The following is a 57,671-nucleotide window of genomic DNA, read 5'->3' on the forward strand; positions in this document are numbered from 1 at the left end:
CGGGAAACGGATTCGCGCTGCGGCGCAGCGCGTCCTCGTCGCTCTCCTTCTGCGCGAACAGCGCGACGCCGATCACGCCGACGTTCGCGGCATCGCCGTACTTCGAATTCGCGACATAGCTGTCGGGCACGGCCGCGAAGCGGAACGCGGCAACTTCGTCGCGGCTCTTGCGGAAGCCCTCGATCGTCAGCGTGCGGCCCGGATACAGCACGTAGCCGCCGTTCGTATAGCTGCCCGGCCGCCCCGACCGCACGTCGAGCCCGTCGACCGTCGACACGACTTCGAACGCGCGCCGCCCCTGGTTGCGCAACACGATCATGTAGCGCGAGCCCTCGACGCCCGCCATGTGCCAGCGGCCGTCGCGGCGCGCGAGTCGCAGCGGCGCGCCCTTCTCGTCGGTAAACGACAGCGCGATGTCGCCGTTCGCGAGCGCGACGCGGGTCGGCAGCCGACGCACCTGCGACGCGGGAAGATGGCCGGGCAGCACGTCGTTGTAGTAAACCGACGCGAGATCCGTCGGATTCGCCGGATCCGCGCGTTCGAATTCGACCTGCCGGGTTTCGGATCGCACCGACTCGCCCCACGCGGTGCCGAGCCCGCGGCGCTCGCTGGCATCCGGTGCGGGAGCGGACGCGGTGGTACTGGAAGGCGGCGGGGGCGGCGCCGCACAGGCGGCCAGCCACAGCGCGCAGGCGAGCGCGAGAAGACGGAACAGAATGGTCATGACGTGATGCCTCGGAATGTTATCGGACCGCGCCGGGCGCGCCGGAACGGTGTTTTTGTATCGTCTGTCGTCACGGTGTCGATCGGACATGCTGGCCCGTGCCGACCGGCGCTGCCATCGCGGCGACCGGCGGTCGGGAGCCCTGCTATTTAAGCATGGCGCGCGTGCATTGGGCAGGGGTCGGCCGTCGATCCGGGATTGATCGAGCGCGGCACTTCGGTGATGTTCGTTGGAGGTATTTTCTCACCGATGGGCGCGTTGCTGCCGGGCGACCCTGCGCGGGAGCATCGTCAAAGCTCGGCACTTCAACCGCTCGCGATCCGCCAATACAGTCGGCAGATAACGTTTCGATGCCGGCGCGACTTGCAACAAGGCAACGTATCGCTCTCGGGCAATGCGGTAACCGGGACGACGGTGAGCCCGCCTTCCCGGCATCGACTATTCGACGACGTCGGTCGTCGCGGTCCGACGGCGCCGACCTCGGATCATCGTCTCGCGCGCGGTCTCACCGGCGAACCGCCCCTCATGCGGTGACCAGCTTTTCATCCGGCTGCTGGAGAAAACCGTCTTCGTAGAAGTAATCGAAGAACGTGCGCAACCAGTCGTTGGCCGGACGCAGACTCGATGCGAGCACGTCGCCCGCGAGCCGCTTCAGTTGGGTGACGTCGATCGGAAGAATGCGCCCGACCGTCGGATCCGCAACGGGATTCAATTTCTTGAGCACCGGAATCAGCATCGAAAGCGGATGCGCCGGGTCCTGCCGCACATGCTCGGCCAATGCCGCGAGCCACGCGTCGTAGCTCACCCGCTCGATCGCGAAGCCTTCGTCTTCGATGAAATCGACCAGCGCGTCCAGCGAGTTCCAGCGCGGGTTGATCACATGTACGCCCTGCCCCGCGGCGGTCGGGTCGAGCGACGCGCGTACGATGATCCGGCTGACGACGTCGACCGGCAGGATGTTGTCGAACCCCACGTCGCGCGGCGCCTTTCCAAACAGGATGATGCCCTTGATCAATCGACAGAACAGATCGTCCAGGTTCATCCGCCCGCTCACCGCATGCCCGACGATCCGCGCCGGACGATAGACCGTGACGGGAACGCCGCGCGCGTGCGCCTGCGCGAGCAACTGCTCGGCGACCCATTTGCTCTGTTCATAGCCGCTCGTCAGGTGTTCGTGGAACGGCACCGCGAGCGTTTCCGGCAACGCATCCGAATAACGGTTCAGCGTGCCGACCGTGGACACGTAGTGAATCGGCGTCACGCGATGCAGGCTCGCCAGTCTGACGATGTCCTGAGTCGCCAGCACGTTGACCTGCTTCAGCGTTGCGTACGGATAAACGAAGTTGACCAGCGCGCCGTTGTGGTAGATCGCATCGATTTCACGTGCGAGCGCGTCGAATGCAGCCGCCGACAAGCCCAGGTTCGGTTCGCCGAGATCGCCCGGCACGGCGACGATCCGATCGCGGTGCTGCGCGTCCCACAAGCCGTGCGACTGCATCGCGGCCTCGATACGTCGCACGCCGGCGGCCGGATCGTCGGCGCGCACCACGCACATCACGCGTGCGTCGGTCGTCGCGAGCAGCGTATGAAGCAGGTGCACGCCGAGGAATCCGGTCGCGCCCGTGAGCAACACCGTCCGATACGGGCGCCATGCATACGGTTGCCGTGTCCCGATCGCCGGGTCGAGCCGCGCTTCGCCCGGCAAATCGACGGCCGGCGTATCGCGACGCACATCGCCATTCGCGATACTGGCGGCCAGGCCGGCGATCGTCGGCGCGGCCAGCAGCGTTTCCATGTCGATCGGGTGCTGAAGCCGCTCGCCGATCTGATACAGCATCACGGTGGCTTGCAGCGAATCCCCGCCGAGATCGAAGTAATTGTCGTGAATGCCGATACGCGGCTGCTTGAGCAACACGCACCAGATGTCGTGGATCGCCGTTTCCACCAGGTCGCGAGGCGCCGCATGGCGACCATGCCGGCGAACCTCGACGTCACCGGAAAGCAGCCGGACGCGGTCGATCCTGCCTTTCGCGGAACGCGGCAGGGCGGCGAGCGCGACGACTGCGCCGGCGGACAGTGCCGGCACGCCGCGCAGCCCGGCCAGTCGGCGCACGATGTCCGCGGCGTCGGCCGTCGCGTCCTGATGGAACAGCGCATGGTCCCATTGTCCGCTTTCGGCGATCCGCTCGACGAGCGCCACCTCATCGACGCCCGCCTGCCGTGCGACGTCGGCCTCGAAATCGAGCCAATCCGCCGTCGTCTCGTCGGAACACGCGCTTCGGTCGGGCAGCCACGTATGACAGCCATGCTCGGTGTGCCACGCGTCCAGCGTCGTGCGCAACCACGTACCGTTGCGCGTGACGGTCAGGCTGTCGCGGTCCGGCTTGCCGTTGCGCAACATCAGATCGGGCACCGAATGCCCCGACACGACGAGCGTACCGAGCGCGTCCCCACCCGCCGGGTTCAGATGGGTGTCGGCGACGAACACGGATTCATTGGCCGATACCACGCCCGATTCGACGCGATCGAATCCATCGGCCGACGACACCGCATGCGGGAGCGACCACGCAGGCCAGCACAATTGCCGGAAACGTTTCACGCCGGGTGCGAGCTCGGCGAGTCTCGCGGCGTCCGCACGCGTCAATGAGCGTGCATCGGCCATGACCCAGTCGGTGCGAAGCGCGCCGGCCGACAGCATCGACGCGGCGCGGACGATATGACGCGTCGCTTCCGGACTCAGGACGATACCGTGCCAGTGCGCATCCGGAGACGCCGCTCGCCGCAGAAACGCGGGATCGCCGGCGCTCGCGATCTGGTGCAGCGACAGCCCGGCACTCAGTGCGCCCAGTACCGTCCACAACGCCGTATGCGACAGCGGCCCGTCGCCGAGCGCAACATCCCGCGATGCACCGGCCGGTAACGTCGCGCCGAACGCGCGCGCGGCTTCGACAAGCTGGGCGTGCGTATAGCGCACGACATGCCAATCGCCATCGACATCGCGCCGCAGCAACGAACATGCGCCCTGTACCGGATCTGAACGATCGTCGAGCGCACCGTCGATTTGCCCGTACATCGGGTCCTGCTCGTCGAATACGTAACACATGACGCCGGTCAACGGCGTATGCTGCGCGGTCGTCACGCAGCTTCGCAGCGGTTCCGGCGACCAACTGCCGTCGACGAGCGCATCGAACGCGGCCGATGGCAGATTCGGATCGGTCATCGCGCAATCGACGCCATACGTCAGCCCGGACAGCAGCAAGACCAGCCCGGAGACGGGGTCGTCGCATGCAATCAGCACGCGCTCGCCCGGCCGATAGCCGAAACGCCGCCATTGATGAACGGCACGCTGCACGCGATCGGCCATCGTTCCATAGGTGACGCCGTGCGCGCCGCCCGGCGACTCGCGCCCGTCCAACCGGGCAAAGGCGATTCGATCCGGCGTGCGTGCGGCATGCGCGGCGATATGCGCCGACAACGTCGCGTCGCCCATCGATGCGTGTGCGGATGCGTCGGGCGCGCCGCCGGTACCCGTCGACGGTCGCGCATCGAGCATGAGATCGCGCACTTTTCGCGGGGTCGCGTCGGCCAGGATTTCGAGGAGCCCGCGGTACTGCGACGCCATGCGTTCAATGAACGCCGCGTCGAAGCGGGCCGTGTCGTAGGTCAACTGAAACGTCAGCGTATCCGTCGGCAATACGATCAGCGCCAGCGCATAGCTCGTTTCCTCGACGGCGCGCGGGTCGTCGATCCGCCACCCGCAACTCGCCGCGAGCCGGTCGAACGCATCCCGGCCCGGATAGTTCTCGAATACGTAAAGCGTGTCGAACAGCGATTGCTGGCGCGGCACTTCGCTGCATTTCAATACGTCCGCGAGTGCGCTGTGCGCATGCTGTTCCAGGCGCTGCGTATCGGCTTGCAAGCGTCGCAACCAGTCGGCCGTATCGAGCTCGCCGTCGAGCGTCGCACGCCACGGCAGCGTGTTGATGAACAGGCCGGCCATGCGTTCGATGCCGTCCACTTCTGCCGCACGTCCCGATACGACGATGCCGCCGACGACGTCGTCGCAACCGCCGTAGCGCGCAAGCAGCATCGCCCACGCACCCTGGCACAGCGTATTGAGTGTCACCCGGGCGACGCGGCACGCGCGGCCGGCCGCCTCCATCCATCCGGCCGGCATCGTGTCGGCCCGAACCGACAGCGTGCGGCGCGTGTCGGCGCCGCTTGTGGCACCGTTCGCCGGCGAAGGGCATACCGACGGCGCGAATCCTGCCGGCCTGCGATAGCCGCGCAACAGATCGCGCCAATAGTCGAGCGAACTGTCGCCATTGCGTGTGCGCAGCCACGCAACGTAGTCGCGATAGTCCCGCGCGATGGCAGGAAGCGGCGCGTCCGGGCGGGAATAACGCTGAAACACCTCGCCGAGCAGCAATGGCATCGACCAGCCGTCGAGGATCGCATGGTGATAGGTCCACAGGAACCGATGCCGCTCGTGACCGAGGTCGATCAGCGTGACGCGCATCAGCGGCGCGACGCTGAAATCGAAGCCGCGCGCGCGGTCGCTCGCGAGCAATCGATCGAATCGATCGGCTTGCTCGTCGGCCGCGTGATCGCGCCAGTCGATCACCTCGAACGGCAACCCGACCGTATGCCGGACGACCTGCAACGGATTCTCTTCGTGCAGGCGAATGAACAGCGTCTTGAGTGTGTCGTGGCGATGCACGACCGCTTCCCACGCGCCGCGGAATCGCTCGAGGTCCAGCGGGCCATGCAACACGCAGGAAAATTGCTCGACGTAGATGCCGGAGGCCGGATCGAGTCGCGAATGGTGAAGCATGCCTCGCTGCAGAGGCGTGAGCGGGTAAATGGTGTCGACGTTTCGGGTCATCCTGGATTCCTGGTGCGGTCATGCTCGACGAACGCGCGGTATCGCGTGCCGCCGCGTTCAGCGCTCGAGTGCGTCGATTTCTTCCAGCAGCGCGTCGAGCGCGTCCTGGTCGACATCGAGTTGAGGAACGTCGTCGGGTGTCAGACCGCCCACCCCGTCGGCGCTGCAATGGCGAATCAGCATCGTCAGCGCCTCTTCGACGCGGCACATCAGGCAGCCGATGCTCTCGTCGACGCCCGGCACCCCGAAGAAGCTGGACTCCACGGTCAGCCTGCCGCGCGACACGTACGCGACGACGTCCAGCAGGTGCGTGCGCCGCTGGCGCGGGCTGCGGATGCCCGGCGCCGGTTCGGGCGGCCCGCCGTACAGCGGCGACGACGGTCCCGACAATTGCTCCAGTTGACCGAGGTAGGTAAACAGGATCGGTGCGCGCGGAAACGACGTCAGCGCATCGGCGCCGGCCTGCGGTTTCGTGTCGAGATAGCGCAGCACGCCATAGCTCGCGCCCTTGCGCGGCACCTCGCGCAGTCGGGCCTTGACCGACTTGATGAGCGCCGACGGATCCGCGGCGGTGGCCGGCGTGTCGATCAGCACCGGATAGATCGACGTGAACCAGCCGACCGTGCGGCTCAGGTCGATCGCGTCGCCGAGGCCATCCCGGCCATGCCCCTCGACGTCCACCAGCAACGCATCGCTGCCGCTCCAGGCATGGAAACCCGCGTGCAGCGCGGCGATGAGCAGATCGTTCGCGTCGGTGCCGTAAGCACGCGGCGCCGTGGTTCGAAACGCGTGCGTCAGATCCGCATCGAGCGTGATCGCACAACTGAGCGACGATTCCTGATAAGCATGCTGAACGATCGAGGTCAGCCCGTGACGCATCAGCGCCACCCGCTTCGGCCCATCCAGCACGTCGCGCACCTGTGCGTTCACGTTGCGCCAGTAGAGACGGTCGTCGTCGAGCGCGTCGCCCTGCGCCAGCGCAAGCCACTGGTCCACCCAAGCCTTTACGGAGCTCGTCTTCGGCGGCAACGCCGCCGCCGTGCGGTCACGCAAGCGCAGATAGCAATCGGCCAGGTCCTGCAGCAGGATGCTCCAGGACACACCGTCGATCGCCATGTGATGAACGACGATCAGCAGCCGGCTGCTCGACACGCTGGTGCTCTCGAGCCACCTGACCGCGATGAGCCGGCCGCCCTCGAGGTCGAGGCTGCGCTGTGCGGCGTCGATCGCATCGCGCCACATGCGTTCGCAATGCCGGCCAGCCGAGTCGATACACGGGACGATCGCAAAATCGACGGCGTCGGCGCCGCCGTCGCCGGCAAACATGTGTCGCATTCCATCGCCGTGCGCGACGAACCGGGAACGCAGCACGTCGTGATGCCGCATGACGACGCGAATCGCCTCGGCCATGATGTTCGCGTCGGGCGTCTCGCCGAGCGGAACGAGCAGCGCCTGGTTGAAGTGCGAACGATCGACGTCGACGCGCTCGACGAACCATTGCGCCGCCGGACCCAGCACCGTCTCGCCCTGCACCGGCCCCTGATCGACATCGAGACCCGGCGTCTCGCGCACCACCGTCGACAGGTCCGCCACGGTCGTATGCAGGAAAATGTCCTGCGGCTTCAAATACATGCCGTCGAGCGCGGCCCGCGATACGATGACCGCGGCGAGAATCGAATCGCCGCCCAATTCGAAGAAATCCTGATCGACGCCGACCGACGGCTGGCCGAGGACGTCGGCCCAGATCGCCGCGAGTTTGCGCTCGATGTCGGTCGACGCGCGACGGTCGGCCCGCTCGCTTGCGCGAGGCAGCGGGAGCCCGCCTGCGTCGAGTGCGCCGCCCGCGTCGAGCGGCAGCCGGTCGAGCACCACGATCGCGTCGGGGTGCATCGCGTCCGGCAACGCATGCTTCAATGCCGAACGCACCGCGTTTTCGAGCGCATGCGCATCCACGTGGCCGTCATCCGCGACGAGATAGGCGACCAGCATTTCCTGCGTGTCGCGGACGACGCATGCACAGGCGACGGCGGCCACACCGGGGATCGCGGAGATCGCCTGTTCGACCGTGCCGATTTCGATCGGCACGGGCCGGTGACGCGCGACCCGTGACGAAGGATCGGCGCACAGCAGGTCGCCGCCACGGCGCACGACCGACACGCCAGTGGGTATCAGCGCCCTGTCCGGGGGCGCGGTTTCGAGTGCAGCTCCTGCAGCCGACGCGCGGATCGACGCGCCGTCGAAGAAATGCAGTTTTCCGGCCTGGCGATCATCGGCGAAACTTCCGGATGATCCGAGCGCGAATGCAACACGTCCGGGATACGACGGCGCCAGCAATTGCCAGCCGTCCGGACAGGCCGCGAACGCACACAGCGCCGAACCGATGTCCGCGCGCTGCACCGGGACGAAGTACGCCGCCGTGGGTATCCGGTTGGCCGCGGCGAGCGACTTCAACGGTTGCGGATGCTCGCCGTACGCGACAAGCGCGCGTGCCCGCTCCACGCCGGCGACGTCCGCACGTTGCAACAGAAGCGACGGCAGCAGGAGCGACGGGCCGTCCGCGAGCAACCGGTCGAGTGCCGCGTACGCGATGGTCGCGATTGCCGGGTCGCCGGAAGCGAGCGCGCCAATGGCGGCCTGCTCGGACAGTCGAGCCGTGCCGCCGACAAGCACGGCCTGCGCAAGCGCCGCTGCCGACAGCCAGTCATGCGCGCCGTGCGGAACGAGCACCGTTGCGTGGGCGTCGAGATGGAGCAATTGACCGACATAGTCGAGCAGCGGCTCGACCGCAGAAGCGCTGCCTGCGGCAACGCCGTCGCCGCGCGCGGCGTCATCGCGCGCCTGCACCACTTCTATCGCGTCGATCTCCCAGCCGGACCAACCGTCGCCACGACCGCTGCACACTGCGTCGGCCGTGTCGCCCGACACCGTATAGCACGCGCCGACGGCGCGGATCGCGAGCAACGCGACCGCGCGCTCGGCGACACTTTGCAGTCGGAGTTCGACTCGATTTCCGGCACCGATCCCGAGGGCGTCCAGTTGTGCACGGACGGCGCGAACCGCATCGCGGACCTCGCCATCGCTGATCGCGCGATGGTCGAATTGCCAGACCACGCGCGATGCATCTAGCTGCACCTCGGGTTCGGCATGGGCCGCGCGGCGCACGAATGCGTCGGCCGCGGCAATGCGGCTTCGCGCATCGTCGGTCGGTGCGGTCGCGAGTGTGTACTGGTGCAGCGAACGGCGAGTGTCAGCCACCACCTGCTCGACGAGATGCGCATACTGGCTCGCGAATCGCGCGATCGTTTCGTCGTCGAACAGATCCGTATTGAACGTCCAGGCGGTCAGGTATTCGTCACCGAGATCCTGTACGTTGAGCGTCAGATCGTGTGTCGCGCCGCGCGTACCGGTGCTCGATGCGGCGAGACGCTCACGATAGAACGGCACGCCGCTCCCGCCTTCGGCGGCGAAATCGCCGCGCGCCTGGTTCCAGTTGTACATCACCTGGTAGATCGGCGACCGGCTCGGATCGCGCGCCGGACGCAATGCATCGACCAGCAACGGAAACGGATAATCCTGGTGATCGAGCACGCGCAGCATCATTTCGCGCGTGCGCTGCAGCAGCGCGTCGAACGAATCGTCCGGTCGGACTTCGCACGCGAGCACGACCGTGTTCACGAAATGACCGACCACGCTCTCGCTGCCCGGCGCATTGCGCCCGGAAGTCGGTGCGCCGATCATCACCCGCGCCTGCCCGGTGTGAAGGTGAAGATGCAATTGATAGACCGCGAGCAGCAGCATGTACGGGGTCACGCGCAGCAGCCGGGCCGTGTCGCGCACCTGCTGCGATAGCGTCGCGCCGAGCGACCGATCGTAGACGCGTCCATGCTCGGTTTTGCGCGGCGGGCGCAACCGGTCGGTCGCGAGGATCAACACCGGAAATCCGTGTGCCAGCTCGCGCCGCCAGAACGCCGCGAGATGCTCGCCGTCCGCGCCGTCGAGCCGTGCGCGCTCGTGTTCGACGCAATCCTTGTACTGCACCGGCAGCGGCGGCAACTTCAGCGGCTCGCCCGCGCGGGCGAGACGGTAGAGCGTGCGAAGCTCGTTGAGCAAGATCTCGAGCGACCAGAAATCGGCGGCGATATGGTGAACGTTCAACAGCAGCACCACGCGAATCGCGTCGGCGCCGACGTGCTCGTTCAGCAGCAGCTTGAGCCGGATCGGCGATTGCGTCAGATCGAACGGGCGATTCGACTCTTCGTCGATCCACCGGCGGATCGCGGCTTCGTCGGCCGCGAACACGCGATCGACCGAGAACTGCGCGCGCGCTTGCGACCCCACCTGCTGACGCGGCTCGCCATCGATCACGCGGTACGCGGTGCGAAGGATCGGATGGCGTGCGATCAGATAGTCGACGCAGCGGCGCAGCGTGGATAGGTCGACATCGTCGTCGATGCGCGTCGCATACGTCACGTTGTATGCCGCGCTGTCGGGATTGAGCTGATGCAGCGACCAGAGCGATTTCTGCGCGAACGAGAGCGGGTAGGTGCCCGCCGTTCCCGCAAATTGCTCGAGCAGCGCGATGAGCGTCGCCTTGTGGGTCTTCAGCTCGTCGACGAGCGAAGGTGTGACCGCGCCCTTCGGCGCCTTGTATTGCAGCTTGCCGTCCTGGGTCCAGAGCTCGATGCCGCGCCCCGCCAGTTCGTTGATGAATTCGATCGAGCTCACAGCTCTCCTCCTTCCATTTCGACGCCGAACGTCGCTTCTCCTGACACCACGTCGATCCGGTCCGCCGCGCGCGATGGGGGTGTTCCGTCGGGCGCCCGCGACTCGCTGCGGTCGAGCGTCGTCACGATCGTGCGCACGACGTCGTCGACGGACGCGCCTTCGAGCAATCGCCCGAACGGAACATCGACGCCCAGCTCGCTGCGCAATGCATTGCGGAATTCCGCGGCCATCAGCGAATCGAGGCCGAGCTCGATCAGCGGAATATCCGGCGCGATCCGCTCGCTCGACGTATGCAGGGTCGCGGCGATGGCGTCGGTCAGGTGTCCGCGCAGCAATCGCATGCGCTCGTCGTCCGGCACCCCCGCGATGCGCTCGCGCAAGCCAGGGCCGGTACCGGCCGGGCGATGCGCCGGCGGCGCTGGCGGCACGAGTTCCGACAACAGCGCGCCCATCGCCCGGCTCGGGCTGCGCTTGATCAGCGTATCGACTTCCACGTTCCAGATCTGCGTCTGCCCGTCGGGTTCGGCGACCAGCGCGTCGAACACGCGCAATGCGACGTCCGGCTCGATCGGCTTGAGACCGAACGATGCGATGCGGCGCAGTTGCCGCGCGTCGAGCTGATCGACCATCCCGTTGCCGCCCCACAGGCCCCAGTTCATCGTGTGCCCAGGCAGGCCGTCCTGGTTGCGCACGGCCGTCAGCGCGTCCACATAGGCGTTCGCGGCGGCGTATGCACATTGCCCCGGGGAGCCGATGCAGGCCACGATCGACGAAAACGACACGAAGTGCCGCAGCGGCAGATGCGCGGTCGCGCGATGCAGATTCAACGTTCCCGCGACCTTCGGCGCGAGCACCTTCAATACGTCGGTCATCGGCTGGGTCGCGAACAGGCCGTCGTCAAGCGTGCCCGCCGCATGCAGGACGCCGACGAGAGGGTGCGCGGAATCCGCTTCGAGCGCATGGACGAGCGCGTCGATGTCGGCGGACGAGGCGACGTCGGCCGCCACGAATTCGACGATCGCGCCGTGCGCATCGGCGATCGACGCAAGTCGCGCGCGTTCGCTGTCGGCCGGGACCTGGCGGCTGGCCGACACGATCTTCGGCACGCCATTCCGGATCAACTGCTCGATCACCCGCGTGCCGATTGCACCGCGTCCGCCCGTCACCAGATAGGCGCCGTGCGCAAGCGGTTGCGCCGCGCCGGCGTCGCGTGCGACGAGCCGCGGAACGTATACGGTGTCGCCATGCGACACGAACTGCGTCTCGCCAGTCGTCGCGGCGCCCGCCACTGCGGTCAGCGCGCGCGCGCAAGACGTCGCATCGGGCGCCGGCAGATCGATCACGCACACCGGAATGTCGCCGCTCTCGTGCATCAGGCTGCGGGCGACGCCCCAGGCCGCCGCCTGAAACGGCGCTACGCGCACGTCGATGCCGGGCACGTGCTGCGCCGCGTGGGTCACGATGCAGACGGCCGGCGTGCCCTGCGGCCAGCGAGCCGACTGCACTTCGCGCCAGAGGTTCGCGAAGCGCCGGTAAGCTGCGCCGACTGCGGCGAGTTCATCTTCTGATTCCGCGTCGTCTCTCGACGGCCACACATAGAGCAGCACGGTACGTCGTGCATCCAGGCCGGCTAGTGCATCGTCGAGCGCAGCACGAATGCGCCGGGTACCTGCATCGTCGTCGAACCGGTCGTCCGCCGGCAGCGCCGCGATTGCACACGCGTTGCCAGCGTCTTCACATGCCTGCGCCAGCATCGCGTCCAGCGCGGACCCGTTGCCGATCAGCACGAAGTTCGCGCGCGCGTCGGCCGCCTCATGTTTGGCCGCAAACAGCCGCCAGACGAGCGTGTTCAGCGCGACAGGCTCCGCGACCCGCTGAAACCGTCGCGGATCGACGGCCATCAGCCGCAATCCGGAGACGACGGCGACGCAGCTGCCCGCGTCGTCGTATATCCAGAGATCCGCGGTAGCAACGCTGCGCTTCACCCGAGCCCGCACTGCACACCACACCGCCTGCACGCCACGTATCGGCATGCAAGCGATCCGTTCGATGCCGATCGGCACGAAGGCGGTGTTCAGCTCCGCATCCCATAGCGCGCCCGCGACGGTCTGAAACGCATTGTCGAGCAGCGCCGGATGAACGATGCGGACGAGGTCGTCCGTGCCGTCCGGCTCCATTTCGATTCGGGCCAGCGCCACGTCGTCGCCCCGCGACAGCGCGCGAATCGAGCGAAATGCACCGCCGTATTCGAGCCCGGTCGCTTGCAAGCGCGCGTAGAAACCGTCGACAGGCAACGCGTCGCCGCATTGCGCGCGCCATTCATCGAGCGCCGGCACGTCGGACACGTCGGCAACGCCATGCGTCGTCCCGATCTGCGCGGCGCACTGCAACGTCCATTCGGGTTGGGACGCGGCCGTGTCGTGGCAGGCGTGAATGTCGATCCGCACGCCTGCTTCGCCCGGATGCGAGGGGTCACTTGCGTGCACGACCGTGCCGAACGTCACCGCGTTGCCGGGCTCCAGCGTGAGCGCGTTATCGAACGACACCTCACGCGCGACCAGCCAGCGGCCGGCCGCGGATTCCGTATCGTCGCCATCGCGCCGCGATGCCGCGTCGAGCAGCGCCTCGACGAAGCCTGCCGCCGGAAAAACGAGTTGCCCGTGCACGCGGTGTCCGCCCAGAAACGGCAGATGCCGATCGGACACCTCGCTCTCGTAGCGAAGATGATCCGATGCCGGAATCGCGAGATGCCGGCCCAGCACGCCGCGACCGGCGGTCCGACGCGCGCCGGTTGCGCTCGTCAGCACGTTCGCCCGCTGCGCCGGCTCCCGCGCATTCACCCAGTAACGCTGCGCTTCGAGCGGATACGGCGGCAGCACGCCGCGGCGCGCGGCTTGCCGCATCGGCGCACCGGTTCGGGAGCGCTCGTACGCATGCCAGTCGACACGACGACCGCACATATAGACATGTGCCAATGCACGCAGCAACTGCTCGGTTTCGCGCCCGTCATTGCCCATCGACGGCAGCGCAATCACGTTGCGATGATCCGCCCGCTCCGCCGTGCACGCGGAGACGAGGCTCGAAAGCGTCTTGCCAGGCCCGATCTCGATGACCGTCGTCACCTTGTCGTCGAGCAGGGTGTCGACACCCGCACGGAAGGCTACGGTGGCCCGGACATGCTCGACCCAATACGCGGGATCGCACAGGCGTTCGGCCTCGAATCGGCCCGTCACGTTGGACACGATCGGAATCGCAGGCACGCGATAGCGCACGGTCGCGGCGACGGCGCCGAAATCGGCGAGCATCGGCTCCATCAGCGGCGAATGGAATGCGCGCGATACCGCCAGCGCCTTCGTCGCGATGCCGCGCGACGCGAACAGTCGCTCGATCGACTCGATTGCGTCCGGGTCGCCCGACACCAGCACGCTCTCCGGTGCGTTGTCCGCGGCGATGGCGACGCGCCCGGGGTAGTCGCGCACCGCATCGGCCACGTGACGCACGCTTGCGAACACCGCGAGCGCACGGCCCGGCGCGGTGAGCGTATCCATCAAACGTCCGCGCGCCGTCACGAGACGGCAGCCGTCCTCGATCGAGAACACGCCGGCAATGCACGCAGCCGCGTACTCGCCGATGCTGTGGCCCATCACGACCTCCGGCACGACGCCCCAGTGCATCCACAAGCGCGCGAGCGCGACCTCGAGCGCGAACATCGCCGGTTGCGTGTAACGCGTTTCGTTGATCCGGTCCTGATGGTCGCCCCACAGCACGTCCACGAGCGACAGTTCTCCTTGCGCCTCGATATGGCTGTCGCATGCGTCGAATACGTCGCGAAACGGCGCGAAATCCCGATAGAGCTGTCGAGCCATCCCGGCGCGCTGCGCGCCCTGTCCGGTAAACAGGAACGCAAGCCGGTCGCGGGCGCCGCCCGGCTGCCCGCTCCGGACCGTCATGGCCCGCGCCGCGTCCGACAGCGCATCGAGCAGCGTGTCGCGAGCATCCGCGACAATCGCCACGCGATGCCGATGGCTGTCGCGCGCGAGACGCAGCGCGCTGGCGACCGCGTCGGGCGCCAGCGACGCGTCTGCCCGCACGTGCGCCGCGCAGTCTTCGATCGCCTGTTTCAACATCGGCGCCGTGTGGGCGGACAACGGCCAGATATCGTGACGCGCGTGCCCGGCCAGCGCGACGTCCGCGTCGGGTTCCGCTGCGCGCGTCTCCTGCCATGCCTCAATGATCAGGTGTGCGTTCGTGCCGCTCATGCCGAACGAGCTGATCGCCGCGATACGCCGGCCCGGTCGGGACGACGGCCACGCCGCATGCTCGGTCGGCACGCGAATGCCGTTCGCATCCCAGTCGACGTGCGTGGTCGGCGTATCGAAATGCAGGTGCCGCGGCAATTCACCTTTCTGCAGCGCGCACACGACCTTCATCAGCCCGGCGACCGCGGCGGCCGATTCGAGATGCCCGATATTCGTCTTGATGCTGCCGACGTACAGGTCGCCGGTGCGATTCGTGTCGCGGCAATACACGTCCTCGAGCGCACGCAGCTCGATCGGATCGCCGAGCGGCGTACCGGTGCCGTGCGCCTCGACGTAGTCGACGTCGGCCGGCGACACGCCGGCATGCTCGAGCGCGTCGCGGATCACGTCGCGTTGCGCACGGCCATTCGGCGCCGTCATTCCGTTGCTGCGCCCGTCGTGATTGACGGCTGAGCCGCGGATCACCGCCCGGATCGGCCTGCCCTGCGCCCGCGCATCGGACAGCCGCATCAGCGCGACGACGCCGCAGCCTTCGCCGCGCACGTAACCGTCGGCGGCCGCGTCGAACGTCCGGCAGCGGCCGCTCGGCGACAGCGCCTGAAGCTCGCTCAGCGCGATCGTCATCTCCGGCGACAGCATCAGGTTGACACCACCCGCGAATGCGACATCGGACTCGCGGGTACGCAGGCTATGGCAAGCCAAATGGACGGCGACGAGCGACGACGAGCACGCGGTGTCGAGATGCAACGCCGGGCCATGAAACCCGAACAGATAGGAAATGCGTCCGGCCGCGAAGGGCCGCGCGGTACCGAGCGATGTCTGCGCATAGCTGAGCGCGTCACCCGCTACGCTCTCGCTGACGCGCGCGTAGTCGTCGACCGACGAACCGACGAACACGCCGGTTCGGTACGACGCGATCGTTTCCCGCGAAAAGCCGGCATCTTCCAGTGCACGCCACGTGCATTCGAGCAACAACCGCTGCTGCGGATCGATGTGCGGCGCCTCGCGCTCCGACACGCCGAAGAATCCCGCATCGAAACGATCGACGTCGTCGATGAACCCGCCATGCCGGCTGTAGCTCGTGTCGCGCCGGCCCGGCCGCGGATCGTAGATCGCATCGGTCCATCGGTCGGCCGGCACCGGGCCGACGGCGTCGGTCCCGTCCGCGAGCATCGACCAGAGCGCGTCGGCGGAATCCACGCCGCCGGGCAGGCGGCAGCCCATGCCGACGATGGCGATCGGTTCGCTCATCGCGCTGCGCGCTTCTGCCAGTTCGCGTTGCAGCGCGTCGATCTTCAGCAACGCTTGCTTCACGGGTGTAAGGGGCGCGGCGGCCGCGCGATTGGACTCGATCATGTGTACCACTCCAGACGTTCGCGGAACGAGACTGCCGGGGATCGGCTCAGCCCTGCAGCGCTTTCAGCAGCAGCGCTTCGGCCTGCGCGTCGGAGAGCGCCGCAAGCTGCTCCCGGGTAGGCGGCGCGTCGGCGCCGTCGACGACCGACGCGGAACGCGCGTGCGCGGCGGCCGGTGCGGGCGCGTCGCTCGATCGCAACGCATCGGCCGCGCCCTGCATGCGCGCCAGATGCGCGGCAAGCTGCTCGACGTTCGAACAGTCCCACAGCACGGCGGCGTCGAACGTCAGCCCGATCGTGTGCTGCACCTTCAACGAAAACTGGAGCGCGCTCATCGAGTCGAAACCCATCTCGACCCACGCGGCCGTGCGCGACACTTGCGCCTCGGCGATCTTGAGCCGCTCGGCGACGATCCGTACGATCCGGTCCGCGATTTCGCGCTCGATCAGCGTCGATTCGGAATGGGGCGCAACCTCGGCGACAGCCGGCGCCACCGCACCGTCACGCGCCGCGCCCGCATCCATCGCATAGGCGCCATCGGTCCAGCTGGCGACGGCCCGCAGTTCGCCTTGCAGATACGCACGACGACACAGCGCACGCGCGATCTTGCCGCTGGAAGTCTTTTCGATGGTTGCCGGCTCGACCAGCACGATCGCGTGCGGCGTGACCCCGAAGTCCTCGCCGATCGCGACCACCATCGCGCGCAGCGTGGCGTCGAGGTCCAGCGTGCGGCGCGCGGTGCGCCCGACTTCCTGGATGAGCACGAGCTTCTCTTCGCCGTCCGCCTGCACCGATACGGCGGCGCCGCACCCGCGGCGCAACGCCGGCACCGCGTCCTGCACGCACGCCTCGATATCCTGCGGATACAGGTTGCGCCCGCGAACGATCAGCATGTCCTTCACGCGGCCGGTCACGTACAGGCGGCCGTCGACGATCGCGCCCAGATCGCCGGTGCGCAGGAACGGACGGGCGCCAGGCTCGTCATCGACATGCGCGCCGAACGTCGACCGTGTCGCTTCGGGGTTGCCGTAGTAGCCCACGCCGATCGCGCCGCCGCGCACCCAAATTTCGCCGACGCCGTTCGGGTCGGCCACCGGGCAACCATCGGGCCCTGCGATCCGGATCTCGGTGCCGGGCGCCGTGCCGCCGCACGACACGAGGCTCTTCGCGTTCGCGGCGCCGGGCTGAACCGGTTCGACGATGCCTGCGGCAAGCTTCACGTTGTCGACGTCCAGATAATGGGCGCCTTCACCGTAAGGGACACCCGATACGATCAGGGTCGCCTCGGCCATCCCGTAGCACGGATAGAACGACCCAGGAGCGAAGCCGTGCGGGCTTGCGGCGTCGATAAAGTCGGTGACGGTCTGACGATGAATCGGCTCCGCGCCGCAGAACGCCACCCGCCAGCTGGACAGATCGAGCCGGCCGCCGTCGTCGCTTCCGTCGAGGGCGGCCGCGGCAAGCGCATACGCGAAATTCGGCCCGCCGGACGTCGTCGCACGGTGTGCGGCAATCGCGCGCAACCATCGCCCCGGCTGCTGGACGAACGCAACGGGCGACATCAGCACCACTGAAAGCCCGATCGACGCCAGTTGCAACGGCATCGACAGTCCCATGTCGTGATACAGCGGCAGCCACGACAGCATGCGCGTGTCGCGATCGTGCTGCATCAGCAGCGCGATCGACCGTTGGTTGTCGATGATGTTGCCGTGCGTGATCATCACGCCCTTCGGCGTGCCCGTCGATCCGGACGTGTATTGAAGAAACGCAAGATCGTCCAGCGCCGGCATGCGCGGCAACGCCGACGTGTCCTTCGCACCCGCGTCGACGAGCGCTTCGTACGTGACGAGCTGGCAGCCGGTGAACAGCTGCTGCGTCGCGCGCAGGGTCTCGATGGTCTCGACCGAGGTCGCCGGCGCGACGATCAGCGTGGCGCCGCAATTGTCGGCAATCGCGTGCAGCTTCGCCCATTGCGCGACCTTGCGCACCTGCTGCGGATGATAGGCCGGCACGGCGACGCGCCCCGATGCCAGGCATCCATAGAACGTGCAGACGAACTCGGCGCTCGTCGGCAACAGCAGCAGCACGCGAGCGCCCGGCTCGGTCAGTTGCGCGAGTCCGCGCGCCACGCGCATCATGCCGGCATGCAGATCGCCGAACGTGCTTTCGCTTTCGATCGCCTCGCCGTCGCGCAGGATGGTCAGCGCGACGCGGTCGGGGTCTCGCTCGGTGTGATGGGCGAGCGTCTCGATGATGGAGGTCGGTTCGACTTCCATCTGAAACACGTTCGGATTCGGATGCGTCGTCATGGTGTATCCAGAATGAGGTCCGTGCGCGCCGCCGCGCAAAGGCGGCGGCTTGCGCACGGGGGGTGATCTCATGCGTGTCGCAGGAACGCGTCCGCGATCGCGCGGCGATTGAGCTTGAGGTTGCGCGTGCGCAATCCGCCTTCGACGTCGAACGCGCGGTCGGTGAAAATCACCTTCACCAGTTGCCGTTGTGCGGGCAGCGTGCCGTTGACCGCGCGGACGAGTTCGCGCAGCGCGTCGGTGACGTCGGGATCGTCCGGCCGGCGTGTCGCGATGACGACGCTGAGCCCCGCTTGCGGGCCCGCCATCACGACGGCCACGTCGACGCGCGGATCGCGATACAACAGCGCCTCGATCGGCTCGGGATGGAATTTCTCGCCGTTGCTCGTGATGATCGCGTCCTTCTTGCGCCCGACGACGCGCAGAAAGCCGTCGCGGTCGAATTCGGCAATGTCGCCCGTCGCGACCGCATTCGGTGCGATGAATGTCGCGCGACTGTCCTCTTCCGGCGCATCGAAGTAGCCGAGCGACAGCAGGGCGTTCCGTGTGACGACGACTTCGCCGTCCTCCAGCAACGAGACGCTGCCCGGCTCCGCCGGCTGGCCGACCGTACCGACGCGTACCTGCCCGGGCTTGTTCCACGCAACCATGCCGGCCTCGGTGATCCCGAACGCCTCGTACAGCGCGATCCCGCAATCCCAGAAGAAATCGAGCGCCGCGCGCTTGATCGGCGCCATCCCGGTGACCATGTAGCGGATGTTGCCGCCGGTCAGCGCGCTCAGTCGCTCGGCGAGCGTCGACGGATCGCTGCCGGGCCCGGCAGCCGCGCGCGCCAGCGTATGCAGCGTCTCGTACAGCACCGGCGGTGCGATCACGAACGTCGGCTGGTGCCGCTTGAGCCCCGGAAAGAGTCCGTGGAACGGCACCGACACGAGATCGACCCCGTGATACAGGCAGAAGTAGTACGTCATCCGTTGCTGATAGTTCGCGAACGGCAAGAACGTCAGGAACCGCTCGCCCGGTGCGACGCCGAATGCGTCGCCATACAGACCGAGCAAGTGCGCGGTGCCGCGGCGGCTCATCACGAGCCCTTTGGTCCTGCCCGTCGTGCCCGAACTGAACACCAACGAATGGGTATCGGGCATATGCTCGACCCGCACCGGCTCGATGCGCGCGTGCGAATCGCCGCGGCTGGCGGGATCGATATCCACGACGCGCCCGGCGATCGTCTCGCCGGCATCGATCCATCGTGCGTCTACTGCCAGCACACTCAGCTGGTAGCGCTCGATCAACGCGTCGCACGTGTCGAGCAGGCCATCGTTCGGAAACGCGACCGAAACGCAGCCGAGCTCGATGCACGCCAGATCCCACACCATCCACGGATAGCCGTTCGGGGCCGCGATGCCGACGCGCGCCCCGGGTACGAGGCCGATTGTCTTGCCGCGCTCGACCGTGGCGAGCACGTCTTCGAACAGTTCGTGGAAGGTCCGGACGGTTTCGGCGCCCTTGTCGTCGACAAAGGTCAGCGTATGACTGCTGTCGCGCAAGCGCGCGACGAGATCGTCGAAGGTCATCATCGGCGTTGTCCCGTCACGCGTGCGCGACGCCCTCGGCGGACGCGTAGTACTTTTGCGCGGCGCTTTCATACATGTTCCAGAACAGCTTGCACGTGTGGCGCACCGCGAACAGCGCTTCCTGTTGCATCTCCACGGTCGTGCACAGGTCGGTCACGAGCGAGATGCCCTCGGCGACGTGCGCGACGTCCTCTTTCTGGTGAACCGAGAAGAATCGCGTGTCTTCCTCGGTGAGCCCGTAGCACTTCGCCAGAATCGAGTGGCGCGCGTCGCCCGCACGGGTTTCCAGGCTCTGCCCTTCGCTCGCGATCATCACCGCGGCGGCGCCGATATGGTAGGTACCCTCGCCCTTGCAGTTCTCGAGGCGATAGTCGATCAACTCGCGCGTGGCCGCGGACGGCGTCCACGCATCGCGCTCCTCGTCGCTGATGTTTTGCGCGCGAATGAAGTCTTCCATGAGCTCGACATGGTTCTTCGTTTTCGAGAAGCGCCCGGTTTCCTCTTCGAACAGGTTGTACAGCAGCCGGCGCTTGTGGTCGGGGAACGGGCAGCGGAAGTACAGGTTCTCGATGTACTCGAGAAAGTACCGGGTGATCTGGTATCCCTCGAGCGAGATGATCTTCAGCAAGCGCCAGTTTTTCTGCGGCGTGAACAACTCCGCGAAGATCGGGTGATCGAGCGTGAGCTGCTCGTCCAGCGTTTCGCGCAGCGCGCGCGAAAACGTCGCTTTGTCCATCAGCACGGCTTCTTTGGTGAGGGTCATGATCGTTCCCTGTCGGTGAGGTAACCGGCAATGTAATGGCCGCTTTCAAGACTGAAACCTGTCCGTTCGGGCGAGTGTTTCCCTTGCTGCGCCAACCCTGTACGTCAGTGCAGGTAGGCAGTGCGGTGGCTTGACGCTATAAAGCGGAACCCCTACGGCACTTGGAGAATCCGATGGACGACCACGCGAACGTGTTCGCTACGCTTACCGAACTGATTCCGCAGATTGCTGCGCTCGATATTGCGCCGGACATGCTGACGCGGGAAACGTCGCTGACGTCGGATCTGATGCTCGATTCGATCTCGCTGCTGTCGCTGATGGCGCTGACCGAGGATCGGCTCGGCATCAGCTTCGCATCGCACACGGAACAGGTCGCGAACCTCGAAACCATCGGCGATGCGGTCGATCTGGTGGAAATGCTGTTGTCCGTGAAAGCGTAACGAGATGACGATGAACGATCATCCGCACGACGCATGCAGGATGCCGTCGGCCGGCGGCGACGACCGTATCTGCCTGCTGGATGCCGGCGACCTCGCCGCGCTGCGCGCAGCGGCCGATGCCGGCGATGCGACTACGGCACTCGGTGCGTACCCGCGCATCGCTCGGCTTCGCGACGCATTGAACGCGCCCGGTTCCGGGCAGCTCGCCGTCGTCGTCGACGATCCCGAGATTCGCCGCACGCGCGAATTCGCGTCCTTGCCCCGCCTCCTGTCGGCCGCGCTCGACGTTGCGTCCGCATCCGTTGCGAACGCATGCATCGTCGTGCTCGGCGACGCGCTCGCGGACGGCACGGCCGCCATCGGCGAAGCCGGTACGCTATCGCCGGCGTCACTCGACACGCTCGCCGACGCGGTCGCCGAAATCGTGTTCGAGGTACGCCGCCGCGTCGACACGTACTTCGAGCAAGAGCCGCTGGCGTTGCCTGCCGAAACAGCCGGCGCGGCTTGCCTGCTGACGGCTGAAGCGGTGCTGGCCTGGCTTGCGACGCAAGCGTCGCCCGGCCTTCACGTCGTGCATGGCGATCGGCGTATTGCTTGGCGCGAACTCGCCGAAAGCGTCGCGCAAAGGGCGCCCATTCCGACGCGAAGCGATGCCGACGAGGCCGGCTCCGACGCCGTTCTCGCGCTACTCGAAACGAATCTGAAGCACGCCGAGCACATGCTGGGATACGCGGATGACGCGCACGTTTCCCCGACCGACATCCGTTCTCACCGACTACGCTGCGACGGCTTCGACTGGCAAGCCCGGATCGCTTCACGCGTCGCCGCTCACGCGGCCCGGCACGAAAGGCGCGACGCGCCCCGGTTTGTCGACCTGCCGTCTGCGCGCCGGATCACGACCGGCAGCGGGCATCGGTATCTGAATGCGGGGCGCGGCTCGCGGGCCATGCTGCTCATCAACGCATTCGGCATCCCGCACGACGTGTGGCACGACTTCGCGGCCGGATTGGCGCCGGATTTTTCGCTCTATCTGGCGGACGACGCGAGCGATGCGTCAGCCGATGCAGGACTGACACGCGCGTACTATTCGAGCCCCGATGCGCCGGACCGCTACGCGCGCAGCGTGGCTGAATTGCTCGACGTCGAGGGGATCGACGCGATTCACGTCGCGAGCTGGTGCGGAGGCGCCCGATATGCGCTGGCGCTGGCGCGCGCACTGCCCGGCCGCATCGCGTCGATGAGCCTGATCGCGCCGTCGTTTGCCGGCGCGCAGGACTACGACGGCGCCGACAGCGCGTACGAAAACAATCTCAATACGATGTGCTCGCTCGTCGCGCGCATGCCGAAGGCCGCGGACAGCATGGCCAAATCGATGATCGGGCTCCTGGAGAAGCGGGCACGCAGCGACGCACGCGAAGGCGGCCACGCATCGATGTTCGCGCTACCCGATTCGGCGACCCGTCACTGGCTGCACGCGCCGTTCGTGTCGGCGGCGAACATGATCGAATACAGCCAGCAACTGCTGAATTTCCGCGCCCATCGGATCGAAGCCGAACGCGACGGATCGATCGCCGGCATCCCCGCGCTGCTCGTGACCGGCGAATACGACGAAATGACCTGCGCGATTCGTGCGCGAGCCATTACGTCGGCCCAGCTTCGCCCGATCCAGATCGAGCTCCAGGCCGGCAGTCATCACATGGTTCAGCAGAATGCGGCGCTGCTCGCGCAACTCGTCGGCGCGTTCGTCGGCGATCGGGCGCTGACACCCGACGCACTGCCGCATCCGAGACTGCGCGTCCTCCCTGCGGCCGACCGCGGCGAGAGGGAGAGGGAGACAGAGATGGAATCGGGCGAACTGTGACGCACGCGCCTTCCGATGCCCGTTCGGACAGTTACAGGCCCCGGGCATCGATCACTAAAGTCGCACTGTGAAGCAAGCCGGATCACACGCGGCCGATCGCGTCGTACAACTCGCAAACGACGCACAAGCCAACGCCAACCCGCTGGTCGGAGATGTCGAATGTACGCAAACAGCCTAGTCGAACTGATCGGCGATACGCCGCTGCTGTATCTGAAAAGCCTGTCGAATGAACACAGGCGAATCCGCGTGTATGGAAAGCTCGAGTGCTACAACCCCGGCAACAGCGTGAAGGACCGGAGCGCGCTGCAGTTGCTCCGCCAGGCCGAGCGCGACCATGGCCTCAAGCCGGGCTGGTCGATCGTCGAATCGACGTCGGGCAACATGGGGCACGCACTTGCGATGCTGTGCGCCACGCGCGGCTATCGCTTCATTTGCGTGCTCGATCCGAAGACGCCGAAGACGAATGCGAATCTCGTGCGCGCATTCGGCGGAGAGGTCGAGATGGTCGAACACCCCGACGAGACGGGCAGCTATCAGCGCAAGCGCATTGCGGTCGCGAAGGCGATTGCCGCGAGCGTGCCGAATTGCGTGAACCTCGATCAGTACAACAATCCGGCCGCGATCGACGCCCACTATTACTCCACCGGGCCCGAAATCGTCTCCCAGCTCGCCGACCGGCTCGACGCCGTGATCGTGTCCGCGAGCACCGGCAGCCATCTGAGCGGCATCGCACGCTATGTGAAGGAGCGCGACCCGGCCACCCGCGTGATCGGTGTCGAGCCCGACGGCTCGGTCGTGTTCGGCGGCACCTACCGGCCGCATCTGCAGAACGGCGCGGGGCTCAGTTTTCAGCCCGGCAACATCCTGATTCATCTCGTCGACGAAACGATGCGCATCGTCGATCGCGATGCGTTCGTCGGCTGTCGTCGCCTCGCGCTCGACGAAGGGTTGCTGCTCGGCGGTTCGTCCGGCGCCATCGCGCAGGCCGCGCGTCGCTACGTCGCCACCTTGCAAGGTCCGGCCAACATCGTGCTCGTCTTCCCCGATAGCGGCACCAAGTATCTCGACACGATCTACGACGATCAGTGGCTGGTCGATCATGGCCTCCAGGCCGTGCTCGACGACCTGTGCACCGACGCGCCCCCGCCACGCGCCGAAAGCGCCGTGGCCCTCGAAACCACGTGATCCAGGGACACCCATGAACGACTCCATCCGTACCTTGCTTGCCGACGGCGCGCAGTATCCGATCGCGTTGCCGAAGGCCAACGTCACGCACGTCACCTATCGCTGGACGAACGCCGTCGACGATACGTTGGGCGCGCAGATCGTCGAACTGATGCGGCGCACGAGCGAAAGCGCGCCGATCATCGGCTTCGCCGAAACGATCACGGACGCGGAAGCGAGCCGCTATCTCGACGAACTGCGCTCGAATCTCGCCGCGGAAAAGGTGCGCCTGCTGACGATCTTCGCGAACACCGGGCAGCTGATCGGCCTGTGCACGTTGCGCCGCAACCTGAACCCCAACAATCGCCATATCACCGATCTCGCGAAAGGCATGATCCACGACGCCTGTCGCGGCGGTGGCGTGCTGCCTGCCGCGTTCGTCGAGATCGCGCTGCAATGCGATCGGGACAATGTCGAACTGTTGACGCTCGACGTGCGAGACGGCACGCCCGCTCACCGCGTATGGGAACACTACGGTTTTCAGACGTGGGGCACGTTGCCGGACTATGCCCGCGCAAACGGGAAGATGCATGCCGGCCACTTCATGATGCAGCGCGTGGCCGACCTCAAGGAACGCGCGCTCGGCATGCTCACCGGTCGCGACGCCGACCGCACCGCCCCCGTCAAAGCAACGGCATGAGCCACGCCATCTACGACGGGCCGATCATCGACTCGCACTGCCACATCGCGTCGACGCGCTTCATCCCCACTGCGTTCCTCGAGGGATTCTGCGCCAACGTTCATGTCCGGCTCGTCGCCAACGGCGTACGGAAATCGCGATCGGAACTGCTCGATACCTATCTCGCGCAAAGCCAGGACCACTTCGGCGATGCACTGGTGGCCGACATGACGTCGGCCGGGATCGAGCAGGCCGTGGTGTTGCTGCCCGATTTCACGTACGTGATGAAAAGCGACCTCACGATCGCCGAGATGTATGCCGAGCATCATGCAATTCTGCAGCGTCACGGCGAGCGCTTTCACGTTTTCGGCGGCATGGATCCGCGTTGGGGCGCGGACGGTGTCGCGTTGTTCGAGAAAGGCGTGGTCGAGTACGGCTTCTCCGGATTGAAACTCTATCCGCCGTGCGGCTACAGCCCCAGCGACAAGCGCCTGTACCCGCTGTACGAAATCTGTCGCGCCCACCGGTTGCCGGTGCTTCTGCACGTGGGGCCGACCAGCCCGGCGCTCGAGTTTGCGTACTCGCACCCGGATCTGCTCGATCGCGCGGCGTTCGATTTTCCCGACGTGAACTTCATCCTCGCGCACGGCGCCGTCCATCACGTCGACGCTTGCGCGCGACAGTGCGCGTATCGACCCAACGTGTATCTCGACGTCAGCGCATTTCTCGGCTCGCAGCATCCGCAGGGGTGGTCGGTCGCGCTCGCGGAGCTGTTCCGCATGAACATCAATCACAAGATTCTGTTCGGCACCGACTGGCCGGTCTTTCGCAACTCGGGCGGCCACCGCAAGGTCATGGAGCAGTTCCTCGCCGCCGATGGCCCGCTCGCGGCGGTCGCGCCGGTGCAACGCAAGTGGTTGATGTCGGGCAATACGCGTGCGCTGCTGCCGGCATCGCGCACGATCGATGCGGTCGCGTGATTCCGGCCGTCGCATGCGACGGCCGTCCCGCACGCACTATGGGCTCGCCGCTGCGTCGATGATCGGCGCGCTGCTCGTCTGGACCGCATGGCCGGGGCATCGCGCCGACGCGATGGCGGAAACCGCCGACGCGCCGGACCACTGGCGCGCCGACGAACGGGCGCAGCTCGAATCGATGCGCCTGCCCGCGAACGTCGTCGTCAAAGTCGACCCGTCGAATCGCGTGGCCACGTCCGCACCGGCGGCGCAGCTTGGCAAGCGTTTGTTCTCCGATCCGCGGTTCAGCCGAAACGGCGCGATCGCCTGCGCAAGCTGCCACACCACCGATCGCCAGTTCGAAGACGGCCGACCGCTGGCAATCGGCCTGGGCATCGGCGTGCGTCGCACGATGCCCGTCGTCGGCATGACCGATGCGCCGTGGCTGTTCTGGGATGGCCGCAAGGATAGTATGTGGTCGCAGGCGATCGGGCCGATCGAGGATCACAACGAACACGGCGGCACCCGGCTGCGCGCCGCCCATGTGCTTGCCGAGCACTACCGCGACGCTTACGAGCCGCTGTTCGGACCGCTGCCCGACCTGAGCGCGCTGCCCCGTGACGGCGGCCCGCTCGGCACGGACGCGGAGAAAGCGGTGTGGCAGCGACTCGACGAACGCACCCGCACCGACGTGTCGCGCGTGTTCGCGAATCTCGGCAAGGCGATCGCGGCGTACGAAGCGACGCTTCAATACGGGCCTTCACGCTTCGATACCTATGTCGACGGCGTCCGGACCGGCGACCCGGCCAAGCTGGCCGCGCTGACGCCGACCGAGAAAGCAGGCCTGCGCCTGTTCGTGAACAAAGGCCAATGCATGACCTGCCACACCGGGCCCATGCTGAGCGACCGGCAGTTCCACAACATCGGCGTACCGCCACGTAGCGGAACGGCTGCCGATCCCGGTCGCGCGGCGGCGGTCGCCAAGGTGTTGCACGACGAATTCAACTGCATGGGGCCGTTCAGCGACGCGAAGCCCGAGCAGTGCGACGAGTTGCAGTTCATCTCGACCGACGATCCGCACATGCTCGGCGCGTTCAAGACGCCGAGCCTGCGCAACGTCGCGCTGCGGCCGCCGTACATGCACGCGGGTCAGTTCGCTTCGCTGGACGCGGTGATGCGCCACTACGCGGACGCGCCCGCGGCCGCGATCGGGCATAGCGAACTGAAAAGGATCGCGTTGTCGGATGACGAGCAACGGCAGCTCGTCGCGCTGCTCGGCGCGTTTTCCGGCCCCATCGTCGAGCGCTGATCGTCCGCGCCGTCGTGCGTCAGCGCGACGCGTCGCGAACGGCGACGCCCATCACCTTGACCTGGCCGCCAAACGGCAACGCAGCGGCCTGATAGACGGTTCGCGCCGGCCGGCGATCCGCGGGAAACAGGTCGGCATAAACCCCGTTCACGTCCGCGAGCGCACCGATGTCGGAGAACGCGATGTCGACGAACACGAGATCCCGCGGGCTGAATCCCGCCGCCTCGATCGCACGGAACAGGTTCGCGAACGCGCGCCGCGCTTCTTCGGCCGGCGTACCGGGCACATAGCGGCCGTCGGCATCCAGCGAAAGCTGGCCGCTGAGATAGCAGGTGTCGTTCGCGACCACCGCATGGCTGATCGGCGACGGCCACTGCGGCAGTTCATGGCCCGAGGTCACATAGTGTTTCATGCAGTGCTTCTCCTTGAAGCAGGTGGCGCTGCCGCGTCACAAATAGTGCTTGACGAGCAACTGGAAGAGATTCGACTGAGGCAGCGCGCCATATTCGGTCGACGACGCGCCCGCATTGATCTGCCATTGCAGCGCGACATCGGTTCTGGCGAAGCGATAACGCGCCTCGAGCCATGTGAGCCGGCTTCGATCGGCGAGGTTCAACCTGACGAAACCGGAGAGATCCAGACGCTGGATCCACGCGTCCTGCCACCTGATCATCGCGAAGAGCCCGTCGCGGGTCGTCGGGTCCTGCTGGGCGGCCGCCAGCGTTCGATACGCGGCGTAGCCGGCCGGCGGGCCATTGCGCAGTGCCTGCCAACCCGCACGGTCGAGCGCGGCGCCGTCCCGGTCGTATTCCAGCGTGACGGAAAGATTGCGCGACGTCGTGCAAGTCGCACCGGTTGCAAGTTTCCAGCGGAACGCGACATCGCTGTACGGCTGCCCAAGCGCACGCGCCAGCGTCGACGGCCCTCGCCCGCCCGACCACTCGACGTAGCCGACACACGCATTGTTGACGAGATGAACCAGGTTGACACCGAATTGCGGCGAACTGCCGGGCTTTCCGTCATCGTAGATCACGATCTGCGGCGACAGATCCGAGATGACGCGCTGGCTGAACTGAAGCATCCAGCGCGTGCGCTGATTCGTTGCGCCGAAGTCCGGCGAGAACGATGCGTCGGTGGCGCGATCCGCTATCCGCGGCGCGACGAGCGCACTGACGGAACCGTCTGCCCACAATTGCTGGCCGCGCAACATCACCGTACCGAGCCGGTTCTCGCGCAGGCTCGCGGGATCCACCGAGGTCACGGAACGAACCGCGTTGTCGCGGAAAAAGTCGGTGGGGTTGTAGCCGGTCGCAACGCCGAGCCGCACATTGACGCGACCGGCCTGCAGCAGCGTGCTGCCGCTGCCTACGCGGCCGTCCACATACAGTTCCTTCAGCGTGTTGATCGCGCCCGAGTCGCCATCGAAGCGCCACGGACCGTTCAGGTCGAGTCGGTCTGCAAGACTGATGCCCCAGCCGTTCGAGAATGCGTGACGCGCCGTCAGGTCGAGCGACAGCCGCGTGGCCGTCCGCGTGCCGCCCGGGCGCAAGGTGGCGAAGCGCAGGCCCGGTTCAAGACTGAACTGGTACTTGCCGTCGTCGACCTTCTGCACCGGCGTCGCGTCGGCCAGCGCCAGCCCGGCCTCTTCCGCGTCGTTGGCATGGCATACGCCCGCCATGCCGGCCAACGCGATACAGGCGATGCCGATGCGCGTCATCATTCAGGCTGGAAACGCGCCATGAAATCGGACTGGAACCAGGCATCCGGAATCTCCTTCGCCACGTAGTCCGCATATCGCATCACGGTCACGAGATTCGGATTGAGCCCGTCGATGATCACGATCTCGGTGGGCCGCAACGCACCGAGCTGCTGCTGAAAGCGCCGATAGAACGCGGTCTTGAGAAGCTTGCCGCTTTCGCTGAAGAACCGTGCCTTCACGGGGCGCGAGTCCGTCGTATCGATCCACATTTCAATCGAGTGATACGTCATGTCGGATACGCTCTGGACCAGCTTCAGCCGGTACGCACGGCGCATCTGGCGCTCGCCGTCCTGCACGTCCTCCTCCGCCTCGACCTGGGCACGATATCCCTGTGCGAAATTGACGGTGACCACGTCGCCGTTCGACGCCTGCCCGAGCAGCCGTTGCTGCGGCGAAATGCGGATCGTCGCCTTGCTTGCCGGATCGAAAAACCACAGATCGTTGCCGCTCTTGAGCATCAGCTTGTTCGCATCGCGCGCCGGCGCGGCGAATCGAATCAGGCTGCGAAACTGACCGCTCGTCGGGTTGATCCGCGAATAGGCGGTCAGTGCGTTCGAATCCGTTTGCTTGCCGTCGGTGTACTGGGTCAGCGTGACGTTCAGCGTGAACGGTTCGCTCGGGTTGCGAACGGCATCGCTCGCGGCGAGGATGCGTTGCGGATCGGGCGCGGCGTGTGCGGTACAGCAGGCGAGTGCGAGGATCGCGGCGGCGGACAGGCGCGCCATCGAATGCGTCTGCATCGGAATCTCCGGAGCAATTACGGAATGACAGGGACGAGTTCGGCTCCCACCCGAAAAACGGGTGGAAAACCGACAGGCTTGGGGAGGAACGGGGTAACGCTGCGGTGTGCCGCTCAGTAGCCCGGATACTGCATCTGCAGTGCGACCCATGCGGCCGTGCGCTTGCCGAATTCGGACGAGATCGCATTCAGCGATGCATCGAGCGCATGCAACGGATAGCGCGTGATCGGCGCGGACAACATCCGCGTCGGCGCGTCGACGCCGGCCACGCGGTCGGGAACGATCGTCAACCCGCGCCGGGTGCGCACGGGTTCGCGGTTCGCGGCCACCGTGTAGGCCGTCGAGCGGAACGTCGTGGAATACGCGTCGGCCTCGAGCACGAGCGCGATTTCGTCGACGCCCGGCGCGATCGGAATACCGAAATCCTCATGCGACCAGAACGACACGTAGTTGGTTGCGATCGTCGCCATCGCCGGCAAGCCGAGGTTGAAGCGGTCGCTCGCGATCTCGGACGACCATGCAGGGCGTCCGAGCCGCTCGGCGACCTGCAGCGCACGTTCGCGCCCCGCGAGCGCCTCGACGAGCGCAAGCGATACCGGAATCGTCGCGGTGACGCCGGTCGTCGTGACGACCTTGCCGTCGGCAACGTAACGCTTGCCGTCGACCCAGCGCGTATCGGCAAACTTCTTGCGGAGATCGTTCATCGAATACCAGTGCCCGGTTGCACGGCGGCCTTCCAGCAGCCCCGCACGGGCGACCACCCAGACGCCGTCGCACACGCCGATGATCGTCGCGCCCTTCTTCGCCTGCTCGGCCACCCACGCCAGCAGCGCCGGATCGCTGTCGCGATGCACGGCCGGCACGATCACATAGTCGGCCCCTTCGGGCACGCGCTGATCGAACTGGGCAGTGGTTTCGTCCGGAATGACGTTCATCGGTGCCGGGAACATCCGGATGGGGCCCGGTTTCGTCGCAAGCGCGACGAGATCCGCCGCGCCCGATTCGGCCACGATCCCATAGGGAACGACGTAATCGGTCAGCTCGGTATAGTAGTTTTCGCCGACGACGGCGACGATCGGGCGCGTGCGCCCGAAGCGCGGCTGATACGCGGGCAGCCGGTCCGCGCGTGCCGCCGCGGGCGCGGCGGCGGCCGGCGCCGACGCTTCGCTCGCCGGCCCCGCATGGGCCATGTTCGCGATACCCGATGCAAACGGCGCGAGCAGCACCATCATCCAGTACAACATGACTTTTCGCATTGAAGCCTCTCCGTGTATGGAACTCATCCAGTAATCGGGCATGGCGCCCGTGTCGACCGTCATGACGCCGCCGCCGGCGGCAACACGACGTTGAACGTCACGTCGTCGTCGCGCTGCGCGTCCCGGACCTTCAACGTGATCGTCCACCAGCCGGGCATGCTGAACTTCATCCCTTGCAGTCGATACGTCCCGTTCGCGTCGCCGTCGATCACGCGAGGGCGCGTCGGCAGACCGTGCCCGTGCTGAGGCATCCCGCCACCGACATCGATGCGCGCACCGCGCACGGGCTCGCCCGATGCACGCTTCACGATCACGGTCCATGCATGGATCCGGTTCAGCGGCGGCGGTGTCGTCGGCGGTTCGAGTGTCACGACGTACGCGCCCGACGCCGTCGCTTGCGTCAGCGACAAATTCAGACCCGCGGGCGCCGGCTGCTCGGCCGGTGCGCCACATGCGCCGAGCATCGCGATGCCACTCCCGGCGAAGGCTAACATGACAATCCGCCGACGAATCGATTTCATCGACATTTCATCGATGGCCGATCCGATCGTTCGATCACGCATAGCGGAGCGCATCGACGATCTCCATTCGCGACGCGCGGCGCGCGGGCAGCAACGCGGAAAGCATCGCCACCACGAGCAGGCCGATCGCGGTCCCGACGATCAGGTCGTTCTCGCCCCACACACGAATGATCAGCGGCACCGGCGAGCGGCCCGGCGGCGTCCACGTCAGACCGCTGACGTTGATGACGCCGGCGAGCAACGCCGCGCTGGCGACGCCCAGCACCGCGCCGATCACGCCGAGCAGCAACCCTTCGCACAGGAACAGGCGACGTACGCCCGCACGGCGCAATCCCATCGCGCGCAGCGTGCCGATTTCGACCGTGCGTTCGAACACCGCGGTGCTCATCGTGTTGCCGACGGTGAACAGCACGATCGCGGCGATCAGGAGCGCGACGAAACCGAACAGCGTCGCGAACATCGCAAGCGCTTGACCATAGAACGGGTTCAGCACCGTGTAGTCGACGACTTCCGTGTCCGTACCCGCGAATTTCGTTTTCAGCAGCGTCTCGATCCGCGCCTTCGCGGCCGGCAAATCCGACGTGTGGCGCAACTGGACGACGATCGCCGTCGCCATCGGCCGCTCGGTGCCGTAGACGAGTCGTTGCGCTTGCGCGAGATGCAGGCCGACGTACATGTCGTCGTATTCCTTGATGCCCTGTCGCTCCGCCTTCACGACCTGCAGTTCCGCCACGTTCGGCGCACCGCGCGCGGTCGCCGCAAGCAGTTCGATCCGCCGACCGTCCGCCGCGGCAACCGGCGCCGCACGCGTCCCCTCGGCAAGGGCCGCGATGTCGCCCGGAAGCGGCGAAGCCGGCGTGGTATCCGCGGGCTTCCCGGGCGGGTGGCAGTCGGGTACCTTGAGCGGCCCGCACAGTTCGAGCACGCGCGCGAGGCCCGTCCCGATCACGGCTGCGTCGCCGGTCGTGCCGGTCAGCGCCATCGGCGGGATCGTCACGGGGAACTGATAGTCGTTCCACGCTCGCATCCGGTTCTGGTCGTCGACGCGCACGCCGAGCGCGAGCGCGGTACGCGACAACCCCGCGTCGAAGTTGCCAGCGATACCCTGCAACTGCAGCGTGGGCGTCGCGACGAGCACCATCGTCGCCAGTTCCGGATCGGCCTTCACCGCATCGATGATCGCCTCGTAGTTGTCGATCCCGTACGCGGAAGGATTGCCGCTACCGAACTCGTAGAACCCCTTGCGTTCGATCTGCAGGTGGCCGCCGTACTTCACGTAATCGGTTTGCAGACCGTACGTGATGTTGCGCGTATAGCCGCCGAACAGCAGCACCGCGTGCGCGCCGACGATCATCGCGAGCAGGGTCGTGATCGAGCGGCGACGGTTGCGCAGCAGATTGCGGAGCGCGAGCGAAAAAGTCTTCATGCGAACGCCTCCTGGTCGTCGGTGCGTGTCACGTCGGACACGATCCCGTCGGCAATGTGAACGACGTCGTCGCCTGCCGCGATGACCTGCGGATCGTGCGACGAAATCACGAACGACACGCGCCGCTCCCGTTGCAACCGCCGCATCAGCGCGATGATTTGCTGACCGGTCTTGCTGTCCAGATTGGCGGTCGGCTCGTCCGCCAGCACGAGGTTCGGCGACGCAACGAGTGCGCGTGCGATCGCGACGCGTTGCCGCTGACCGCCGGACATCTGTCCCGGACGGTGATGCGCCTTGTCCGCGAGGCCGACCGCATCGAGCATGTCCCGCACCTTCAGTGCACGTTCGGACTCCGTCAATCGCGTGCCCGCGAGAAGCAGCGGATATTCGACGTTTTCGTGCGCCGTGAGCACCGGCAGCAGATTGAAGTTCTGGAAGACGAAACCGAGCCGTCGCGCACGAAAATCGGACAGTGCGTCGTCCGACAAACGACCGACGTCTTCGCCCGCCACGACGATGCGGCCGCGGTCGGGCCGGTCCACGCATCCGACGAGATTCAGCAACGTCGACTTCCCGCTACCGGAAGCACCGGCGATGACGGTCAGTTTTCCGTCGCGAATGTCGAGCGTGACGTCGCGCAGCGCGGTCACGTTGACGGAACCCATCAGATACGACTTTTCAACGGCTTCGAGTATTACGGCGTTCATGGTCTCGATGTACGAAGTTGGCGGGCCGCGACAGCACGGTGCAGGACGATCGCGCAGCGCAGAATACCAACTTGCGTGTAGGGAAAAACCTGTTCGTTGGGGCAGCATCCGGGCGCGAACCCGATGCCGGGATCGCATGTCGCGCCCCGCATTCGCGAACAATCACGGCCGGGAGGGATCGTCAACCTGTACCGTCGGACGGCACCCGTCGCCGGCCCTTGCGATTACGCTGCACCGTCATCGGCGCGCCGCCCCGGATCGGATCGCGGCTGCGACGCGTCACGACTTCCGCTCTCAATCGGCATGCCAGTCAAGATCACGCCCTGGTTCATCCTGCATCGCCCCCAACCCGCGGCCACGCACCGGCTGTTCTGCTTCCCGTACGCCGGTGCCGGCTCGCTGCTCTATCGGCGCTGGGCGCTCGAACTGCCCGACTGGATCGAAGTCGTGGCGGTCGAACTACCGGGACGCCAGACGCGCTTCTCGGAAGCGCCGCCCACGTCGCTGGATGCGATGACGGATGCATTGGCCACCGCCGCGCACGGGCTCCTCGACAAACCGTTCGGCACCTTCGGATACAGTTTCGGCAGTGTCGTCGGTATCGAATGGCTGAGGGAACTCGACCGACGACGGCTTCGCGAGCCCATTCACGCATTCTGCGCGGCGCACCGTGCGCCGCATGTCGTCCCTCGTCCGTTAGCGATTCATCGGTTGCCGGAACCGGACCTCATCGACTGGCTGAAGACGATGGGCGGCACACCGGATGCGTTGCTGTCGGAGCCGGACTGGCTTCGGCATTTCCTGCGTGCGCTGCGAGCCGATCTGGCGCTCGCCGAAGGCTATTGCACCGATACGCCTTTCGCGTTGCGCTGCGGGCTGACCGTATTTGGCGGCCTGCACGATCCGCATGTCGACATCGACGCGCTGCGCGAATGGCGCCGCTACAGCGGCGGGCCGTTCTCGCTTCATCGGTTCGACGGCGATCATTTCTTCATCCATGCCCGGGAGCGCGAGCTCCAGGATCACGTTGTCGCGACGCTGGCCGCGCACGCATAGTCTCGATACAGGGAACCGGTTGCGCCCGCCTTGTTTGCGAGGTCATTGCGTCACAGCATCACGCGCTCGATCCCGCCATGGTTCGCCCGTGCGACATAATCGGCCATCCAGTTCTCGCCGAGCACCTGGCGCGCGATTTCCACCACGATGTAGTCGGCCTCCAGGTTCGCGTCCTCGTTGTAGCGCGACAGCCCCTGCAGGCACGACGGGCAGCTCGTCAGGATCTTCACGTCCGGGCCGTTCGCGCCCGCGGCGGCCGGCGCCGGCGCATCGCCCGCCACCACCGGAATCGCACGCAGCTTCGCCGCGCCCTTGCGGATCTCCTCTTCCTTGCGGAAGCGCACCTGCGTCGACACGTCCGGCCGCGTGACCGCCAGCGTGCCCGACTCCCCGCAGCAGCGATCGTTCTTCTCGATCCTGTAGCCGTCCTTCTCCGCGCCCATCAGCTCGTTGACGAGCTTCACCGGGTCGATCGTCTTGATCGGCGTATGGCACGGGTCGTGATACATGTAGCGCGTGCCCGTCACCCCGTCGAGCTTCATCCCCTTCTCGAGCAGGAACTCGTGGATGTCGATGATCCGGCACCCCGGGAAGATCTTGTCGAATTCATACCCCGCCAGCTGGTCGTAGCACGTGCCGCACGACACCACCACCGTCTTGATGTCCAGATAGTTCAGCGTGTTCGCCACCCGGTGGAACAGCACGCGGTTGTCCGTGACGATCTTCTCGGCCTTGTCGTACTGCCCCGAGCCGCGCTGCGGATAGCCGCAGCACAGGTAGCCCGGCGGCAGCACCGTCTGCACGCCCGCTTCCCACAGCATCGCCTGCGTGGCCAGCCCCACCTGCGAGAACAGCCGTTCGGAGCCGCAGCCCGGGAAGTAGAACACCGCTTCCGAATCGACGGTCGTCGACTTCGGGTTGCGGATGATCGGCACGATCTTGTTGTCCTCGATGTCCAGCAGCGCCCGCGCCGTCTTCTTCGGCAGGTTGCCCGGCATCTTCTTGTTCACGAAGTGGATCACCTGCTCGACCGCCGGCGGCTTGCCCGTCGTCGCCGGCGGGTGCTGCGTCTGCTTCGTCACGACCTTCTTCAGCATGTCGTTCGCGAAGCGCTGCACCTTGTAGCCCACCCCCATCATCACGCCGCGCGCGAGGTTGATCGTCTGCGGATTGGTCGCGTTCAGGAAGAACATCCCCGCCGCGTTGCCCGCGTTGAACTTCTTCTTGCCCATCTTGCGCAACAGGTTGCGCATGTTCATCGTCACGTCGCCGAAGTCGATCTTCACCGGGCACGGCGTCGCGCACTTGTGGCACACCGTGCAGTGGTCGGCCACGTCGTTGAACTCGTCCCAGTGCTTGATCGACACGCCGCGGCGCGTCTGCTCCTCGTACAGAAACGCCTCGACCAGCAGCGACGTCGCGAGGATCTTGTTGCGCGGGCTGTACAGCAGGTTCGCGCGCGGCACGTGGGTCGCGCACACCGGCTTGCACTTGCCGCAGCGCAGGCAGTCCTTCACCGAATCGGCGATCGCGCCGATGTCGGACTGCTGCATGATCAGCGACTCGTAGCCCATCAGCCCGAAGCTGGGCGTGTATGCGTTGCGCAGATCGGCGCCGTCGAGCAGCTTGCCCTTGTTGAAACGGCCGTTCGGGTCGACGCGCTGCTTGTACGCGCGGAATTCGGCGATCTCGTCGTCGGTCAGGAACTCGAGCTTCGTGATGCCGATCCCGTGTTCGCCGGAGATCACGCCGTCGAGCGAACGCGCCAGCGTCATGATGCGGGCCACCGACGCGTGCGCGTCCTGCAGCATCTCGTAGTTGTCGGAGTTGACCGGGATGTTGGTGTGGACGTTGCCGTCGCCCGCATGCATGTGCAGCGCGACGAACACGCGGCCGCGCAGCACGCGCTTGTGGATCGCCTGCGCTTCGTCGAGGATCGGCTTGAACGCGCCGCCGTTGAAGATCGCGCGCAGCTCCGCGCGGATCTCCTGCTTCCACGAGATGCGGACCGTGCGATCCTGCGTGACGTGGAACACGGTCGCGCCCGGCTGCGCGTCCGCGCGATCGGCGAACTTCTCGGCGAGCGCCTCGTAACCGAGCTGCACCAGGTAGTGCTGCGCCTCGCGCAGCGGCTGGTCGAGCCGGTCGCGCACGAATTCCCAGCGCGCGCGCACGCGCTTGAGCAGCTCCAGCGCCTGCTGCACGCGGTCTTCCAGCAGCTCGGCGCTCGGGATCTCGTTCGCGTCGTCGGTCTTGCCGAGCGGCAGGTTGCCGCCCTTGAAGAACGCCTCGAGCGCGTCGACCAGCTGCAGCTTGTTCTTCAGCGACAGCTCGATGTTGATCCGCTCGATGCCGTCGGTGTACTCGCCCATCCGGTTCAGCGGGATCACGACGTCCTCGTTGATCTTGAACGCGTTCGTGTGCTTCGCGATCGCGGCCGTGCGGCTGCGGTCGAGCCAGAAGCGCTTGCGCGCCTCCGCGCTGACCGCGACGAAGCCTTCGCCGCTCTTGCCGTTCGCCATCCGGATCACTTCGGACGTCGCCTGCGCGACCGCATCGGCGTCGTCGCCGACGATGTCGCCGATCAGCACCATCTTCGGGAACGCGTTGCGCTTGCTCTTGGTCGCGTAGCCGACCGCGCGCAGGTAGCGCTCGTCGAGGTGCTCGAGGCCCGCGAGGATCGCGCCGCCCTGCTTCGACGTCTCGAACAGGTAGTCCTTGATCTCGACGATGCTCGGGATCGCCTCGCGCGCCTGGCCGAAGAATTCGAGGCAGACGGTGCGCGTATGCGCGGGCATCTTGTGCAGCACCCAGCGCGCGGACGTGATGAGCCCGTCGCAGCCTTCCTTCTGCACGCCCGGCAGGCCGGCGAGGAACTTGTCGGTCACGTCCTTGCCGAGCCCTTCCTTGCGGAACCGGCGACCCTCGATCTCGAGCATCTCGGTCTTGAGCAGCTTCTCGCCGGGCGCGTATGCGCCGTCGAACCACTTCAGCTCGAAGCGCGCGACCGCGATGTCGTGGATCTTGCCCTGGTTGTGCTCGTGGCGCGTGACTTCGAGCCAGTTGCCGTCCGGGTCGACCATTCGCCACCACGCGAGGTTGTCCAGCGCGGTGCCCCACAGCACGGCCTTCTTGCCGCCCGCGTTCATCGCGACGTTGCCGCCGATGCACGACGCGTCGAGCGAGGTCGGATCGACCGCGAACACGTAGCCGGCCGCTTCGGCCGCCTCGGTCACGCGGCGCGTGACGACGCCCGCGCCGGAGAAGATCGTCGGCACCTTGTGCGCGACGCCCGGCAGCTCGGTCAGTTCGACCGCGCCGAGCTGTTCGAGCTTCTCGGTGTTGATCACCGCGGAGAACGGCGTGAGCGGCACCGCGCCGCCCGTGTAGCCGGTGCCGCCGCCGCGCGGGATCACGGTCAGGCCGAGCTCGAAGCACGCCTTGATCAGCGCGGCGATCTCGGCTTCGGTATCCGGCGTCAGCACGACGAACGGGTATTCGACGCGCCAGTCGGTCGCGTCCGTCACGTGCGACACGCGCGACAGCCCGTCGAAGCGGATGTTGTCCTTCTGCGTGCAGCGGCCGAGCGCCTTGGTCGCGCGGCGACGCAGCTCGGCCATCTTGTCGAATTCGTCGGCGAATTCGTCGACCGCGCGCTGCGCGGCGGTTTCGAGCATCTCGACGCGCGACGCGCGTTCGCGGCCGGCGTCGTCGTACCATCCGCTCACACTCACCCGACGGCGCCTTGCAATTTCGGACAGCCGGTCATGCATCGTGGCGATCAGGAACCGGCGACGCCTTCGGTTATCGAGCAGGTCGTCCTGCAGGTACGGGTTGCGGCGCACGATCCAGAGGTCGCCGAGCACTTCGCAGAGCATCCGTGCCGAGCGGCCCGTGCGGCGCTCGGCGCGCAGTTCGTCGAGCACCGCCCACGCGTCCTCGCCGAGCAGGCGGATCACGATCTCGCGATCGGAAAACGACGTGTAGTTATACGGAATATTGCGCGACGGTTCATGCAATCCTGCTATTGCCCGAATACGCTCCAGCAATTGTACGGTTGGCAGTCGGGCATTCATTGGCGTCTATGAAATGAATGATGAAGCGATCGAGAACCACGCTCGGAAAAGCGGAATCGTATTCGGCAATCAGCAGGGAAACTAAACGGAAATGACGGTCCGGATCAAATCGAATGCGCCTTTCAGCATCATCGCCGTGGCGATACCGACCAACGGAGGCGCAAGCACGCCGGTCACGCACAGCAAGACACGGCCCGGGATCGGCAAGCCCGGTCGCTTCCATGCGATATAAAGTGCTGCCGGCGGCAGAAAGAGAATCGACAAAATATAGGCTTTGTACGTCAACCCGTGACGCGCGACAAATGCCTTGACCTTTTCCTTGAAAGACATTCCCGAACTCTCCTAGATCAATCCCAGACGGCTAACCTTCGCCACCGCTTGCGCTCTATTCGACACACGCAGCTTCTCATAGACGTTCGTCAGATGAAACTTGACCGTTCTTTCAGACATCGAAAGGATCCGGCCGATTTCCCACGCAGTCTTGCCTTCGACGACCCATTTGATTACATCGGATTCCTTTCTCGTGAACTGAATCCTGTTCGCGCTTTCGCAAGCATCCGGCTCGAGACCCGCTGCACACGGTTGCGCGCCTTCCCGGTTCTGCCTCGCAATCTTCTGGGTCAACGCTGCGTGCAAATGCATGGCGATGAGACTGACGAGCAACGCCGAATGCAACGTCGTGTCTTCGCACTTCAGCTGCAAAACGGTCCGAATGGCCGTCGAATCACCGGGTGGAGCGCCGATGCACGCGACCACACCCCGCCCGCGCATGTATGACGCGACATCGTTGACCTGCGCATCGCGTTGCGGCGCTTCCCCGTCGAGATCGCGCCAGCGAAACGTATGATCCTGACGATCGGACAACGCGAAGCAACTCAGATATCGATCGATATCGATCCCGGGACCAAACAAAGTCACGCCTCGCCGGGTTCCGGCGTCGCTCGCGGCCCCATAGCGATATATCAGCCCGTGAGAAGCCGTATCGCCGCTTCCGCCGTGCAAAATCAAACACTTGTCGAACGGAATCACGCGTCCGATTTTTTCCGCGAGTTGATCGATCCCCTCGGTCAAACCGTTGGGACGAAGAATCTCGCCAATGATGCGAGAAAAGGTCTCCAATTTTCTGGGCCCTTATTGAAAAGACAAGATTCGTATTCGTTGACATGCTCCGGCAGCCGAATATCTGCCAAGGCTTCAAGGCCGTACCGGACGGGCAATCCAACGCCGCTTGCTTTCTACGCGCCAGCACTGCGACAGTATCCGATGGCAACGTCTAGGCCGCCATCGTTCGCGAACCATGTTTTGATAACCAGTACTCACGAGGAATACAAACCAATTACGCAAGACCATTAACATCTGAATTATTTACTTTGCCAATGGCTGAAACAGTTCACTGTACGGGCCACCTGTCTAGATTCCGCGCTCTAAACTTGAAGCTGCGCAAGTATATCGGAGGACAGAAGACAGAAACATTACTTTCCGAAAAAAATATGTAATGAACCTTTCTTTTGTATTACGCGAAAAAATGGCGGTTTGATTGCATAAAAACTATTTTATATCGCATAATATTTCAACAATCCGGCGAAGTGCGGCATTTTGTCACAATTCCGACCCGAGGACGCCAGAAAACTTTACAAATCAGCCGACATCAATTTCACCCCCTCGTATAATGCGAGGCATTATTCACATCCCCCGAATCCACCGCAATCAATTACCGTTTCGATAATTCAAGAAATCCGGCCGATCAAATCATGTCTTTCAAATGCCGTTATATTTGTCGCGCTCTTGCGGCCATCGATCGGCCGAATTAGAAAAATTGGCAGACTACGCAAACTTTCCACCGACGCATCTCGTCGGCATACGATTAGCGCAATCATGAGCAGTGACCGTCACCGCTTGTGCGTCCCCAAAGCGGAATACGCCGTATGAGGCCGGTTACGACGACCATGCCGCGCACCGGGTACGGTTGCGGACAAAGATACGTCGACGTCCATCAACGACAACACCTGCGGGCAGTCGGGGATTCGGCCGGCATTCCGCCGCTGGCGAGACGAGCGGACGTGGCGCGTTCGATGCAATGCCGGCCGGTATTTCAGGAAATTCCGGTGCCCGATGTGCACCGGTGTGCGCATTGGAAGCTTCGTCGCGTTCACGAACGTCCGTCTTGCGTCCGCTTCGTCATCGCGCGAAGGCGGCCCTCGAACTTGTGCAGCAGCATCGATGCCGTGGCCGCAAGCCCGATGGCGAGTCCGCTCCAGATGCCGTAGATGCCGTATCCCAGCATCACACCGGCCGCCCAGGCGATCGGCAGACCAATCAACCAGTATCCGACGATCGATATCCGAAACGAACTCGTTACGTCACCGAGGCCCCGCAAAATGCCGACGCCGATGTTCTGGCTGCAATCGAAGATCTGCAGCAGCGCCGCGATCGTCAGCAGCCCACCGGCGAGGCGCAGGACTTCGGCACTCGCGGCCACGCCGTTATCGAGAAATGGCGCGAGCACGCGGGTGGGCGCAACGAGATACGGCAGCGCAACGATCAACATGGTCACGACGCCCAGCGCGAGCCCCGTATAGCCGAGTCGACGCGCACCGCGATAGTCGTGCCGCGCACACGCATGGCTGATGCTGATCGACGAAGCGTGAGACAAACCGACCGAAATCATGAACACGATGTAGATCACCTGATTCACGATCGTCTGGGCAGCCAGCGCATCGGCGCCGAGCGTCCCGATCACGAGCGTGAGGACGGTGAAGAACGCAGCTTCCGATCCATAGGTTGCCGCAATCGGCAAACCCATCCGCCACGTCCGCGCCAACGTATCGGCATCGGCGCGCCAGACGGCAAGCGACAAGTGTTCGGACAGTTCCGGCCGGCGCCTGGCGATCGTCAGAAACGCGATGAAGGAAAGCAGGTACACGCTGCTGGTTGCGCACGCAATACCGATCAGGCCGAGCTTCGGAAAGCCGAACCGGCCGAACATCAACGCGTAGTCGAGCGCCGCATTGACGACGATCGATACGATCGTGATCGCCAATAGCGGCCCGGGCTTGCGCAGTCCGACGGTATATTGTCGAAGCACCTGAAACCACAGACACGGCAATATGCCCGGTGCGGCCGCCGCAAGATAGAACGAGGCTTGCCGCGCAACGTCCGGATCCTGCCCGAGCCAGACAAGCGGCATTTCGATACACAGCATCATCAATGCAAACGCCAGTGCCGCGAGCGTCGACAGCGCAAAGCCGGAGCGCACCAGCCGCATGATGTCGGCATGCGCGTGTTGACCGTTCGCGAACGCGACGAGGTTGCCGGTTCCCGTCACCAGTCCGGTTCCCATCGTCCGGAACTGGTTGAAGATCGTCAGCGCGAGCCCCCCAGCGGCGATCTCGCGCGGGCCAAGCATCCCCATCATGACGATGTCGGTGGTCGTCAGCGCCACCTGGGCGAGCTGCGTAAGGATCAGAGGAGCGGCCAGCACGCCGATTTGCGCGGCATCGAGCCAGACTTGTCGATGAACTTTCATGCGGCGCGGGAAAATATCGATTCGAGTTCCTGATCAATCGACTCGTCGAGCAGATTTCGCGCTCGCATCCAGTCGTCGTCGAACACCGTGTCGAGGTATTTTTCGCCGCCGTCACAGACCAGGGCCACGAGCGTAGCACCCGCCGGCAGCGAATCGAACATCTTCAACGCGTGCCAGATGACGCTGCCCGCCGAGCCGCCGACGAGCAGCGACTTCTTGCGTGCGATATAGCGTGCCGTATTGAAGGCGGCCGCGTCCGTCACTTTGTGGCCTTCGTCGAGCAACGCATAGTCGACCAACGCGCCGATCTCGGCGCCGGGCGGCGTCCCGGTGCCGGACTGATAATACGATCCGCCTTCGCCGCCGAACACGATCGACCCGACGGGCTCGACACCAATGACGCGCGGCGCCGGGCCCGTCGCGAGCAGTTCTCGTGCAGTGCCGAACAGCGAGCCTCCGGTGCCAACCGACCCGACCAGAAAGTCGATTCGGTCGCCGAGGACGTCGCGCAGTTCATGTGCCAGCCCGCGGTAACCGTTACCGTTCGCGGGATTGTTGTGCTGCTCCGTCCAGATGCTGTCCGGATCGTCGGCTGCCATGCGCTTGGCAAGCGCGTCGCGGTCCGCCGTCGCGATCGTGTCGCCGTCGCTCACGCAAACGAGCTTTGCGCCGAATGCTTGCATCGCGCGCAGCTTGTCTTTCGACGCGTGACTGTCCACGATCGCGGTAAACCGATAGCCGCGCTCGGCCGACAACAGCGCCAGCCCCATGCCCGTATTGCCGGACGTCGATTCGATCACGTGTCCGGCCGGCCGCAGACTGCCGTCCTGTTCCGCTTCGTCGAGCATCTGCCTCGCCATCCGGATCTTGGCGCTGCCGGTCGGATTCGTCGATTCGAGTTTAAGCAGGATGCGCGCGCCGTTGGCGCCGCGAATCAATTCGAACAACGGCGTGCGGCCGACAAGATCCGATACCTTCGACACGATCGCAGGGACGGTGATCGTGGCTTGCTCACCCATAAAACGCACATTCATTGGTCAGGCTCCCGGAAGCTGGAAGAGGCGATCGACGCGCCAGCGTGGCCGCGCGCCGTCAAGTGTCAAGACAAGCTTGGGGGGAAGCGGCAGCTCGTGAAATGAAGATTCGTTCGAATCCATCTGATAGCCGGCCGTGTTCGGGTAGATCAGTAGATCGCCGGGTTCCGGGCGCTGCCCGAATGCGATCTTGCGCCAGGTCAGCATGTCCGAATCGAGGCAGCTCGCCCCGCCGACACAGGCGCGATAAGGCATGTCCGTGCGCGGCGATCGCGAAGGCTCGCGCACGACGCTCAGCAGTTCCGGATCGGGCAGGAATTCGCTGGCAAACCATTGCTCCGACACGCTGAAGCTCGTGCCGTTGACGGTCGCGATGCCATAGTCGCCGCAGTCCTTCACGCCTTGCACGGCAAACGCCGTGAACCCTGCCTGATCCAGCAGCGCCCGCCCCGGCTCCAGCATGATCGTCAGGCCGTGCTCGCGAAGCAGTTCGGCGAGCGATGCGGATTCCCCACCAGGCGTACCAGCCAGGATCGCATCGAGCATCTGCGCGCCGCTGCAGGCCGAGTGATATGGATAGAATCCGTCGAATACCTTGTTGGCGTGGTAATCGTCCGCCCGGTGCGCACGCTGGAATGCGTGCCAGTCGCGCTCGCTCGCGTACGACATCGCGAAGCCGCCACCGATGTTGATCGTGTGCGGCGCAAGACCGAGTTCGCGCGCAGCCAAGCACGCACGCATCGCGATCGCGGCCTGATTGCAGCGCTCCGTCGCGCTGTAACCGGACAGATGGAACGAGAACCCTTCAAGGACGAGCGACGCCCGCGTCGCGGCACAGGTCGATAGCGCAACGCGAAGTGCGTCGGCACTCAAACCGAATCGGCTATCGTTGCGTGCCGCCGGCGCCATCCGCAACAGAATGCGTGCAACCCGCTTCGCCTGTTCCGAGATCGCGATCAGCCGATTCAGTTCTTCGTCGCTGTCGATGGCGATCAACGCATCGTGCAAAACCGCGAGCCGCAGCAGCGCACGCGACTTCGACGGGCCGGATACACCGATATCGGCTCCGCACACCCCCGCAGCCAACGCTTCCGAGAACTCGCCCGTGCTTGCGACGTCGACGCCGATCCCGGATGCTGCCGCCGCATGCGCAAAGCATCGCGCCTTGTTCGCCTTCTTCGCGTAGTAAATGCGCCCGGACACCTGGCGATCGTCCAGTACGCGCCGAAATTCGGCGACATTGTGCGCGAAACGTTCGGGAAACAGGAAATGAACGGGCGCGTCGAAGCCATGGACAAGATCGTGGATCATCGCCTGATGCTCGTCCACGAAATCCCGCAGTAGCGGATCCCACAACGCCGGCAGTCGCGGAATATCCGTCACCATAGCTCGACTTCCCGGCCAAGCCCTTTCGTCAGCGCGGCGTCGGCCAGCACGCGCCCCAGCGCGATGTCGGTCACGATCATGCCGCTGTTGAACGCGTAAACGATATCGGCATCGTTGCGCCGCGCAGGCTTGCGGCCAAGCAGTATGTCCGGAAACTCCGCATCGACGGCAGGCAGTTTTCCGGCTTCGTCCGCGAGATCGGCACCGGTCACCTGCATTTGGGCCTCGCTCGTCGCGATGCGGTAATCGGCGCCATGCAGCGCGTCGGCGTGAATGCCGTATCCGACCAGAAGCGCGAGCGCCCCCGGCTTCAACGCCGCGTGCCGCACGCTCTCCGATACGCCGACGCCGGCCACCCCGAGCACGATGTCCGCTGCGTTCGCGGAGGCGGCGAGATCCTTCGATACTTCGATGTCACGGCCCGGATGAAAGCGCTTCAACGTCTTGCGGACAGCATCGATTCCCGACTCATAGTGGCCGTGTACGATCACGCGCTCGATGTCCGGCAATGCGGTCAGCAGGAACGGCGCCGCCATCCGCCCCTGCGTCCCCGTGCCGACGACGAGCGCCGTTCGAGCCCGCGGCGCGGCCGCACGCGCGATCAGGGCGGACACCGCCGGCGTGCGCAGCGATCCGACAAGGCTGCCGTCCATCAATGCGACAGGCATGCCGGTTTCGTCGTCGAACAGCAACAACGTCGTGTAGTACTTCTGCAGTTCGCGGTTGTGTTCCGGATCGAACTTATACGACGTCTTGAAACCGACCGTTCTGCGTCCACCGTCTCGACCCAGCATCGAGTACGCGACGGAATGCTTGTCCGCGGGCTGGCTCATCAGCTTGCGCGGATTGTCGGATTCGCCGGTACCGAGGCCAAGGTATGCCCGTTCGACGGCATCGAGCACCATCGACGGGTCGTAGTCGAGCTCGTCGATCGTGCGCTTGCCAAGCACAAGGAGTCTCGAGGGTTGCGTTGCGAGCCGCGGTCGAACGTCCGCGTCGGGTTCAGCGCCATCAGCCATCGTGGATATCATCGTATTCACTTGTGTCTCACCGGATTTCACGTATCGAACGGGCCTGCCGCGCACGTCGTGCAGGTTGACTTGAAGATTGACGTGCCGCGACCGGCACCGACGCGCCAGATCGCACATGCTTGTTCGGCTGCGTTGCCACTGCGAATCGCGCGCTCGACATGAGGGCGGATGCGCCGGGAGGCTGGCGGCACGTTCAATTACTGCGGGTGCTTCATGCCTGCAGCGTATTGATCATGGAATCTTTCCTTCCGAAATGCAGATCACGGAGCAAAATATTGGATCGGCAATCATTTCTTTTTTTATTACATACAATTCCATCATTATGCAATCCGAATCAAATTGATTAAAAAAGCCACATTAATATCATCGAGAACCACAATATGGCTCGCGATTGACGCCGATCAGATAATCAGCATTTCGATAACGAAAATGCCGTGTGCCGCCTGATATTCACCAGGCGCGGGCTGACGAGTTCAGCAATTTCGACGGGATTCCCTCACGTCGGCATAGCTGCCTGGCAGGCGCATTCATGTCGCGACAACGCGCGCACATGATGAGGCGCAGCGAACCGTGTCACGACCATCTGGGCGTTCCGTCACCGTCGATGGTTGCGACCGGTAGAGAAAATACAAATCGCTCGTATTTATAAACTAGCTTCCACTTTCCTTGCAAATACTTTATTTCATTATTGCGAATGCATTTACGGCGGCCGTCATTGAATCATGAAAGTGAAATTGAGGCCGCTAGCCGCTCGATGGCGGTATAGAAAAGCAAAATCGGTTTGTTGAGGGAGAAAAAATGCCCTGCATCGGGGGCTGCCGAAACGTTCGGGGGAGATATGTCGTTACGGTGCCGGGCTTTCCGCGGTAGGCGGTTTGGGGAACCGCCTGCGGGCCGCATTGCGTGCCAGTTCAGTCGACCAGCCGCTTATTATTCTTCGCAATCCACATCAATATCGATGCATCGTTTCCCCGCGTTTCGACATGAGGCTCCGTGCGCGACGTATCGCGTTCCTCAATAGAAAAACCCGGCCCGCAACGAAGCGGGCCGGGCCGTGACGGGATGCGTGCTGCTTGTTACAGCGCGCCGCCTTGCGCCGACGCCGAGCCCTTCACGCCGACCGACGCACCGCCCTGCACCGAATTCGTCGCGCCTTCGAGCGCTTCGCCGGCCTTCGCCTTCGCGCCGCCCGCGACGTCGCCTGCGGTCGACACCGCGCCTTGGGCATGGCTCTTCGCCGAGGCGGCGACGTGCTTCACGTGCGACTTCGTCGTGTGCACGGCCGATGCCGCCGCATCCTTCGTCGCGCCGGCCGCCGAACCGACCGCCTGCGTCGCGCCGCCCACCGCCGTCCCGGCTGCCGAGCCCACGCCGCCGACCGTCTGGCCGACGCCGTTCAGCGCGCCGCCGACGACATTGCCCGCGCCCGAACCCGAGCCTGCCGCATTCGCACCGGCGCCAGCCTGCACACCGACGCCGCCGCCGAGCAGCGGCGTCTGGACCTGCGCGCCGACGCCTGCGGAACCCTGGGCGCCGGTCTGGGCCGTCTGTGCAAATGCAGCCGACGTCGCCATCGCCGTCAGAGCGGCACCCAGCAGAATCGTACGAATCTTGTTCATGGTCATTCTCCCCAAAGACGTTGTTGCTGCGGGCCGCGTTCGTGCGGCTGGTCGCATGCCTTGCCGCGACATGCGGCAGGTGGAGCTAATGTAGCGGCGCCGGCGAGCAAAACGACTGAATTGCGGGGACTGTTACTTCCGTTGCAAATGCTGACGATTGACTCACACTGTTTGACAATCGGAGGTTTGTGGCGGGGTGGCCGCTGCATTTGACGACGGACGGCCGCGGCCCGGGCCGGCAGACGTGCTTCATTCAGACGCCTTCATCTGCATTCCGAATTATTGGGGATTGCGCGGCCGTCGATGCGACCTCGTCATGATGCACGGCCCCGGCCGCCAGCAAGCGAACCGGGGCCGTGCGCACGCTGCGCGGTTACGGCCGGAACGTATCGCCCAGCACGACGCCTTCGCGACGCGGATCGGTGCCGCCCTGCAACGCCGGCGACTGGCCGACCGTCACGCGCATCACCGTATTGACGCCGCTCGCCTGCGCGGACGTCGACACCTTGTGCCCCAGCGCGAGCAGCCCCGTGATCAGTGGATCGTTCGCACCGTTGTTCGCCGCGTTGACGTTCGGATGCTCGCCGCCGATCGTGGTCGTCGGGCTGTTGCTCGCGCCGAAGTCGACGAGCCCCGCCGACTGCTGCGCGTCGAGCCCCCAGTCGAGCGCGCCGACCAGGGTCTTGACCACGTATTGCGGAATCGTGCCGCCGCCCGGCGAACCGGTCGCCATCACGAAGTCGCCGCGCGAGCCGTCGGCGGCCCGCCCGAACACGATCGTCGGCGCCATCGAGCTGCGCGGCCGCTTGCCTGGCTGCAGGCGGTTCGCCACCGGATTGCCGGACGCGTCGAGCGGGTTCGCGGAAAAGTCGGTCAACTGGTTGTTCAGCAGGAAACCGTTGGTCATGTGGAACGAGCCCATGCTCGACTCGACCGTCGTCGTCGCGCTGAGCACGTTGCCGTCGCCGTCCACGATCGTGAACTGGTTCGTGCCGTGCTCGATCAGCGTCGTGTCGACGCCGAGCGGCACCGCACCGAGATTGCCGGGCTGCGCGGTGCCCATGCTTTTGGTCGTGTCGATCAGCGCCGCGCGCGATTTCAGGTACGGCTTGTTCAGCAGCGTGTCCCACGTGCCGCCCGGCAGCGGCACGAAGTCGGTGTCGGCCACGTACTTGTCGCGGTCGGCATACGCGAGCCGTTCGGCTTCGGTGATGAGGTGGACGCCCGCGACGGTCGGCTTGCCGCCTTCGAGATCGATCGCCGTCGGCTTCAACGATTTCAAGTCGTAATTCTCGAGAATGCCGAGCGCGGATGCGACCGCGATGCCGCCCGACGACGGCGGCGGCATCCCGCAGACCCAGTAGCTGCGATAAGTCGTGCACACCGGTTCGCGGCGCTTCGCCTGATACGCGGCCAGATCGGCGACGGTCGTCTTGCCCGGCGTGAGCGTCGAGCCGTCCGCGCCCTTCGTCACCGCGATCTTCGCGACGATGTCCTGCGCGATCTGCCCCGTGTACAGCGCATTCGCGCCCGACCGCGCCATCAGCGACAGCGTGCGCGCGTAGGCCGGATTCTTCAGTACGGTGCCGAGCGGCTTCGGCGAACCGTCGGCGTTCAGGAAATACGCGGCGGCTTCGGGGTCGCGCTTCAGGTTCGCGGCGTTCGCCGCGATCGCGTCGGCCAGCCGGCCGCCGATCGGGAAACCGTTGGTCGCGAGCGTGATCGCGTCGCCAAACAGGCTCTGCCACGGCAAGCGGCCATGATCCTGTTGCAGCGCCTCGATGAGCCGCGGCACGCCGATCGTGCCGATCGAGCGGCCGCTCGCACGCGCGTTCGGCAGCGGCAACGAATGGTCGGTGGCGTCATCGACATAGCGCAGATAGTTCTCCGTCGCGGCGGCCGGCGCGGTTTCGCGGCCGTCGTACGCCTGCAGCGTCTTGCCGCGCGCATCGTAGTAGAGCAGCACGCCGCCCGACCCGAGGCCCGTGGCCTCCGGCACCGTCAGGCCGAGCACGGCTTGCACGGCGACCGCCGCGTCGGCGGCCGTGCCGCCCTTCTTCAGCACCGCGCACCCGGCCGCGCTCGCGTACGCGTTCGACGTGGCCACCAGGTACGTTTTCGCATAGACGGGCTTCATCCCGGTGCGATAGCCCGACGACGCTTCCGGCAGCGACGGGTCGCCCGGCTGGTTCGAACCCACCACGACCGTCGCGCCGCTGTTGTCGACCGCGAGACAACTCGTATCGGTGGAAGGTGCGGTCGTGCGGCCCGCCTCGTTCTCGACGTCGCCGCCGCATGCGGTCAACAACGCAGCCGCGAGCAACGCGGACGCATACGGAAAAATCGCTGTTCTGTTCATTGTCTGCCGATGTGCTGGTCGTTGCGATGGACATCCCGTCGCCAGCGACCCCCTCGGTGCGCAGGCGATGCGTCCGATAGTCCCATGAACAGAATTTTTTTCGCAATCGGGAAATGACGTCATGCAACCGGACGTTGTGTGCGCAACGTCACCGAACCGGCATGCGGTTTCATCTGCTGCATTGCAGCGCATGGGCGTATCGTAACGTCGGTACCTTTTCCCCCGGCGACGCGTGCCGGCCCCGTGCTCCATCGCGCCGATCGCCTCGGAAAAGAATGCGAGACACATCGTCATCGCGACCGTCGCGCTCGTGTCCGCCCGCTGGTAGATGCAACTGAACGAGCGCGCGACGCATGACGGCAGCGGCGCGCCGCTGGATGACGCCTGCGGTTCGATCGACAATCGCCGCCCCCTCCTGCGCGGGCACTCGATCCAGCCGGCGCGTGCGTCTTCTCGACGCCGCATTTCGCCCGCCCATTCATTTCGGAATCCGTGATGATTATTTGTCTCTTCCTGGACAGCCATGCATAGACGACACCCGGGCCGCGGCCTGACGCGCCGGCTTCGTCGCGCGCCGGCGACCGGCCATCGGGACGATTGCCGGCGTCGCCGCGTCCGGCTATAAAGCGGGGATGGACACGAATCGCTGGATTCACGACCCCGTCGGCGCGTTTCGCGCCTGGCAGGAAACCGCCGCGACCGGCGCCGGCCGACGGCCGTTCGCGCCGCGTTCGATCGTCCAGCATGTCGCGATGTTCGAGCGATTCCTGCGTCACCTGAGCGCACGGCACGTGTCGCTCGTGACGTTCGGGCCCGACCACGTCGCGTCCTTCCTCGCGGAACTCGACCGCACCTGCGCGCCCGGCACGTCGACACGCGTGCGCTATGCGAAGCTGATCGACCGGCTCGGCCGGCATCTGGTCGATGCCGGTGTGCGGACGATTCATCCGGCCGGCCGATCGACGCACCATCTCGCATGGCCGGACGGCGAGCCCGAGCCGTGCTACCTGCCGCCCGACGCCGACGCGGCGCTGCAGCGCCATGTGCAGCCTCGGGCGGACGACACGCCCGCCGACTGCCGGAATCGCGCGATCGTCGCGCTGCTGCTCGCGAGCGGCATCACGTCGGCCGAGATTCGCGCGGCGACAGGCGACGCACTCGATCTCGACGCGCGGCCAGCGGCGTTGTCGGTGCCGCGCGATCGCGCGCGGCCGGCGCGCCGGATCGCGCTCGCCGCATTCGCGCTGGCGCCGCTCGCCGCCTGGCGTGCGCGCTCGGACGTGCCGCCGTCGGCGCGGCTGTTTCCCGCGCCGCGCGGGGGCGCAATGAACGACATGTTCCTGCTGCTCGTCGTGCGCGATGCGCTGAACGCGATCGGCTTTCACGCAGCGGACATGAGCCCGCGCGTGCTGCGCAATACATATGCGCGCCGCCAGTTGCTCGCCGGCCATGCGCATGCCGATGTCACGGCGATGCTCGGTCTCGCTAGCCCGCGAACGGTCACGCGCATTCGGCAAACGCTGCCGCCCGATGCGGCCGCGGATCGCGCTGCCCACGAGCGGTGATCGCGCGCCGCCGGCGCGAACCGCGTTCCCCCGCTGCGCTATTCGCCCGGCTTCGGCTGGACCAGCCGCAGAATCCGCGTGTCGTACGGCGACTGCATCACTTCCGCGATGCGGATGTCGGAGGCGGCCGGATGCAGCGGGTTCAACAGGAAGTTATGGGCGTGCGGCACGACGACGCTTGGCACGCGCAGCAGCGCGCTCGGCTGCGTGTCCAGCCACTCGGTGCCCGCGCTGCGGGTCCAGTCGACGTTCGTGCGCCAGTCGTCCGGCGCATCGCCTTCCGCGATTTCGGCGACGTCCACCGAATCGGGCACCTCGATACGCAGCAACTGATATCCGCTCGGCAATTGCGCGACGGCGGCGATTTCGAAATGAACCAGCGTCTCGAGCAACGCAAGCGCCGGATGTTCGGCGAGATACACGACGGGCTGCCCGGCGAAATGCCAGCGCCCGCCGGCCCGCAACCCGCCGATGCCTTTCAGATCGGCGTAATTGCTGATCCGCCACAGCGTCGTCAAGCGAAGTACCCCTCGTCGATCTGCGTGAGGGCCTCTTCGACGAGCCGAGCGCCATGCTCAGTGCTCGCCATATCGAGCGACGTGCGGCCGCCGAAGCGCTGGAGCCCGTTGCGCAGCCACGCCATCGCCTTGTCCTGGTCGCCGAACGTGGCCGCCGCCTGCGCGACGATGCGCGCGAGACGGATCGCCTTGTCCGACTCTTCCGGCGACAGGCGCTCGTGCGCCTGCCGACGATGACTCAGCGTGCGGCGCGGAATGATGAACGCCAGCTCGTCCGATTTCAGCCCGCGCTCCGACAACCGGTCGATCACCGACACGTCGACGCGCGCGCTCGCCAGCTCGGCCAGATCGGCGCCCGACCGGACGCGGATCGCCAGCAGCTGCTCGAGAATCGTGAATTCGGCCTGACGCGGATGCGCGACGCCCGAAGGATGAAAAGCGATGGTGCTCATGACCTCTCTCCGGCAATTTGCCCAATCATTATAGGCGTTTTGCCGAATACTTGCGGGTGGTGGAGCGGCAGGCTTTACCTCGTTGGGCTGGCAGACCGGTATTGGGGGTACGCGAATCGGAGATTCGCCTCGGGGACGTGGCACGGAAATTCAGTATATAAAGTTCCTGTTCGCGATGATCTGAAGTTGTCACGTAACAATTTCGAACGGTAATACGCGAGTGGCGGGAATCCCCGCTTTCCCTGTGTACACGCCGGCGGACGATCACCGTCGGCTGATGCGCAACCGACCGTCCAAGGTCAACCGGCCCATGCGGACGACCGGATCACGCTGCAGAAATTGCCCGCATGGAAATGCGGCTCCTTGTCCGCGAGCACGTCGGCCTTCACGTTGCCGAACGTCGTGCCGGGCTTGTGCTTGATGCCGTCATAGAACGCCTGAATGATGTCTTCCTTGAAATGCGGCGTGCGCGGATGCGCGCGCACGACCGCTTCCCGCCCGATGTCACTGTATTCCGGGTAAGCGAGGCCCAGTACGTCCATCTCGACGCCCGCCGTGACCAGCGCGACGACCGGATGCATGTGCTGCGGAATACCGGGCGTGGTATGCAGTGCGATCGAGGTCCACACGACATCGATGTCCTGCTGCGAGACTCCCTTTGCCTTCAGAAAATCGCGGGCGGCATTGGCGCCGTCCACTTCGAAGCGCTCGCATGCGCTGCTGTACCGGTGCGTCAGTCCCATATCGTGGAACATGCAGCCGCAATAGAGCAGCTCGGGGTCGTACTCGAGCCCGCGGCGCCGGCCCGCCAGCGCCGCGAAATAGAACACGCGGCTCGAGTGATGGAACAGCAGTTCGGATTCGGTATCGCGCACGAGTTCGGTGATCTCGCGCGTCAGTCGAGTATCGGGAAGGGTGATGCCGGCAACGTTCACAGTCATGATCGACCTCCATGGAAGACACGCTCGATTCTCCGCAGCCCGACAGGTGTCCGAAATAGGCTGGTTACGACGAATCCTGCCATTTCGCGCGACGAACGGACACGGTGCCTGCATGGTGAAAGAAGCGCCCCTATACTGCTGCGCATCACGTTCGATACGACACGCAACCGATCATGCCGAAGGTCGTGGGTATTTTTGCCGTTCCGGGCGTTCAACTGCTCGACGTCTCCGCGCCGCTCGACGTGTTCGCGCAAGCGAACGTCGAATGCGGGAAGCCGTTCTATGTGTCGCGGATCATCGCGAGCGGGGCCGGTGCGATCCGCAGCTCGTCCGGCGCACGGTTGCTGCCCGACTGGATCGCCCCCGACATCCCCGAGCGCATCGACACGCTGCTGGTCGCCGGCGCGCCGAACGCCGGCCAGATCGCGCTGCGCACCGACGTCCTCGCTTGGTTGCGCGCGGCGGCCGTGCACAGCAGACGCTACGGGTCGATCTGCACCGGGGCATTCATCCTCGCCGCCACCGGGCTGCTGAAAGGACGTCACCTGACCACGCACTGGGCCGCCGCCGATGCACTCGGCGAAGCCTATCCGTCGCTCGTCGTCGACGCCGACGCGCTGTACGTGCGCGACGGCAAGCTGCGCACCGGCGCCGGCGTCACGGCCGGGCTCGATCTCGCGCTCGCGCTGGTCGAAGAAGATCTCGGCCGCGAGATCGCACGGCGCGTCGCCGCGCAACTGGTGATGTTTTTCAAGCGCCCGGGCGGACAGCTCCAGTTCAGCCGCAAGGGCGAAGCCCGCCCCGCCGGACGTTCGGTGCTGCAGGAAGTGCAGCGCTGGGTCGCGGCCCATCCGGATCTCGAACATTCGGTGGCCGAGATGGCCAAACATGCAGGCATGAGCCCGCGCCATTTCGCGCGGCTGTTCCGCGCGGAAGTCGGCATGACGCCGGCCGCATGGGTCGAGGCGACCCGCATCTCTGCCGCCCGCCAGTTGCTCGAGAACGGCCATGACACGCCGAAGCAGGTCGCCGCGAAATGCGGCTTCGCAAACGTCGATACGCTCAGGCGAGCGTTCACCCGGCATGTCGGCGTCACGCCGGCCGAATATCGGAAACGGCAGGTGATCCTGGCTGCGTGAGGCGGAACGAGCGGCGCCGAATGAATGACGCCGGCGGCCTCGCGAAAATACTTCGGAATGCGATTCAATGGTTTGACCCGCTTCTTCCGCGCCGATCGACCCGCCGCTCCTTACCCACGCTCCAGCTCCCCGGCAATCTTCAGATGAAATTGCGTACCGCACGAATCGTTTACCCAGTTGCAATAATGATTCGCTCCAACGCGTATTTCCGACCGGGAACGCGCTCGTTACGATGCAATCAACCGCTGAACGCAACGAGCGAAGCGCGAAATCAACAGAACCGGAGGTCACCATGAAGTCGTTCATCACCGCTGTCGTCGCCGCAACCGCGTTGTCCGCGTCGTACGGCGCATTCGCGCAATCGAACCCGTCGGGTCAGCTCACGCGTGCCCAGGTGCGTGCGGAACTCGTCCAGCTCGAACAGGCCGGCTACAAGCCCGAAGTCTCCGATCAGTATTACCCGCGTGCGCTGCAGGCCGCGCAGGCCCGCGTGACGAACGCCGACGTAGCCGGCTACGGTGCGCAAGCGGCCGCCGGTGCGCGTGCAGGCCGCACGATCGCAGTCAAGCAGGAAGGCCGCAACTCGATCTACTTCGGTCAGTAAGCCGGATACCCGCCGGCGTATTGCCGGCGTATTCCGGATACGCCCCGCCGTACACGCGACACCCCGCTCCCGTTCATCGGGGCGGGGTGTTCGTTTTCCGGTCGTCCGCTCCCTTCGCGGCTCGCGTGCCGTGCGGCGCCGTTCACGCAAGCGTCCGGTGTTTGCGCATAGAATGGCCGCGTGGTCGGCGTCGGCCAGCACGAACGCGGGCGGTATCACGACACCCGCTGGCCGGCCCGATGTCGCACTCGGCGCATTTTTCGAAAAGGAGCGGTTTCATGTCTCAAACATCCGGTTCCACGATCACGTTTCGCCGCCCGGACGGCCAGGAACTGCAAGGCTATCTCGCCACGCCGGCACGCACCGAAGGCGCGCCCGCGGTCGTCGTCATCCAGGAATGGTGGGGGCTGAACGACCAGATCCGCGGCGTCGCGGATCGCCTCGCGCGCTGCGGTTACTTCGCGCTCGTGCCCGACCTGTATCGCGGCAAGTCGACGGTCGAGGAGGAGGAAGCGCACCACCTGATGACCGGCCTCGATTTCGGCGACGCCGCGTCGCAGGACATTCCCGGCGCGGTCGCATACCTGAAGACGCTGTCGCCGCGGGTCGCGGTGACGGGCTACTGCATGGGTGGCGCCCTCACGCTGCTGTCGCTGCAGTACGCCGACGCAGATGCCGGCGTCATGTGGTACGGCCTCCCGCCGCTCGATTACATCGATCCGGCCAAGCTCAAGGTACCGCTGATGGGTCATTGGGCGACGCAGGATGCGTTCTTCACGATCGACCAGGTCGACGCACTGGAAAAGAAGCTGACCGATGCGAACGTCGGCTTCGAATTCCATCGCTATCTCGCGCACCATGCGTTCGCGAACGAAACGGCCGTCGGCCCCGGCCGCATCGCCGGCACGCAGTTCGATCCGGTGTGGTCGGAAACGGCGTGGGACCGCACGCTCACGTTCTTTGGCCGAACGCTCTGGACGAAGCACGCGTAACGTAATGCCGCTTCCCGCGCGGCGACGGTACAAAGGAAAACGCCACGGATTTGCGTCCGTGGCGTTTTCGTTTTCACACTCCTTCGGTTCGGTGGACAGGCGCGGCTTTCCGCTCCTGCCATGTGCCATGCTTACCCGGTCGTTGCCGTCTGATCGTCGACCGGCGCATCCGGCGCGCGCGGCGCTTCGCCGGCGCGCTGGATCCACCCGCCGCCGAGTGCGCGGTACAGATCGACCAGGTTCGTCCAGCGCGCCAGGCGCGCGCTGATCAGCGACTGCTGCGCGGAGTACAGATCCGTCTGCGCGGTCAGCACCGACAGATAGCTGTCCACACCGTTCTTGTAACGCAGGTCCGACAGATCGAAGCGACGCTGCTGCGCGTGCTCGTTGCGCTCCAATGCCGCGATCTGCTGATCGTACGTGCCGCGTGCGGCAAGCCCGTCCGACACTTCGCGGAACGCCGACTGGATCGCCTTCTCGTAGTTCGCGATCTCGATGCGCTTCTGCACATGCGCGAGATTCAGGTTCGCGATGTTCTGACCGCCTTCGAAGATCGGCATCGTGATCTGCGGCGCGAACGACCACGCCGCCGTGCCGGCCTTGAACAGGCCGCCCAGCGTCGGGCTGCCGGTGCCGAACGCGCCCGTCAGCGAGATCTTCGGGAAGAACGCCGCGCGCGCCGCGCCGATGTTCGCGTTCGCGGCCAGCAGCGTCTGCTCGGCCTGCATCACGTCCGGACGACGCGTCAGCAGATCCGACGGCAACCCGGCCGGCACGTCCGTCAGCAGGTTCTGCGCGTCGAGCGGCATGCCCGCCGGCAGATCGTCCGGCAGCGGCTCGCCGATCAGCAGCACCAGCGCGTTCAGCGCCTGTGCGCGCGCACGCGCCTGCGCCTGCTGGTTCGCGAGCGCCGTCTCGACTACCGTCTGCGCCTGACGCAGCTCGAGCTCGGAGCCCGTGCCGTTGTCGAATTGCAGCTTGGTCAGGTCGTACGACGCCTGAGCAGTCTTCAGCGTGTCCTCCGTGACCTTCAGCAGGTCATCGGTCGACAGCAGCGTCAGGTACTGATCCGCCACCTGCGACACCAGCGAGATCTCCGACGCCTGCCGCGCGTACGACGTCGACAGGTACTGCGCGAGCGCCTGGTCCTTCAGGCTCTGCACGCGACCGAACAGGTCGAGCTCCCACGACGCCGACAGGCCGACGTTGTAGGTGCGCGAAATCAGCGGCTGGCCCGTCTGCGATACACCTGCCGGGAAACGCTGGATGCTGCCCGTGCCCGTACCGTCGAGCGTCGGGAACAAGCCCGCACGCGTGATCTGGTACTGCGCACGCGCGGCCTCGATATTGAGCACCGACACGCGCAGGTCGCGGTTGTTTTTCAGCGCGATCTCGATCAGCCGCTGCAGGCGTGGATCGACGAAGAATTCGCGCCAGCCGATGGCAGTCGCCGCCTGGCCGTTCGCGCTGCGCGCGCCGGCCGCGCCCGGCTGCGTCGCGTAGACGCCGCCGGCTGGGTACGCCTGCGCGACGGGCGCGTCGGGCCGCGTGTAATGCGGCGCCATCGTGCAGCCCGCGGCAAACAGCGCGGCAGCCAGTGCGGCCGCGGTGGCAGTCAAAACATGTTTTTGCATCGTTACTGCCCCTTCGAATCGTGTGCGTCGTCGCGACCGCGCTGCAGGTCGCCCTGCACGAGACGCCATGCGTCGTCGACGTTTTCCGTTTCGCCGCTGAAGATCGCACGAACCCGCACGAAGAACATCGGGATCATGAAAATGGCGAGGAACGTCGCGGTGACCATCCCGCCGATCACGCCCGTGCCGATCGCGTGCTGGCTCGCCGAGCCCGCGCCGTTGCTGATCGCGAGCGGCAGCACGCCGAGCATGAACGCGAGCGACGTCATCAGGATCGGACGCAGCCGCAGGCGCGCCGCCTCGATCGCCGCGCGCACCGGCCCCATG

Annotated in this window: 40 protein-coding genes (2 of these 40 only partly in view); 12 read left to right on the plus strand and 28 right to left on the minus strand. The window is 65.6% G+C overall.

The genetic code is table 11. The features are described 5' to 3' along the window. The 7 genes from JYG37_RS33935 to JYG37_RS33965 all read right to left on the minus strand — a co-directional run. Nucleotides 1-724: the 5' portion of a hypothetical protein gene (locus JYG37_RS33935; RefSeq protein ID WP_050016603.1), read on the minus strand. It extends 47 nt beyond the left edge of the window; only the first 724 of its 771 coding nucleotides appear in the window; the start codon lies at nt 722-724; its stop codon lies beyond the left edge, outside the window. Between the two features lie 523 nt (nt 725-1,247). Continuing rightward, nucleotides 1,248-5,609 carry a thioester reductase domain-containing protein gene (locus JYG37_RS33940; protein WP_124631928.1) on the minus strand — a complete coding sequence of 1,454 codons (4,362 nt, stop codon included), beginning with the start codon at nt 5,607-5,609 and terminating at the stop codon, nt 1,248-1,250. Nucleotides 5,610-5,666: 57 nt separating this feature from the next. Next, nucleotides 5,667-10,334 carry a condensation domain-containing protein gene (locus tag JYG37_RS33945; protein ID WP_213346807.1) on the minus strand — a complete coding sequence of 1,556 codons (4,668 nt, stop codon included), beginning with the start codon at nt 10,332-10,334 and terminating at the stop codon, nt 5,667-5,669. After that, nucleotides 10,331-15,949, minus strand: a complete 5,619-nt coding sequence (locus JYG37_RS33950) for a type I polyketide synthase (RefSeq protein WP_213346809.1) — start codon at nt 15,947-15,949, stop codon at nt 10,331-10,333. The genes JYG37_RS33945 and JYG37_RS33950 overlap by 4 nt, the downstream gene beginning before the upstream one ends. 46 nt (nt 15,950-15,995) lie before the next feature. Further along, the gene (locus JYG37_RS33955) at nt 15,996-18,257 is read right to left on the minus strand and encodes an AMP-binding protein (protein ID WP_050016612.1); all 2,262 of its coding nucleotides are present in this window, start codon (nt 18,255-18,257) and stop codon (nt 15,996-15,998) included. Nucleotides 18,258-18,325: 68 nt separating this feature from the next. Then, nucleotides 18,326-19,834, minus strand: coding sequence for an AMP-binding protein (locus tag JYG37_RS33960; protein ID WP_050016613.1), 1,509 nt, complete (start codon nt 19,832-19,834; stop codon nt 18,326-18,328). A gap of 13 nt (nt 19,835-19,847) precedes the next feature. Beyond that, entirely contained in the window at nt 19,848-20,594 is a 747-nt protein-coding gene (locus tag JYG37_RS33965) for an iron-containing redox enzyme family protein (RefSeq protein WP_050016614.1), read from the minus strand. Nucleotides 20,595-20,767: 173 nt separating this feature from the next. On the opposite strand from JYG37_RS33965, the gene JYG37_RS33970 reads away from it, so the two are divergent. From JYG37_RS33970 to JYG37_RS33995, 6 genes are all read left to right on the plus strand, one after another. Continuing rightward, nucleotides 20,768-21,034 carry an acyl carrier protein gene (locus tag JYG37_RS33970; RefSeq protein WP_050016620.1) on the plus strand — a complete coding sequence of 89 codons (267 nt, stop codon included), beginning with the start codon at nt 20,768-20,770 and terminating at the stop codon, nt 21,032-21,034. A 10-nt stretch (nt 21,035-21,044) separates the two neighbouring features. After that, nucleotides 21,045-22,895: an alpha/beta hydrolase gene (locus JYG37_RS33975; protein WP_213346811.1), complete on the plus strand. Its 1,851-nt coding sequence runs from the start codon at nt 21,045-21,047 to the stop codon at nt 22,893-22,895. Between the two features lie 159 nt (nt 22,896-23,054). Beyond that, complete coding sequence (locus JYG37_RS33980) at nt 23,055-24,080, plus strand: PLP-dependent cysteine synthase family protein (RefSeq protein ID WP_239469026.1); 1,026 nt, start codon at nt 23,055-23,057, stop codon at nt 24,078-24,080. A gap of 13 nt (nt 24,081-24,093) precedes the next feature. Next, entirely contained in the window at nt 24,094-24,759 is a 666-nt protein-coding gene (locus JYG37_RS33985) for a GNAT family N-acetyltransferase (RefSeq protein ID WP_050016626.1), read from the plus strand. After that, entirely contained in the window at nt 24,756-25,718 is a 963-nt protein-coding gene (locus JYG37_RS33990) for an amidohydrolase family protein (protein WP_050016628.1), read from the plus strand. The genes JYG37_RS33985 and JYG37_RS33990 overlap by 4 nt, the downstream gene beginning before the upstream one ends. Nucleotides 25,719-25,731: 13 nt before the next feature. Beyond that, on the plus strand, nt 25,732-27,003 hold the full coding sequence (locus tag JYG37_RS33995; protein ID WP_235356272.1) for a cytochrome-c peroxidase: 1,272 nt from the start codon (nt 25,732-25,734) through the stop codon (nt 27,001-27,003). A 19-nt stretch (nt 27,004-27,022) separates the two neighbouring features. Here JYG37_RS33995 and JYG37_RS34000 read toward each other — a convergent pair whose 3' ends face one another. The 7 genes from JYG37_RS34000 to JYG37_RS34030 all read right to left on the minus strand — a co-directional run bounded on the left by JYG37_RS34000 (nt 27,023) and on the right by JYG37_RS34030 (nt 33,412). Next, on the minus strand, nt 27,023-27,415 hold the full coding sequence (locus JYG37_RS34000; RefSeq protein WP_089490172.1) for a RidA family protein: 393 nt from the start codon (nt 27,413-27,415) through the stop codon (nt 27,023-27,025). Between the two features lie 36 nt (nt 27,416-27,451). Further along, the gene (locus JYG37_RS34005; RefSeq protein ID WP_245170519.1) at nt 27,452-28,723 is read right to left on the minus strand and encodes a hypothetical protein; all 1,272 of its coding nucleotides are present in this window, start codon (nt 28,721-28,723) and stop codon (nt 27,452-27,454) included. Continuing rightward, nucleotides 28,720-29,502 (minus strand): outer membrane lipoprotein-sorting protein, encoded by a 783-nt coding sequence (locus tag JYG37_RS34010; RefSeq protein WP_080334354.1) that lies wholly within the window; start codon nt 29,500-29,502, stop codon nt 28,720-28,722. The genes JYG37_RS34005 and JYG37_RS34010 overlap by 4 nt, the downstream gene beginning before the upstream one ends. 113 nt (nt 29,503-29,615) lie before the next feature. Further along, a complete protein-coding gene (locus JYG37_RS34015; RefSeq protein WP_050016635.1) occupies nt 29,616-30,758 on the minus strand; it encodes a DJ-1/PfpI family protein in 1,143 nt (380 codons plus the stop codon). Between the two features lie 59 nt (nt 30,759-30,817). Then, complete coding sequence (locus tag JYG37_RS34020; protein ID WP_235356274.1) at nt 30,818-31,252, minus strand: FixH family protein; 435 nt, start codon at nt 31,250-31,252, stop codon at nt 30,818-30,820. Nucleotides 31,253-31,313: 61 nt separating this feature from the next. Beyond that, nucleotides 31,314-32,705: an ABC transporter permease gene (locus tag JYG37_RS34025; RefSeq protein WP_089490171.1), complete on the minus strand. Its 1,392-nt coding sequence runs from the start codon at nt 32,703-32,705 to the stop codon at nt 31,314-31,316. After that, a complete protein-coding gene (locus tag JYG37_RS34030) occupies nt 32,702-33,412 on the minus strand; it encodes an ABC transporter ATP-binding protein (protein WP_050016640.1) in 711 nt (236 codons plus the stop codon). The genes JYG37_RS34025 and JYG37_RS34030 overlap by 4 nt, the downstream gene beginning before the upstream one ends. A 303-nt stretch (nt 33,413-33,715) precedes the next feature. Here JYG37_RS34030 and JYG37_RS34035 point away from each other — a divergent pair, with 303 nt between their 5' ends. Beyond that, a complete protein-coding gene (locus tag JYG37_RS34035) occupies nt 33,716-34,468 on the plus strand; it encodes a thioesterase II family protein (RefSeq protein WP_213346813.1) in 753 nt (250 codons plus the stop codon). A 50-nt stretch (nt 34,469-34,518) separates the two neighbouring features. Here JYG37_RS34035 and JYG37_RS34040 read toward each other — a convergent pair whose 3' ends face one another. From JYG37_RS34040 to JYG37_RS34080, 9 genes are all read right to left on the minus strand, one after another. Further along, a complete protein-coding gene (locus JYG37_RS34040) occupies nt 34,519-38,544 on the minus strand; it encodes a DUF3683 domain-containing protein (RefSeq protein WP_332371627.1) in 4,026 nt (1,341 codons plus the stop codon). Nucleotides 38,545-38,625: 81 nt separating this feature from the next. After that, nucleotides 38,626-38,874 (minus strand): hypothetical protein, encoded by a 249-nt coding sequence (locus tag JYG37_RS34045; RefSeq protein WP_050018218.1) that lies wholly within the window; start codon nt 38,872-38,874, stop codon nt 38,626-38,628. 12 nt (nt 38,875-38,886) lie between these two features. Next, a complete protein-coding gene (locus tag JYG37_RS34050; RefSeq protein ID WP_235356336.1) occupies nt 38,887-39,663 on the minus strand; it encodes a helix-turn-helix transcriptional regulator in 777 nt (258 codons plus the stop codon). A gap of 1,030 nt (nt 39,664-40,693) precedes the next feature. Then, nucleotides 40,694-42,070, minus strand: a complete 1,377-nt coding sequence (locus tag JYG37_RS34055) for an MATE family efflux transporter (RefSeq protein ID WP_050018217.1) — start codon at nt 42,068-42,070, stop codon at nt 40,694-40,696. Beyond that, nucleotides 42,067-43,104 (minus strand): cysteine synthase family protein, encoded by a 1,038-nt coding sequence (locus JYG37_RS34060; protein ID WP_176016960.1) that lies wholly within the window; start codon nt 43,102-43,104, stop codon nt 42,067-42,069. The genes JYG37_RS34055 and JYG37_RS34060 overlap by 4 nt, the downstream gene beginning before the upstream one ends. 3 nt (nt 43,105-43,107) lie before the next feature. Then, on the minus strand, nt 43,108-44,415 hold the full coding sequence (locus JYG37_RS34065; RefSeq protein ID WP_249746097.1) for an alanine racemase: 1,308 nt from the start codon (nt 44,413-44,415) through the stop codon (nt 43,108-43,110). A 68-nt stretch (nt 44,416-44,483) separates the two neighbouring features. Beyond that, a complete protein-coding gene (locus tag JYG37_RS34070) occupies nt 44,484-45,440 on the minus strand; it encodes an ornithine cyclodeaminase family protein (protein ID WP_249746098.1) in 957 nt (318 codons plus the stop codon). Nucleotides 45,441-46,597: 1,157 nt separating this feature from the next. Beyond that, complete coding sequence (locus tag JYG37_RS34075) at nt 46,598-47,140, minus strand: hypothetical protein (protein WP_124557703.1); 543 nt, start codon at nt 47,138-47,140, stop codon at nt 46,598-46,600. 373 nt (nt 47,141-47,513) lie between these two features. Continuing rightward, nucleotides 47,514-49,499 carry a gamma-glutamyltransferase family protein gene (locus JYG37_RS34080; protein WP_213346815.1) on the minus strand — a complete coding sequence of 662 codons (1,986 nt, stop codon included), beginning with the start codon at nt 49,497-49,499 and terminating at the stop codon, nt 47,514-47,516. Nucleotides 49,500-49,827: 328 nt separating this feature from the next. Between JYG37_RS34080 and JYG37_RS34085 the strand changes: the two genes are divergently transcribed. Continuing rightward, nucleotides 49,828-49,995 (plus strand): hypothetical protein, encoded by a 168-nt coding sequence (locus JYG37_RS34085; RefSeq protein ID WP_160331235.1) that lies wholly within the window; start codon nt 49,828-49,830, stop codon nt 49,993-49,995. A 136-nt stretch (nt 49,996-50,131) separates the two neighbouring features. Continuing rightward, the gene (locus JYG37_RS34090; RefSeq protein ID WP_213346817.1) at nt 50,132-51,064 is read left to right on the plus strand and encodes a tyrosine-type recombinase/integrase; all 933 of its coding nucleotides are present in this window, start codon (nt 50,132-50,134) and stop codon (nt 51,062-51,064) included. A 38-nt stretch (nt 51,065-51,102) separates the two neighbouring features. On the opposite strand, the gene JYG37_RS34095 is transcribed toward JYG37_RS34090, so the two are convergent. From JYG37_RS34095 to JYG37_RS34105, 3 genes are all read right to left on the minus strand, one after another. Then, on the minus strand, nt 51,103-51,582 hold the full coding sequence (locus JYG37_RS34095; protein WP_050018211.1) for an RES family NAD+ phosphorylase: 480 nt from the start codon (nt 51,580-51,582) through the stop codon (nt 51,103-51,105). Then, nucleotides 51,579-52,034: an Xre family toxin-antitoxin system antitoxin gene (locus tag JYG37_RS34100; RefSeq protein WP_050018210.1), complete on the minus strand. Its 456-nt coding sequence runs from the start codon at nt 52,032-52,034 to the stop codon at nt 51,579-51,581. Before JYG37_RS34100 ends, JYG37_RS34095 begins: the two co-directional genes overlap by 4 nt. A gap of 299 nt (nt 52,035-52,333) precedes the next feature. Further along, nucleotides 52,334-52,975 carry an HD domain-containing protein gene (locus JYG37_RS34105; RefSeq protein ID WP_050018209.1) on the minus strand — a complete coding sequence of 214 codons (642 nt, stop codon included), beginning with the start codon at nt 52,973-52,975 and terminating at the stop codon, nt 52,334-52,336. Nucleotides 52,976-53,148: 173 nt separating this feature from the next. Here JYG37_RS34105 and JYG37_RS34110 point away from each other — a divergent pair, with 173 nt between their 5' ends. The 3 genes from JYG37_RS34110 to JYG37_RS34120 all read left to right on the plus strand — a co-directional run bounded on the left by JYG37_RS34110 (nt 53,149) and on the right by JYG37_RS34120 (nt 55,710). Beyond that, the gene (locus JYG37_RS34110; protein ID WP_124632004.1) at nt 53,149-54,114 is read left to right on the plus strand and encodes a GlxA family transcriptional regulator; all 966 of its coding nucleotides are present in this window, start codon (nt 53,149-53,151) and stop codon (nt 54,112-54,114) included. A 292-nt stretch (nt 54,115-54,406) separates the two neighbouring features. Beyond that, on the plus strand, nt 54,407-54,718 hold the full coding sequence (locus tag JYG37_RS34115) for a DUF4148 domain-containing protein (protein ID WP_050018207.1): 312 nt from the start codon (nt 54,407-54,409) through the stop codon (nt 54,716-54,718). Between the two features lie 278 nt (nt 54,719-54,996). Further along, nucleotides 54,997-55,710, plus strand: coding sequence for a dienelactone hydrolase family protein (locus JYG37_RS34120; RefSeq protein ID WP_124557709.1), 714 nt, complete (start codon nt 54,997-54,999; stop codon nt 55,708-55,710). Nucleotides 55,711-55,841: 131 nt separating this feature from the next. On the opposite strand, the gene JYG37_RS34125 is transcribed toward JYG37_RS34120, so the two are convergent. Together JYG37_RS34125 and JYG37_RS34130 are read right to left on the minus strand one after the other, a co-directional pair. Further along, complete coding sequence (locus tag JYG37_RS34125; protein ID WP_176016959.1) at nt 55,842-57,344, minus strand: efflux transporter outer membrane subunit; 1,503 nt, start codon at nt 57,342-57,344, stop codon at nt 55,842-55,844. A 2-nt stretch (nt 57,345-57,346) separates the two neighbouring features. Further along, on the minus strand, nt 57,347-57,671 hold the 3' portion of the coding sequence (locus tag JYG37_RS34130; protein WP_124632017.1) for an efflux RND transporter permease subunit. 2,867 nt of this gene lie beyond the right edge of the window; the window shows 325 of its 3,192 coding nt (coding positions 2,868-3,192); its start codon lies beyond the right edge, outside the window; its stop codon occupies nt 57,347-57,349.

Source organism: Burkholderia sp. LAS2 (assembly GCF_018417615.1).
GTDB lineage: Bacteria > Pseudomonadota > Gammaproteobacteria > Burkholderiales > Burkholderiaceae > Burkholderia > Burkholderia sola.

Excerpts from the sequence above, each read along its gene's own strand:
- JYG37_RS34000 (WP_089490172.1), bottom strand. The coding sequence starts at position 27,415 with ATGAAACACTATGTGACCTCGGGCCATGAACTGCCGCAGTGGCCGTCG.
- JYG37_RS34110 (WP_124632004.1), top strand. The coding sequence starts at position 53,149 with ATGCCGAAGGTCGTGGGTATTTTTGCCGTTCCGGGCGTTCAACTGCTC.
- JYG37_RS34120 (WP_124557709.1), top strand. The coding sequence starts at position 54,997 with ATGTCTCAAACATCCGGTTCCACGATCACGTTTCGCCGCCCGGACGGC.
- JYG37_RS34055 (WP_050018217.1), bottom strand. The coding sequence starts at position 42,070 with ATGAAAGTTCATCGACAAGTCTGGCTCGATGCCGCGCAAATCGGCGTG.
- JYG37_RS33985 (WP_050016626.1), top strand. The coding sequence starts at position 24,094 with ATGAACGACTCCATCCGTACCTTGCTTGCCGACGGCGCGCAGTATCCG.
- JYG37_RS34010 (WP_080334354.1), bottom strand. The coding sequence starts at position 29,502 with ATGCAGACGCATTCGATGGCGCGCCTGTCCGCCGCCGCGATCCTCGCA.
- JYG37_RS34025 (WP_089490171.1), bottom strand. The coding sequence starts at position 32,705 with ATGAAGACTTTTTCGCTCGCGCTCCGCAATCTGCTGCGCAACCGTCGC.
- JYG37_RS33960 (WP_050016613.1), bottom strand. The coding sequence starts at position 19,834 with ATGATGACCTTCGACGATCTCGTCGCGCGCTTGCGCGACAGCAGTCAT.
- JYG37_RS34060 (WP_176016960.1), bottom strand. The coding sequence starts at position 43,104 with ATGAATGTGCGTTTTATGGGTGAGCAAGCCACGATCACCGTCCCTGCG.
- JYG37_RS33980 (WP_239469026.1), top strand. The coding sequence starts at position 23,055 with ATGTACGCAAACAGCCTAGTCGAACTGATCGGCGATACGCCGCTGCTG.
- JYG37_RS34125 (WP_176016959.1), bottom strand. The coding sequence starts at position 57,344 with ATGCAAAAACATGTTTTGACTGCCACCGCGGCCGCACTGGCTGCCGCG.
- JYG37_RS34005 (WP_245170519.1), bottom strand. The coding sequence starts at position 28,723 with ATGATGACGCGCATCGGCATCGCCTGTATCGCGTTGGCCGGCATGGCG.
- JYG37_RS33950 (WP_213346809.1), bottom strand. The coding sequence starts at position 15,949 with ATGATCGAGTCCAATCGCGCGGCCGCCGCGCCCCTTACACCCGTGAAG.
- JYG37_RS34045 (WP_050018218.1), bottom strand. The coding sequence starts at position 38,874 with ATGTCTTTCAAGGAAAAGGTCAAGGCATTTGTCGCGCGTCACGGGTTG.
- JYG37_RS34080 (WP_213346815.1), bottom strand. The coding sequence starts at position 49,499 with ATGAACAGAACAGCGATTTTTCCGTATGCGTCCGCGTTGCTCGCGGCT.
- JYG37_RS34030 (WP_050016640.1), bottom strand. The coding sequence starts at position 33,412 with ATGAACGCCGTAATACTCGAAGCCGTTGAAAAGTCGTATCTGATGGGT.
- JYG37_RS33965 (WP_050016614.1), bottom strand. The coding sequence starts at position 20,594 with ATGACCCTCACCAAAGAAGCCGTGCTGATGGACAAAGCGACGTTTTCG.
- JYG37_RS34020 (WP_235356274.1), bottom strand. The coding sequence starts at position 31,252 with ATGTTAGCCTTCGCCGGGAGTGGCATCGCGATGCTCGGCGCATGTGGC.
- JYG37_RS34115 (WP_050018207.1), top strand. The coding sequence starts at position 54,407 with ATGAAGTCGTTCATCACCGCTGTCGTCGCCGCAACCGCGTTGTCCGCG.
- JYG37_RS34105 (WP_050018209.1), bottom strand. The coding sequence starts at position 52,975 with ATGACTGTGAACGTTGCCGGCATCACCCTTCCCGATACTCGACTGACG.
- JYG37_RS34100 (WP_050018210.1), bottom strand. The coding sequence starts at position 52,034 with ATGAGCACCATCGCTTTTCATCCTTCGGGCGTCGCGCATCCGCGTCAG.
- JYG37_RS34015 (WP_050016635.1), bottom strand. The coding sequence starts at position 30,758 with ATGCGAAAAGTCATGTTGTACTGGATGATGGTGCTGCTCGCGCCGTTT.
- JYG37_RS33995 (WP_235356272.1), top strand. The coding sequence starts at position 25,732 with ATGCGACGGCCGTCCCGCACGCACTATGGGCTCGCCGCTGCGTCGATG.
- JYG37_RS33940 (WP_124631928.1), bottom strand. The coding sequence starts at position 5,609 with ATGACCCGAAACGTCGACACCATTTACCCGCTCACGCCTCTGCAGCGA.
- JYG37_RS33990 (WP_050016628.1), top strand. The coding sequence starts at position 24,756 with ATGAGCCACGCCATCTACGACGGGCCGATCATCGACTCGCACTGCCAC.
- JYG37_RS33970 (WP_050016620.1), top strand. The coding sequence starts at position 20,768 with ATGGACGACCACGCGAACGTGTTCGCTACGCTTACCGAACTGATTCCG.
- JYG37_RS33955 (WP_050016612.1), bottom strand. The coding sequence starts at position 18,257 with ATGACGACGCATCCGAATCCGAACGTGTTTCAGATGGAAGTCGAACCG.
- JYG37_RS34090 (WP_213346817.1), top strand. The coding sequence starts at position 50,132 with ATGGACACGAATCGCTGGATTCACGACCCCGTCGGCGCGTTTCGCGCC.
- JYG37_RS33975 (WP_213346811.1), top strand. The coding sequence starts at position 21,045 with ATGAACGATCATCCGCACGACGCATGCAGGATGCCGTCGGCCGGCGGC.
- JYG37_RS34040 (WP_332371627.1), bottom strand. The coding sequence starts at position 38,544 with ATGAATGCCCGACTGCCAACCGTACAATTGCTGGAGCGTATTCGGGCA.
- JYG37_RS34085 (WP_160331235.1), top strand. The coding sequence starts at position 49,828 with ATGCAACTGAACGAGCGCGCGACGCATGACGGCAGCGGCGCGCCGCTG.
- JYG37_RS34075 (WP_124557703.1), bottom strand. The coding sequence starts at position 47,140 with ATGAACAAGATTCGTACGATTCTGCTGGGTGCCGCTCTGACGGCGATG.
- JYG37_RS34065 (WP_249746097.1), bottom strand. The coding sequence starts at position 44,415 with ATGATCCACGATCTTGTCCATGGCTTCGACGCGCCCGTTCATTTCCTG.
- JYG37_RS34035 (WP_213346813.1), top strand. The coding sequence starts at position 33,716 with ATGCCAGTCAAGATCACGCCCTGGTTCATCCTGCATCGCCCCCAACCC.